The organism is Streptomyces sp. SLBN-8D4 (assembly GCF_049739545.1).
In the GTDB taxonomy this organism is placed as follows: domain Bacteria; phylum Actinomycetota; class Actinomycetes; order Streptomycetales; family Streptomycetaceae; genus Streptomyces; species Streptomyces canus_C.
In genome coordinates this window covers 9799687-9857357 of the sequence record NZ_JBMGQC010000001.1, presented here as the reverse complement: position 1 = coordinate 9857357, position 57671 = coordinate 9799687, and the positions used below count along the sequence as shown (strand labels likewise).

The window sequence follows — 57671 nt, the reverse complement described above, 5'->3', positions numbered from 1 at the left end:
GCCCTGCCGTACGACGGGCTGATCGTCGCCACCGGCGTCCGGCCGCGCCGACTGCCTGGCGAGGGCGCGCACGTCCTGCGCGACCTCGACGACGCCCTTGCCCTGCGCGAGCGGCTCACCCTGGGCCGGCGGCTGGTCGTGGTGGGCGCTGGATTCCTCGGCGCGGAGGCCGCCGCCGTCGCCTGGCAGCTCGGGGTCCATGTCACCCTCCTGGAACCCGCCCCCGTGCCGCTGGCGCACGCCATCGGCACCGAGGTGGGCCAGATGCTGACCCAGGCCCACCTGGAGCGGGGCGTGAACCTGCGCTGCGGAGTCACCGTGACCGAGGTGACGGAGAACGGCGTGCGGCTCGCGGACGCCTCCGAGATCCAGGCCGACGAGGTGCTGGTCGCCGTCGGCTCCCTGCCCAACACCGAGTGGCTCGCGGGCAGCGGTCTGACCGTCGGGGACGGCGTGGTGTGCGACGAGTACTGCGAGGCCGCCTCCAACGTGTACGCGGCCGGTGATGTCGCCCGCTGGTACAACCCGCTGTTCGGCACCTCGATGCGGATCGAGCACCGCACCACGGCGGCCGAGCAGGGCATGGCCGCCGCCCGCAACCTGCTCGCCACGCCGGAGGCGCGCAAGCCGTTCGCGCCCGTGCCCTACTTCTGGTCCGACCAGTACGACATGAAGATCCAGGCCTACGGCTATCTCCGCGGCCATGACGAAGTCGCCGTGGTGGACGGGGAGTTGATGGACCGTCGCTTCGTCGCCGCGTACCACACCGGCGACCGCGTCACCGGCGCCCTCACCGTCGGCATGCCACCCAAGGCGATCCGGCAGTGGCGTCGGGCGATCGCCACCGGCGCGGCGTGGGACGACACCGTGCGCACCACCGCCCCCGCAGCTCAGCCCTGACCTCCGGCCCATGAGAACGCGGCGGCTGCCGAACGCCGGTCATTCCCGGCCTCGCGAGCCGCCCCACGAGGAGCGCCTGCTGATCGACGGAGCTCAGCACGTCCGCGGGCAACGGCACGTACGAGGTGCTCAAGTTGTTGCTCGTCAAGCTCGCCACCGGCAACACGGCCGTCGCGTAGCCCGCACCCAAGACACCGTGGAACGCCACCCGCGTCGGTCGGCTCATCGCCGAGCGCACCGACATCCCGGCCGACGTGGTCAACGTCGTGCCGACTAACAACCTTGAGGCGGCCGAACGCCTCCTGACCGACCCGCGTGTCGACATGGTGTCGTTCACCGGCTCCACGGCAACAGGGCAACGCATCCTCGACTCGCCGCGAGCACGCGTTCAGACCGTCAGGGCGTCCAGCGCGTCGGTCAGGGCCTTGGTGACGTCCTCCGTGGAAGCCGGGCCGCCGACGTCGCGGGTCAGGATCCCGGCCGCGGTGGTCGCCACGCATGCGTGGACGGCGCCCACGTCCGCGCAAGAAAGAGGAGCCGCGAGCGGCCTGTCGCCGGTCGACCGGCGGGAGACTGGCAGCAAACACCACCCGATCTGCGACGGGAAGGGTACTCCGCTCCACCTCATCACGACTGCGGGGAACGTAAACGACATCACGCAGACCCCCGCCTCGTCCCGGCGGACTACCCGGGACGCCCGGGAACTGCGCACACGCCGGATCATGCCGGTCATCTCCCGCAAGGGCGCCCCGAACTTCAAGGGCCTGGGCAAACTCCGCTTCGATGTCGAGCAGGCCTTCGCCCTCACCCGTTCAGACGCCTCGCCATCCGATGGGAACGGCGCCTCGAACTCCACGACGCCTTCGTCTCCCTGGCATGCAGCCTCATCTGCGGGCGACGCCGAAAGAAGGCCCGCCCATGATCCTCTTACGAGCACCAGGAGCCCGAAGTCACGAGGCGGCTCAGGTCGGCTTCTTCCCCCGGTGGGGCAATCTCGTCGCCGGGTCGGCTCATCCCCTATGAGGGCTGTTTCGAGTCACTCCCTGCCGAGCCGGCGTGGAGCCTCGGCATTCTTGGCGGCTGCCGCCGCGACGGTTGCCAGGTCTTTGCCCGTGAAGCCGGCGCGGCTCAGCACCGCCAGAGATTTGTTCGTCGCCAGCGTGCACAACGCCAGTTCTGCCGCCTCCTGATCACCCGCCCCCGCTGCCAGCAAGGCTTGCTCCAGCCTCGTGCGCAAACCGTCGATCATGGCGCGGACCATCGCCCGGCCCTCCGCGTCGAGTGCCGGAAGCTGCGTTGCCGACACCGTGAGCAGGCAGCCGTCCGGGACTGTCGGGTCGGCGATGCGGTTCAGGGCGACCTGCAGATAGGCGGACACAACGGTGCTCGGGTCCGAGTGGGGGCCGGACAGCGCCTGCTCGTACAGCGGGTGGTAGGTCTGCGCGTACCGCTGAAGGCTTTTGCGGAAGAGGGCGCTCTTGTCGCCGAAGGTGCCGTAGAGCGAGCCGCGGCTCAGGCCCGTGCCCTCGGTGAGGCGATCGATCGAGGCCTCCGAATACCCCCAGCGCCAGAAGACGTGCATCGCGCGTCGTAGTGCCTCGTCCACGTCGAATTGCTTGCGTCCTGCCATGGTCCGTCAGCGTACACATCTTGCACCGATCGTTCCAACATGTGTACGGTCCACGGCATGACAAGTTGCACCGATCGTTCCAAGATGAGTACGGCCGACGGCACGGCAAGCTTGAGTGCGCTGCGGCTGCCCGACGGGTTCACCGACGTGTTCACCAGCCGGCTCATGGAGGTGAACGGGCTGCGGCTGCACACGGTCACCGGTGGGGACGGCCCGGCGCTGCTGCTGGTCGGCGGGTGGCCCCAGACCTGGTACGCCTGGCGGAAAGTGATGCCCGCACTCGCCCGCCGGCACACCGTCGTCGCCGTCGACTCGCGCGGGGCCGGGCTCTCCGACAAGCCCGACGACGGGTACGACTCCGGCACGCTGGCCGCCGATCTGCTCGCGTTGATGGCCGCGCTCGGGCACGACCGGTTCGACGTGGTCGGCCACGACATCGGTACGTGGACCGCATACGCCCTCGCCGCCGACCACCCCGAGCGGGTGGGCCGGCTCGCCATCCTCGAAGCGGTGGTCCCCGGTCTCACGCCGTCCCCGCCGTTCTTCGGCCCGGCCGCGGCCAACCTGAGACTCTGGCAGTTCGGCTTCAACCGGCTCACCGACCTCAACGAGGAACTGGTCCGGGGACGGGAGCGGCTTTTCTTCGGCTGGCAGTTCGCCACCAAGGCCGCCCTGCCGACCGCGATCCCCGCGTACGCCGTCGACGTCTACGTCGACGCGATCGCCGCCGATCCTCGCGCGCTGCGGGCGAGCTTCGCGTACTACCGGGCACTGGACGAGACGATCGCGCAGAACGAGCAGCGCAGCAAGACACGGCTGACTCTGCCGGTGCTCGCCCTCGGCGGCGCGCTGTGGAGCGGCGCGAATGCCGCCCAGACAATGCGGCTGGCGGCCGACGACGTCACGGAGGTCGTCCTCGACGACTGCGGCCATTACCCGGCCGAGGAGCAGCCGGCGCGGCTTGCCGAAATCCTGGAGGACTTCCTCGCCGCCAACCGGTAGCAGGCACACCACACGGCTCGACTTCGCGAACGACAGGCGGAGCTTCACAAGCTCCGTGACGTCGTGACTCGGCGTGTCCATGGCCTCCGTCGCCCGCGAGGCAGGCGTCGGCAAAGCCACGCTCAGCCGACGCTTCGCCACCCGGGAGGAACTCATCAACGCGGTCTTCGCAGACCGCATGGACGGCTACGCCGGCGCCGTCGCCGAGGTGCTCGCCGATCCCGATCCCTGGCACGGCTTCACCGGCTACATCCACGCCGTCTGCGCCATGCAGGCCGCCGACCGCGGCTTCGCCCACGTCCTGACCATGTCCTTCCCGGCCGCCAAGGCGCTGGAAGCCCGCCGCACCGAGTCGTACAACGGGTTCCTCGAACTCATCGCCCGCGCCCGGAAGAGCGGACACCTCCGGGAGGACTTCGTACCGGAGGACCTCGTCATCCTGCAGATGGCCAACGCCGGCGTCATCGCCGCCGCCGGCGACTCCGCCCCGGACGCCTGGCGCCGCCTCTTCGCGCACATGATCCGCTCCTACGCCGCCCCCGGCGCACCGATCCCCGCGGTGCCCGAAGCCCCGGAACCCACAGCCCTCTACCGCGCCATGGTCCGCCTCGCCCGAACGGGCCCGGGCTCCGCCCAGGCCTACAGCCCCTGAGCTCGCGGCCTTCGCAGCGCGCGGCGGGCGTCCCTCGACAACGGCCCCGGCTCAATCTCGCCCGAAAACTCCACCGACGCGTTCCGGTCCCGTCAACTCGCCGACGGCCGGGCCGGATCCTCGGTGGCCACCGGGGTGAGTGCAAGGCCGGCCTGGATGGCCCGTGGACCAGGACGACGTGGTATCCGCCTGAAGCATTCCCATGTGTCGGCCGCGTGCAGCGGCGCGTGCCGCGGCACACGGCCGGGTGGTGCGGACTCAGAACATGGTGTTGTGGTTGGCGCTCTTCTCGGGCACTTCCTGGACGTCCCAGTGCTCGACGATCTTGCCGCCGGCGATGCGCCAGAAGTCGGCGACGGCCATGCCACGGTCGCCGGGCCTCAGGTGCAGGTTGCTGTGGGTGACAACGAGGTCCCCTTCGGCGACCGCCCTCTTGATGTCCGGGCGCAGGTCTGGGAACTGTCCGCGCAACCAGTGGACGTAACCGACGAAGGCCTGCGGACTGTCCTGCGCCTCCGGGTTGTGCTGGGTGTGGGTCTCGCCGAGATGCGCCGCGGGGGCCTCTTCCGCTTGGTAGTCGTTGAACGCCTGCTCGTAGTGCTGGGTGGTGCGCCTAGACGGTCATGGCGTCGCGCACCAGCGCGGAGTCCACGAACTGCTCGAAGCGCACGATCAGTCCGCCCCGCACAACGAAGTGGTGGGCGACACGCACGTCGATCGGCTTGCCGGTGTCCTTGTTGGTCGCGGTGTAGCGGGCCAGGACGACGACGTTCCCGCCGTCGACGACGTAGGTGTCGTCGTGGGCGGTCCAGTCCTCCCAGTCCTGGCCGAGCTTCTCCATGACGTTGGAGGTCACGCCGTCGGGGGTGCGGTAGGTCCCGGCGAGTGGGAAGCCGGCCATCTCCGTCCACTCCACGTCGGGGGCGAGGGTGGAGCGCAGCGCGGTCAGGTCCCCGGCGGCCGAGGCCAGGTACTGGCGACGTACGACGTCGGCGGGAGCTGTGGAGGTGGTGAACCCGGTGGACTCGGTCATGGTCAGCCCCACTTCATCTCACCCTTGGCGACCTTCGCGCCGATCTGGGCGGCGATCAGCATGCCGTTGCCGGGGTAGCGCTTGACGAGTGCCTCGGTCAGTGCGGCGCCGTCGGCGGCCTTGCCCAGCTCCTCCTCGAAGGCGAGGAGGTAGTCGCGGGTGGCGGTGATGGCGGTCGCATCAGCCGCGGTGTCGGGCAGGCGGTGGCCGGGGACGACCAACTCCGGCTCAAGGGCGGCCATTTCGTCCAGGAGGTCGATCCAGGCGGCGCGGTCGTCGGGAGTGGGGGTGTCGGCGACCCAGACGTGCTCCTGCTGGAAGATCAGGACACCGCCGAGGAGGGCGCGGTGCTCTGCCTGCCACAAATAGTGGCGGTCGGAGAGGCCGGCCGGGCCGCCCTTGAGCTGGAAGGTGTGGCCTGCGACTGTGAGGTCGCTGGTGAGCGGGGTGAGGTCGACCAGGCGGGTGGGCAGGTTCGACCCGAGTGCCGCCCAGGCCTTGAGCTTGCCCTCGTAGGAGTGCGCGATGTGCTCGATGACGATCGGGGTGGCGACGAAGACGGCGTCGGGGAAGGCGTCGGCGATGACTTCGGCGCCGAAGTAGAAGTCGGGGTCGCCGTGGGAGACGAAGACAGTGGTCAGCGTCTTGCCGGAGTCGAGGATCTCGGCCACCAGGCGGTGGCCGTCGGCGCGGGTGAAGGCGGCGTCGACCAGCAGTGCCTCCGTCTCGCCGGTGACGAGGGTGGCGGTCTTGTTCTTGCTGCCGGCCGGGAAGTCCAGGTCCAGGACCTGGAAGGAAAGGGTGCTCATTCGGGGCTCCTGCTGGGTGGGGCGGGACGGGGGAAATCAGGCCGTACGAAGGGCTGCGAGCCGCTGGTCGATCTCGTCCGCGGTGGCGTGACCGCGGGCCATGGGCGTGAAGTGGTCCCCGTCGACGGCCAGCAGGGTGGGAAAACCGGTGACGCCGAGTTCAGCCGCGCGGTGGAAGTCCTCCGCCGCTGTGCCGGGCGCCTCGGGTCCTTCGAAGGCGGCGACCACGGCGTCCGCGTCCAGTCCGGCCGCGTCCGCGGTCTTCCGGTACGTGGCCGCCTCCGACAGGCTGAGGCCGTCGACGTAAAAGGCGTGCTGGAGAGCCGCGGCCAGTTCCGCCGCGCGCTCCGGAGCCACTTGTCGCAGGGCCGCGACGCCGCGGGCGGCGGCCTCGGAGTCCATCACGAACGTGCCGTCGGCGATCAACCGCTCGTAACCCTCGCCGAACTCGGCTCCCGTCAGCTCCGCGATCTGGGCGTTGGCCCCCTGGACGTAACCGAACTCGCGGATCGGCACCCGGCGCGGCCCGGTGAACAGGCCACCGGAGACCACCTCGACCGGCAGGTCCGGGTGACGGGAGACGACCTCGCGCAGAGTTCCGGAGAACCCGTGCGACCAGCCGCAGTAGGCGTCGAAGACATAGACGAGCTTCATCAAGGACCTCGGCAGGGTGGGGCGCCCGCACCTTCTGCGAGCGGTTCACCTCACCAACAATACCTGACTCGTCAGATATTTCTCGGCTGTCATGACCTGCACCACACCGCAATCACTGACGCCAGTACGTCAGCCCGGTCGCTGTTCCGCAGGTCAGGGCAGCCTGGGCAACATGTCACGGGCCGTGTGGCTGAGGATGCGGAGATCCTCCGCGAATCGCGCACGGTCCGCAGCCGGGAGAGGCTCCACGAAGTGCCGCTGGATGTTCTCCAGATGCACCCGTGAAGCACGTACTGCCGTCTCCTCACCCAGCGGGGTCAGGCACACCAGGCGCCCGCGCCGGTCATCGGGATCCTCCTTGCGCTCGACCAGACCCGCCACCTCCATGCGGTCCACCAGCCGAGTGGCGCCTCCCGTGGTCAGAATCTGCTCCTGAGCGACGGCCCGCATGGAGAGCCCCGGCTCGCCCGCCCGGCCGAGAATCAGCAGGACCTCGAAGACCAGATGGCTGATCCCGCACTCCTCCTCGAGCGCCCGGCCGAGTATGTATTCCAGTCGGTTGGCCGCGCCTTGCAGCCGTCCGAACGCCAGAATGAGCTCATGATCGGCGGCCTCCTTCGCCGTCCTGATCTCCGCTTCCTCATCCACGGCCGCGCCGCCCCCTTCACTCGTCCCGGTACCACCGTACCGATCATGCAGGGGACGGGCGGGGTCGATGCGGGCTGGACCAGTCGAGCGGCGTCAACCGCATCGTGCCGACCGATCACCGCTTGCACCGCATCCATCGGTCCGCACGCGGGGGCGCATCCTGGTCACCGGCCAGCCAGTGACGGCCGCCGGGTGTTTCCTGCTCCCGGGGTAAAGGGACATCGCGGAGTTCGTCGTCGATCGCTGCCGCGCCGCCGGTTTCCACGGCTGCGTCCTCACCTCCAACGCGGCCCCGCACCACCCCATGCGGCCGGCTTCATCGAGCCGTACGGTCACAGGTCGCTGCCACAGATGCGGGAGGCGGTGGCGCCGACCAGGGCATCAGTAGGCGGTTTGACAACAGAGTCCGGGACGCCCTCGACGCGGACATCACCGGCGACATCCATGACAGTCGCACGCATCACAATCCCGATGGCCGTACTTGATCGCGTGTCCGCCGACGTGGAATCGGAGCCGGGCCCTGGACTGCCATCGCTCGGAGCCTGCGTCCTCGGTCCCGAGCGCCGCCGTCGTTTGCGATCTTCGTCCGTCCTGCAAAACCGGAATCCTCACTCGGTACGAAGGTCTTGTTTGTGGGGGGGTACAGAGATGTCGGTGCAACCGCCCTGACGGTGGACGCCGATGGTGAGGTCGCGCGGGCCGTCCCTGATGCGGGGCACGGCGGACACGGGTCTTGACCACTGCCGCGATTCCACCGCGCGCCTGTGCTCCGCCTGCACCCACACCGGTTCGGTGGTCCTCGCACGACGACGGGGCGCCCCGAAGTGGCGCCCCGTCGCGGTGTCGTCCTCGCCGGTCAGTCGGCCGGTGTCAGGGCGACCTCGGCGCTGCCCGAGAGGGACGGCAGGCCGTCCGGGGGCGTGTCGGTGTAGGAGGCGTTGAAGACCGCCTTGAGGTTGTCCGAACCGGAGTGACCGCCGTCCACGAACGTCTTGAACGATCCGGAGCAGCCGTTGCTCGTCGACAGCGGGTGGCCGTGCGAGTCATGGCCGAGGATGAACGAGACGCTGACCTTCGCGCAGTCCACCGGCTGGTCGTCGGTGACGGTGACCTGCCAGGTGACCGTGTCACCCCAGTGGAACGCGGTGCCGCCGTGCGGGGCAGGGTCGGTGGTCAGGGCAACGACCGGTGCCTTGTTGCCGACGACGACGGGAACGGACGCGGAGGCCGAACGCCCGGTGCTGTCGGTGACCTTCAGCGTGGCGTCGTAGACCGCGTTCTCGGTGAACGTGTGCTTCGGGTTCGCCTCCCTGGAGTCGACCGTGCCGTCGGCGTCGAAGTCCCAGGCGTAGCGGAGGGCGTCGCCGTCGGCGTCCTTCGTGCCGGCGCTGGAGAACTGGACGGTCAGCGGGCTGGTGCCGTTGACCAGGTCCGCGGCGACCTTGGGCTCCGGGGTGCGGTTGCCCCGGGTGAAGTCGATGCGGGAGAGCTGGGCCTCGGGCAGCTCCGCGAAGTACCCGGTGCCGTACTCGAGGACGTACAAGGCGCCGTCCGGGCCGAACTCAGCGTCGATCGGGCCGTCCGTCGTGATCGTGGGGATCGCGTCCTCGATCTTGAGAACCTGGTTCTTCTTGCCGAGAGTGATGGCCTTCATCTGGTCACGCGTCCACTCGTAGAAGAGCGGCTTGCCGCCGAAGTACTGGGGCCAGCGGTTCTGGGCCTTGTTCCGCTTGTCGTACTGGTACACCGGGCCGCCCATGGGTCCGATGCCGCCCGTGCCGAGTTCCGGGAACTCCGCGGAGGCCCCGTAGCCGTACACGATCTCCGCGTCCTCAACCGGGGGCAGCACGCTGCGGCCGGTGTTGTGACGCGAGTCGTTGACCGGCTTCGCGCAGTCGAAGGCTCCGCTCGACTTCTGGGTGGCGAAGTCGTAGTCCTGGTACGGAATGGCCTGGGTCACGCAGAAGGGCCAGCCGTAGTTGGCGGGGCGGTCGATCACCATCCAGCGCCCCTGGCCGGCGGGGCCGCGGTCTGGGTTGGCCTGGTTGGCGTCGGGCGAGTAGTCGCCGACGTAGACCTCGCCGGTCTTGTCGTCGACGCCGAAGCGGAACGGGTTGCGCAGACCCATGGCGTAGATCTCGGGACGGGTCTTGTCGGTGCCCGGCGCGAAGAGGTTGCCACGCGGTATCTGGTATCCGCCGCCGGGCTTGACCTGGATGCGCAGGACCTTGCCGCGCAGGTCGTTGGTGTTGCCCGCGGTGCGCCGCGCGTCGTACGCCGGGTTGCGGTCGGGGCGGTCGTCGAGCGGGGCGTAGCCGTCGGAGGAGAACGGGTTGGAGTCGTCGCCGGTCGACAGGAAGAGGTTGCCCTTGCGGTCGAAGTCGATCTTGCCGCCGACGTGGCAGCAAATGCCGCGGTCGGCCGGTACCTCGATGACCTTCTGCTCGGTGGCGAAGTCGAGCTTGTTGCCCACGAGCTTGAACCGCGACAAGCGGGTGACGCCCTTGTACTTGGCGAAGTCCGCGTCCGTGCCGAACTGCGGTGCGTCCCCTTCGTTGACTCCCGGGGTGGCCGGGTCGTCCATGGGGGTGGCGAGGCGGGGCGAGTAGTAGAGGTAGACCCAGTGGTTCTTGGCGAAGCCGGGGTCGACGGCGATGCCCTGTACGCCTTCCTCGTCGTGCTGGTAGAGCCCTGCGGGGCTCTTCTTCATGTCGGCGGCAAGGAAGTTCACGCCGCTCTTGGGGTCATGGACGCGGACCTCTCCCGTGCGCGCCGTGTGCAGCACTCGGCGGTCGGGAAGGACGGCGAGGGCCATGGGCTCGCCCGGACGGTCGTTGAGGGTGACCTTCTGGAAGTCCGACGAAGCCGGCGGTGCGGGGTCCGGTTTGGCGGCCTGTGCTGGGGAGAGCGGCAGGAGCCCGACGGCTCCGGCCAACGCAGCCGCCCCCACGAGGGTGACGATCCGTCTGTTGCGCACTCAGAACTCCTTTGGTCTGGCCTGCGGGTGAAAAGAAGAGCCAGGCGGAATGCGTGAGTTGGACGCCAGGGCGCCCACTTTCAAGGCTCCCGCCCGTCGCCAACGCGCCGGGCGGGCACCATGGGTGACACGTCGTCAGTGGCGGGCGCGCAGGGCCGCGAGGTTGTCGTAGCCGATGCGGGCGAAGTCCAGGGACTGGCCGGGGACGCTCGTGCTGGGTGCGTTGTCCTGCTCGACCATCGGGTTGCGGTAGTTCTTGGCCCCCACCCGGGTGAAGAACCGCCGGTAGTCGATGTCGCCCGTGCCGAACGGCACCATGTCGTAGCCCATGCCGTTCTGGGTGTTGACGACGCCGTCCTTGGCGTGGAAGAGCGGGAAACGGGTGCTGTTGCGCTCCACGAGTGCGGCCGGGTCGAAGACGCGCTCGCGCTGTGAGCCGTCGTGGGCGGTGTACGTGTGGAACTTGTACTGGGCCACGTGCGCCCAGAAGACGTCCAGTTCCAGGTAGACGCTCTTGCGGTCGGTCACCTTCAGGAAGTACTCCAGCTTCCGGATGCCGGAGCTGCGGGTCGGCCGGCCCTGGGCATCGAGCGGGCCGCCGTCGAGCAGGAAGTCGTAGGCGCTGTCGTGGTTGTGGGTGTAGAGCTTGATGCCCTCGCGGCAGGCGAGGGCGCCCAGGGTGTTCCACTTCTGCGCGGCGACGTCCCAGTCCGCCCGGTAGGGGGTGTTGGTGGGGTCGGCGCCGGTGCCCATGTGCTCCATGCCGAGGATGTTGGCGATCTCCAGCCAGCGCTTGAACGTGTCCCGGTCGGCCGGCGTCAGCGGCCAGGACGGCGGGATGTAGCCGTGGCTGCCCTGCGCCCGCAGCCCGTACTCGTCGAGCCAGGAGCGCAGCAGCTTCGCGCCCTGGACCGTGCCGAGATCCGCGCCACCGGGCGCGTTGGCGTGCTGGCCGTAGCCGGCGAACTCCACCTGGCGGTAGCCGAAGCGCGACAGCTGCTTGAACACCTCACGGAAGCCGGACGGCAGGTCGGAGGTGAGCGGGTCGCGGCCGATCGCGTCCCGGACGGTGTAGAGGATGATGCCGCGCTTGTGCGGCGGGACCAGGGCGGAGCGGCCGTGGTCATGGCCGCCGGCCTGTGATCTGTTCTGCGCCAGTGCGGGCGCGGCGCCGAAGACCGGGGCCGCGATCGCCGCCCCGGTGACGGCCGTGCAGGTGCTGAGGAAGCGGCGGCGGCTGACGCCCAGTGCGCGGCGCAGGGTGTCGCCGGTGACGGCTTCGTCGTTGAACGCGGTCACAGTGGTTCTCTCTTTCGTCGTCGCAGTGCTGCGGGTGCCTTGCGGCTTTCGTCTCCGGCGAGGCCGACGAGCCGCGGGAGAAGGGACTTCACTTCGGTGGCCGCTGCACGGATGGATACTGCGCGGGGGGGGGGTGGAGAACAGGAGGAGCGGACAGTGGTCCGCCCGGGACGCGCGTCGGGGGGAGGGAGCGGATCACCGCCCCTTCCGCAGGCGGTCGGCGAACGACAGCAGCGCGGTGAACTGCTCCGAGAGACCCGACGGGCCCCCGTCGGGGTCCTTGAAGTAGAAGCCCAGCTCCGGGAGCGGGCCGGACAGGCCCGCCTCGTGGGCACGGGCCACCAGGCGGGCCAGGTCCAGGACGAGCGGTGCGGCCAGGGCCGAGTCGCAGCCCTGCCAGGTGGTCTGCAGGATCATGCGCGAGCCGAGGAAGCCCTCGAAGGCGATGTGGTCCCAGGCGGTCTTCCAGTCGCCGAGCACCGGTACGTCGTCGATGTGCACCTCGCCCTGCGGAGTGTGCCCGAGGGTGTCGGCCAGGACGCGTTCCTTGCCGGCGTTCTTCGCCGCGGCCGCGCCCGGGTCGGCCAGGGCCGCCCCGTCGCCGCCGCCCAGCAGATTGGTGCCGGACCAGGCTCGTACCTCGAGGGCGCGCTGGACGAACATCGGGGCGAGCGCGGCTCGCAACAGGGTCTGGCCGGTCTTGCCGTCCCGGCCCGCGTGGGGCAGTGCGCCGGCCGCGGCGGCTTCCGTGAGGTCCGGGGTGCGCAACCCGGTGGACGGCGTGAAGTTGACGTAGGAGCAGCCGGCCCGCACGGCGGCGGCCGCGTAGAGGGAGCTGGGCGGCAGTCGTACGGCGTCGGGTTCGGGCAGCGGCTCGGTGGAGGAGACGTTGACGACGACCACGCGTGCCAGAGCGTTGCGCACGCGGAACGAGGTGAGGTCGGCCGCGAAGTCCGCGATGAGTTCCTCGTCGCATCGCGTGTCGCCCGGGAGCGGGCCGCCGAGGCGTATCTCCTCGTCCGCGGCCTGGAGTTCGGCGCGCACGGCGGGGGCGAGCCCGTGCGGCAGAACACCCGCGTCGGTGAGGTGTTCGGCCCGCTTGGGCAGCGGACTGTGGGCGGTGTCATGACCGCCGAAGACGAGTGAGGGCAGGGGCGGCAGGCCTGTGCCGTCGAAGGGTGGGGTCTCGGTGACCATGCCGGTCGGCGGCCGCAGTCCGGCGGTGACCGCCGCGCATCCGGCGACGGCGGTGGTGGCCACCGACCCGCGGGCTCCGACGAACCAGACACCGGTGCGTGCGGTCCGCCCGCCGGTCCGGGGCTCCGATGCGTTCCCGTCGTGGTTCACGGGCTGCCTCCCTGCCATGTCGATGTTCCGATGTGGTTGGAGGACGGTGGGCAGGGGCGCGAGGGCCTCCCGCTCACCGTCGGCCTTGGGACGGCTTTGGCCGCGGCCTGGAGAGCTGCTCCGTGATGCGCGCGGTTGCGGCGTTCGAGGGGGCGGCAAGGGGCCGCCGGTGAGAAGTACGCGGTGCCTGAAGCTTCTTGGCCCCGCGCTGTGCAGGGTCGACCTCGGCCGGCCGCGGCCGAGGGCTGCGCTGTACGACCGTGACGCGTCGTCAGTTCCGAACCACTGTGTGGTTCCTGTACACGAAGGGACCGTAGCCTCGTTCGTCCTTGGCCGGAACCCCTCGCGCAGGGAAACGGCGAACTTCTTCCAGAGTCAGGACAAAGCCGTGTTCGGGCAGCCCGGTTCAGCCCGGTGGCTTTCCCGCTACCGGGCCATGACCCGATCGGCTCTCACCAGGCCGAAAGGCCACGACGACGGCGTCAGCGCCGCAACCGCTGTGCCGGTCTGCGCCTCCTGCTGCTGCGCAACGCCTAGTGGTCGCCGCCTCCGAAGGCAGCGTCGAAGGATGCCGACGGGGGCTCGAAGTCGTATGCCTTGAGTCGGTTCAGTGCCTCGGGTGCGCCCTGGAGCCGGTCCATGCCGGCGTCCTCCCACTCGACCGAGATCGGGCCCTGGTAGTCGATGGAGCGCAGCATGCGGAAGACGTCCTCCCAGGGGACGTCTCCGTGGCCGGCGGAGACGAAGTCCCAGCCGCGGCGGGGGTCGCCCCAGGGCAGGTGGGAGCCGAGGCGGCCGTTGCAGCCGTCGTAGCCGAAGTGGCGGGCGGGGCGGCAGACCTCTTCGAGGGGGAGGTCGGCCCACTGGCCAGTGAAGAGCGTGAACGTGCGCGGCATCTCTGGGAGCCTCCTCAGACGGCTATCGGGGTGTAGACGGAGTTCTTCTCGGCGCTCTCCTCCACGGCGGCGAGCACCCGCTGGACCTGGAGGCCGTCGGCGAAGGAGGGGTCGGGGCGGCGGCCCTCGGCGATCGCGTGGACGAGGTCGCGGGCCTGGTGGACGAAGGTGTGCTCGTAGCCGAGGCCGTGCCCCGGCGGCCACCAGGCGTCCAGGTAGGGGTGGTCGGGCTCGGTGACGACGATCCTGCGGAAGCCCGCTGTGGCGGCGGGCTCCCGATGGTCGTGGAAGGACAGCTCGTTGAGCCGCTCCAGGTCGAACGCGAGCGACCCGGACTCACCGTTGATCTCCAGACGCAGGGCGTTCTTGCGCCCGGACGCCATGCGGGTCGCCTCGAACGTGGCGAGCGCTCCCGAGGCGAGCCGGCCCGTGAAGACGGCCGCGTCGTCGACCGTCACGGGCCCACGCCGGGTGCCGGCGGTCGCGGTCAGACCGGAGGACGCGCCTTCGAGGCGTGGGCGCTCCTTGACGAACGTCTCCATCTGGGCGGAGACACCGACCAACAGCTCGCCCGCCAGGTACTGGGCGAGGTCGACGATGTGCGCGCCGAGGTCGCCGAGCGCCCCCGATCCCGCGTGCTCCCGCTGGAGCCGCCACGTCAGCGGGAAGTCGGGGTCGACCAGCCAGTCCTGGAGGTAGCTGACCCGTACGTGGCGCAGCGTGCCGAGCCTGCCGTCCGCGACGAGGCCGCGCGCGAAGGTAAGGGCCGGGACGCGCCGGTAGTTGAAACCCACCATGGCCAACTGCCCCCGCGAGCGGGCCGCTTCGGCGGCTGCGACCATGGCCTCCGCCTCGGCGACCGAATTGGCCAGCGGCTTCTCGCACAGCACGTGCTTGCCCGCCTCCAGCGCCGCGATCGCGATCTCCGCATGGCTGTCGCCCGGTGTGCAGATGTCGACGAGTTCCACGTCGTCGCGGACTACGAGGGCGCGCCAGTCCGTCTCGGCCGCGGCCCAGCCGTGCTTGTCGGCTGCTGCCCGCACACCGTGCGCGTCGCGTCCGGCGATCGCGGCCATGACCGGCCGCAGCGGCAGGTCGAACACGCGCCCTGCGGTGCGCCAGCCCTGTGAGTGCGCGGCGCCCATGAACGCGTAGCCGACCATGCCGACGCCGAGCGTCGGCGGTGCGGTCCGACTGTACCTGTGTTCCATACGGATTCCTCCTCGTCGGAGTGTCACTGACTCGTCGTGGTGTTCGCGGGGCCCGCGGCCCGGTCCGGTCCGGTCAGATGAAGCCGGTCGGCAGGTACTGGTCGACGTTGTCCTTGGTGACCACGGCCGAGTAGAGGGTCAGCGAGGACGGGATCTCGAACTCGGCGAGGCCCCCGACGCCCTTGCCCTGGCCGAGCGCCCGGGCGAGATCGATGGCGGAGGCGGCCATGGTCGGCGGATAGAGGACGGTCGCCTTCAGCACGCTGTTGCCCGCCTTGATGGCGTCCATCGCGGACTTGGCCCCGGCGCCGCCGACCATCAGGAAGTCGTCGCGGCCGGCCTGGTCGATGGCGCGCAGCGCGCCCACACCCTGGTCGTCGTCATGGTTCCACAGCGCGTCGAAACTCGACTGGGCCTGCAGCAGTTGTGCCGTCTTGGCCTGCCCGGACTCGACCGTGAAGTCGGCCGCCTGGCGGGCCACCTTCCGGATGTTGGGGTAGTTCTTCAGGGCGTCGTCGAAGCCCTTGGTGCGTTGCTGGGTCAGTTCGAGGTTGTCCAGGCCGGCGAGTTCGACGACCTTGGCGTTCTTCTTGCCCTTGAGCTGCTCGCCGATGTAGTGCCCGGCGTTGAGGCCCATGCCGTAGTTGTCTCCGCCGATCCAGCAGCGGTACGCCTGCGGGGAGGCGAACACCCGGTCCAGGTTGACCACGGGGATCCCCGCCCTCATGGCCTGCAGGCCCACCTGGGTGAGCGCCTTGCCGTCGGCCGGCAGGATCACCAGGACGTCGACCTTCTTGTTGATCAGCGTCTGGACCTGGCCGATCTGCTGGGCGGTGTCGTTGGAGCCCTCGGTGATCTCCAGCGTGACGTCCGAGTACTTCTTCGCACGCGACTTGGCGTTGGAGTTGATGGCGTTGAGCCAGCCGTGGTCGGCCTGGGGACCGGCGAAGCCGATGGTGACGGCCTTGCCCGGCTTGTCGTCCGCTACCGGGGCGGCGTTGTCCGCGGCCTGTTCCTGCTCCTTGGGCTCATTGCTGGTACAGGCCGTGAGCAGCGCGCCGGCGGAAACGGCGGCGGTCCCGAACAGCAGTGCTCTGCGGCTGGTGGCGGGGGTTCTTGCCATGGCGGATCGACCCTTCGACTGGGCGGTGTGCGTCGGATGGAGTCCGACGGGCGGTGCGCGTCCGATGGAGGAGGTGGGAGGCCGGACGGCGGTGTCAGGAGCCGCCGTCCGGCGTGCTGCACGGTGTCAGGTGTCGCCGTGCAGCGAACGGCGCTGGACCAGCACGGCGGCGACGATGATCGCGCCCTTCGCGATCTGCTGGACAGCGGTCTCGAGGTTGTTCAGAGCGAAGATGTTGGTGATCGTGGTGAAGACCAGGACGCCGAGCACGGAGCCGATGATGGTGCCGCGCCCCCCGCTGAGCAGGGTGCCGCCGATGATCGCCGCGGCGATGGCGTCCAGCTCGTAGAGGTTGCCGTTGGTGTTCTGCCCCGAGCCGGCGAGCACGATCAGCATGAACGCGGCGATACCGCAGCACAGCCCGGACAGCAGGTACAGGTAGAGGCGTTGGCGGCGGACGTCGATGCCGGCGAGCCGGGCGGCCTCGGCGTTGCCGCCGACGGCGACGGTGCGCCGGCCGAAGGTGGTGCGGTTGAGCACCAGCCAGCCGATGACGGTGACCGCGGCGAAGATCAGCACAAGGGGCGGAATGCCGAGGACGTAGGAGTCCCTGGCCCCCAGATCGAGCACCGATGCGACGCTCACGATCTGCGTGCTGCCGTCCGTGATCTGCAGCGCGAGGCCCCGGGCGGAGGCGAGCATGGCCAGCGTCGCGATGAACGGCACCATCCTGCCGTAGGCGATCAGCAGACCGTTCACCAGGCCACAGCCCACACCGACGATCACCGCGGTGAAAAGGATGCCCGCGAAGCCGAACTCCTGGGTGGCCACGGTCGTCGCCCACACCGAGGCGAGTGCCACGATCGCGCCGACCGACAGGTCGATGCCGCCGCTGGTGATGACGAACGTCATGCCGACGGTGACGACGCCGATCACGGACGCCTGGGTGAGGACGAGTTGGAGGTTACTCGTCGCGAGGAACTCGTCCGGTGCGGTGATCCCGCCGACCGCGACGAGGACGGCGAGGACGCCGAGCAGGGACAGGGTGCGTACGTCCCACCCCCACCGCGGACCCGAACTCTGCTTCTCCCCCGCTGACTTGGCGGCGGACGTCGGCGCATCCTTGTGTGCGGCGGTGGTCGGCTGCGTCATGGCGTCGGGTTCCCTTCCATCACAAGATCGAGTACGCGGTGCTCGTCGAGCTCCCGGGCGTCCGCCGTGTGCACGACGCTGCCTTCGCGGAGCACCAGCACCCGGTCGGCGAGCCCCAGGACCTCGGGCACCTCACTGGACACGAGGAGTACGGCCAGGCCCTCGTCCGCCAGCCGGCGAATCACTGCGTAGAGCTCCGCCCGGGCGCCGATGTCGACACCCCGGGTCGGCTCGTCCAGCAGCAGCACCTTGCAGCCTCGCAACAGCCAGCGTGCGAGTACGGCTTTCTGCTGGTTGCCGCCGGACAGGGTCCTGATCGCGGCGTCTGGGTTGTCCGGCCGCAGGGACAGTTCCCGCACCGCCCGGTGCGTCGCGGCCCGTTCGGTACGGCGGTCGAGCCAGCCCGCGCGGGCGAACCGGGACAGCGTGGAGATCGAGACGTTGCTGCTGACGGACTCCAGCATCAGCAGGCCCTGCGCCTTGCGTTCCTCGGGCGCGAGACCGATGCCGGCACTGACGGCGGCGCGGACACTTCCGGGGCGCAGGGGTGTGCCGTCGACGAGGACACGGCCTTCGTCGGGCTTGCGGGCGCCGTAGATCGTCTCCAGGATCTCGCTGCGCCCGGACCCGACGAGCCCGGCCAGGCCGACGATCTCACCGGGCCGCAGCTCCAGGTCGACGGGGGCGAACTCCCCTCCCCGGCACAGCCCTTCGACCTTCAGCACGGGCTCCCGCTCCGCGGCGAACCCGGCCTCGGGCCGCTCGGGGAAGACGTACTCCACGTTCCGCCCGGTCATCAGGGCCACGACCTCACGGGTCGGTGTGCTCTTGGCAGGCAGGCCGCCCGAGACCGACCGGCCCTCCTTCAGGACGGTGACCCGGTCGCCGATGCGCCGGATCTCCTCAAGCCGGTGGGAGATATAGATGACGGCGACGCCGTCGGCCGTCAGATCACCCACGATCCTGAACAGGTTGTCCACCTCTTCGGGGTCGAGCGCCGCCGACGGCTCGTCCATCACGATCAACCGGACCTCGTGGGACAGCGCGCGGGCCATCGAGACGATCTGCTGCTGCGCCGCGGACAGCTCACCGACGAGCCGCGTCGGATCGATCTCCGAGTGCCCCAGCCGTTTCAGCAGCTCCGCGGTCGCCGTACGGGCGGCGGAGCCGCGCACCACGAACCCGGCCGCGGTGGGTTCATGGCCGAGGAAGACGTTCTCCGCGACGGACAGCCCCTCGATCAGGTCGAGTTCCTGGTAGATGGTGGCGATGCCCAGACGCATGGCGGCGATCGGCGATCCCAGGGTCACGGGCTCACCGCGCCAGGTGATCTCACCGCTGTCGGGCTGGTGAGCACCGGCCAGCACCTTGATGAGGGTGGACTTCCCGGCCCCGTTCTGGCCGAGCAGGCAGTGCACTTCACCGGCCTGGACCTCGAGATCCACGCCGTCCAGGGCCCGGACTCCGGGAAACGACTTGGTGATACCGGACATGGTGAGCAGGGGTGGTTGTGGTGCCATGAGGAATCCCCTCGGCGGATACGGGCCGTGAGTGGGCAGGGCGGCTGGGCTGGATGTCTCGGTGATGTGGACGGCTGTTGCAGCCCTGACGTCGTGTGCGCAGGGCTGGCACAGAGGCTGAGAAGGGCAGGCTTGACCGCCCGGCAACCTTGCAGGGTGTGACGGCCGCCGACGCTTCATCGGGGCTTTCCTTCGTGGATACCCCGGCCTTTAGACCGGGGAGGAAACGAAGCTCCTGCGGAGCAGGGCAGGAGGAGTCGGTTCGCCGCCGGGGCGGGCCAGCGCCCACCGCCGACCGGTCGGCACGCCGCCCCTCACACAAGAGCCGATAGAGTGTGAGGCATGACACAGCAGGTCAAGCGGGCGTTCAAGTACCGCTTTTACCCCACGGACGAGCAGGCAGCGGAGCTGTCGCGCACGTTCGGCTGTGTCCGCCTCGTCTACAACAAGGCGCTGGAGGAGCGCACCCGGGCCTGGTACGGCGAGCAGCGCCGGATCTCCTACGTACAGTCCTCCGCCGCACTGACGGAGTGGAAGAAGACGGAGGAACTGGCCTTCCTGGCGGAGGTATCCTCCGTCCGCTCCAGCAGGCGCTCCGCCACCTGCAGACGGCGTTCGGGAACTTCTTCGCCAAGCGTGCCAAGTACCCGCGCTATAAGTCGCGGAAGAAATCCGGTTCGTCGGCCGAGTACACCCGCAGCGCCTTCCAGTGGCGCGAGGGGAAGCTGACTCTGGCCAAGATGGCCGACCCACTGGACATCCGCTGGTCGCGCCCCCTGCCCGAAGGTGTGGAGCCGACCACGGTGACCGTGTCCTGCGACAGTGCGGGCCGCTGGTTCGTGTCCCTGCTGTGCCAGGACGCCATCACCCCGGCCCCCGCCACGCATGCGGCAATCGGCCTGGACGCCGGGATCACCTCCCTGGTGACGCTGTCCACCGGGGAAAAGATCGCCAACCCCCGACACGAGCGGCGTGACCGCGCCCGCCTGGCCCGCGTACAGCGGGAGCTGTCGCGCAAGGCGAAGGGCTCGGCGAACCGGGAGAAAGCCCGCCGCAAGGTCGCCCGCGTGCATGCGCGGATCGCCGACCGGCGCCGGGACTTCCTCCACAAGCTGTCGACTCGTCTCATCCGTGAGAACCAAACGGTCGTGATCGAGGACCTCACCGTCCGCAACCTGCTGAAGAACGGCACGCTCGCGCGCGCCATCTCGGACGCGGCCTGGACGGAACTTCGCATGATGCTGGAGTACAAGTGCGCCTGGTACGGGCGCGAACTCGTCGTGATCGACCGCTTCTTCCCCAGCAGCAAGCTGTGCGGAAGCTGCGGCACGGTCCGCGGGAAGCTGCCGCTGAACGTCCGTGAGTGGACGTGCGCCTGCGGCACGGTGCATGACCGCGACGTGAACGCGGCCCGCAACATCCTGGCCGCCGCCGGGCTGGCGGCGTCTGCCTGTGGAGACGGTGTAAGACCTCAACGGGAGTCCTCCCGGACGGGGCGGTCGTCGGTGAAGCAGGAAACCCAGCGGGCGACCGCTGGAACCCCTCGCCTTTAGGCGGGGGAGGAAGTCAAGGGCGGTTACGGCGGTGGCTGCTGTTGGCGCTACTGGTGCGCCGGTGGCTCTGCTGATGTTGCCGGGACGTCACGGGGTTGCCGCGGCGCACCGGGTGTGCGGGATCGCCAAGGATGTGGCGCCGGCGCTTGGTGGTGGCGCTTGATCGGTTGGCACTTGATCGGTTGGCACTTGATCGGGTGGCACTTGATCGGGTGGCGCCACCGGGGTGCACCGGCGCGCCTGGTGTTCCGCTGCCGACGGGGTCGGGCAGCGGTCAGGCAGGTGAGAAGACGTGGTCGCTGATGAGCCGGGCCGCGCCGATGGCTCCGGCAGCCGGCCCCAACTCCCCCAGCACGATCGGCAGGTTGCCCGTGGCCAGCGGCAACGACTGCCGGTACACCTGGGTCCGGACACTGGCCAGCAGCGTGTGTCCGAGTCCGGTCACGCCGCCGCCGATCACCACCAGTCCCGGATTGAAGAAACTGACGAGCCCTGCGATGACCTGCCCCAGGCGTTTCCCGCCCGCGCGGATCAGCTCCAGAGCCACCGGGTCCCCGGCCGCCGCGGCAGCCGACACGTCCTCGGCCGTCAGACGCTCGGCTGTCTCCAGCCGGGCGGCGAGGTGTGCCGAGCGGCCCTCACGCGCGGCCTGCTCCGCGTCAGCGGCCAGCGCGGCACCGCTGAAGTGGGCTTCCAGGCAGCCCCGGTTGCCGCACACACACGCACGGCCTTCCGGTTCCACTTGGATATGACCGATGTCGCCGGCACTGCCGGTGGTCCCCCGGTAGACCTCACCACCGACGACGATGCCGCACCCGATGCCGGTACCGATCTTGACACAGAGGAAGTCGCCCACGGAGCGTGCGACACCCGCGTGCATCTCCCCCATCGCCATCAGGTTCACGTCGTTGTCGACCATGACCGGGCAGCCGAGTTCCTGGCTGAGCGCCTCCCGTACGGGGAAGCCGTCCCAGCCCGGCATGATCGGCGGAGCCACCGGAACGCCCTCGGGAAAGCGGACCGGCCCCGGGACACCGATGCCGGCGCCGTCGAAACCCTCCGCGAGCCCCGAAGCCCTCAACTTCGCCGCCATGGACAGGACTTGCTCGAACACCGCGACCGGGCCCTCGCGGACGTCCATCGGCTGGTTCAGATGCCCCAGGACCTCCAACTCCGCATTCGTCACGGCGACATCGATCGACGTGGCACCGATGTCGACACCGAGGAAACGCAGCGTCGGCGCGAGCCGGATGTTGTGCGACCGGCGGCCGCCCCGGGACGGGGCCAGCCCGTCCGCGACGACCAGTCCCGTCTCCAGCAGTCGGTCAACCTCGACTGCCAGCTTCGAACGGGACAGGTCGACCAGATCGCCCAGCTGGGCACGGGAGTTGGATCCGTTGTCACGCAGCAGACGAAGCAGCCGCGCCTGATGGGTGTTCTCGGGCCGAGCAGTCATCCGTCTCACGATCCCTCCCCTCATCCCCGACTGGGTCCCGGACGCCCGTCTCCGCCCACTGCGTCGTCAGGCTGTCGGAGAGGAACGTAACAACGATTTTCCAGACTGGGAAGTACTTACGCAGGAGTTGGACCCTTCTTTCTCCACATGCAGGACAAAGTTTGACGCCGCCCCGGACCCAACAGGGGGCCTACGAGAGGAGGGGGGCCGTTTCCGTTTGCCGACCGTAGACGAACGCCCCCGAGCGCACGGGGTGCCACCCTCAGCTGCACCGGGCATCGCCGAGTCGGCGGCATCCGTCGCCGCCGGGCTGCTCATCGGCACGCCGGTGGGCGCCGCCAGGCTCTCCAGCCGCCATCACCCGCACGATGACGGACCGTCTCGGCACCGGCCTTGCGACGGCGCCGATGACCGTGACCGTTACCGTTACCGTTTCGGATCCGGCCACCACCACCTGACCCTCCACGCCGACCCGTGACACAGGACATCTGGTCCACCGAGTCCACCAAGTCCGCCGAACGGGCGGTCACTCGGTGTGCACAGCCAGGAAGTCGGCGCCTCGGTCGGGTGCGCGGGAGGAGTGGGGCTTCGACGGGCTGGTCGCCTCCGACCGGGGCCACTCGGAGACCGCGTCGCCGCGCTGCCGGCCGACCGGAATGACCCGCGCAGTCCACGTCCGCACGCCCCCGTAAGGTGGCCGATGGCCGGACCGGAGGCAATCCGGGTGCCTCGCTTCGGCCCCGGCCGGCCGCGGGATCGGCCCGCCGGTGTCATCGGCGACACGAGCCACAGCTCCAAGGCCATCCGCGCCTGGCTGCGGCGGCGGGGCATCGCGCACACGATTCCCGAGCGGGCCGACCAGATCCGCAACCGCCTCCGGCGCGGCGGCCGAGGTGGCCGGCCCCCGGTCTTTGACCGGCAGGAGGCGTACGGCGTTGTCGCCGATCTCGTGGCCCGCCTGGTCGACGCTAGTCAGGGAGATGGGGCCGAAGGACGCGAAGGTCGTGTTGTCGTAGCCCGCCACCGAGATGTCGCAGGTGCGGACAGGCCGGCCTCAGTAAGGGCTTCCAGTACTCCCATGGCAGCGATGTCCGCCCCGGCGAGATGGCGGTTCGCCGCTGGCTGGGCCGACTGCGGCAGGCTGTCCAGGACGTTCGCGGCTTTGTGAACGCCGCCTCTTTGCAGGCAAGTTGTGGGGAAGACCTCGGCGGGAGCCTTCCAGTTGCCGAAAGCAGGTTCGTCCAGGACCCGACGGCTCACGGTAGCCGTCGGCCATCGCGATGAGTTCCTTGGCGCGGTCGACGCGCACGGTCAGGCAGGTGACCGCGGCCGGTGAGAGGCCGGCCGAGCTGCCCGGGAACTGCTCCTGCGCGGGCACGAAGCCCCCGCAGGACAGGCCGTGCAGGCAGAGCAGTGGCAGCACCTCGGACATCTTCGGCAACTTCCTGGCCCAGGGCGGCAGGATCGCCGAGGAGAACCGCTGCGCTCACCGGTGGCCGCATCGGTGCACCGAGCGGTGGCGGCCCGGGGGCGGTGGTGCCCCCGGGCGTGAGTGACATGCCAGGTCAGGTGAGCCAGGAGTTGGAGGCGCAGGCGGAGGCGGTGACCCACACATGGGACATGATGTTGTCGTCCACGGGGCCGACGGTGCTGCCATCGCGCCTCTGGAACACGTTGTCCGTCAGGTTGTCCGCGTACTTCTCGCCCGGTGCGAGGCAGGTGTACCCGCCCACATCGCTCTGTCCCGCAAGGTAGTAGAAGGCTACGACGTCCTTGCCGCCGATCGTTCCGCTGTTCATGACGGACGAGGCCGCGTTCGCGTCAGCACCGGTGAACGGGGCGACGTTGTCGGACCAATTGGCGTCGTTGCCCTGGGTCGCACCGAGCAGGGTGCCCTGGCAGTCCGGGTCGGCCCAGGCACGGACGTACCCGTCACGTCCCGGCCACTTCGCGTTGCAACCGGCTCCCTGGACCGAGGCCTGAGCGGAGGTGGCCGGTACCGCGAGGCCGAGCGCCGCCAGGCCGATGACCGCGGCGGCGGTAGCGAACTTTCGCATGATTCTCCCTTATGTCTGCCTCGTTCGAGGCGCGCTGATCCTCTGCCGGACCAGCGGAAATCTGTGGGGTCAGGTCCGGGGGCCGACGATGCCCGCGGCCCGGACGTATGCCTCGCGCTCGATACGGCGGCTGGTGTCCAGCGCCTGGCCGTACCGGCCGCGCAAGGCGTTCACGTAGTGCACCTCGCGCTCCTTGCCGATGGCTGCCAACGATGCCGTGCGGGCACAGGTGGCATCGGCGACGGCGAGTCGTCGCTCGGCTGCGAACGTCTTGTCGGACGTGCTGCGCAACGCCCGTTCCTTCGCTGCCTGACGCGCCGCGCCCGGATCCTTGTAGGGATGGCCCGCGCGTTGCATGCACGCCGACCAGACGTGCAGCGCCGCGGCGAACTTCTTGTCCCGCATCACCTGGGGGACGTAGAGCGGCTGCAGATTCGAGGCGATCTTGTTGGCTCGGAACCACACCACCGGATCCCCGTACAGCCGTTTCTCGGCCTCGGCCACACATCCGCCCATCTGTCTGCGGATGGTGGCACCGTTCGGGAGCTCCGCCGAGATCTCCGGTGCGTCGATCCCCCCGTCCAGAGCGTCGTCGTACGCCTTGCGCCGCTCTTCTGAAAGACCTTTGCGGTAGACGAGGTTGGGGTTGGCGAGCCGTGCGCGGTCCTCCTTCGCCGCGATCCGGCTGCCGTACCCGTGCTTACGGGCCCAGGCCACATCGTCCGCCACATAGCCGAGCGTCCGACTCTCCTCCAGGCTTGGCCGCTCCGCCTCCCAGTACCTGAAGCCCTGCCGGTTCAGACACTGCTTGATCAGCCGCTGCTCGGCATCCGCGATCCGCAACTCCTGCGTCTCGGTGAGCTCTTCACCGGCCGTGGCGGCCTCGACCCGTGCGGCCGGTGAGGTGCGGTGGGCCGCATCGGTGTCTGCCGTGCAGCCGGTCAGGACGAGGCAGGCCAGTGCGGCGACCCCACCCAACGTGGTGCCCGCACGCGCTGCGCTGCGGCCACTCCGTACCACCGTCCAGCGTGAGGCGTCGGCGCGCTTCATCGGCATCCTCCCCGGGCGAAGTCGAACTGGGTTGTTCCTACGAACCGTTGACACCCTGGACGGCACATCCGTATGACCTGGACCGGGGATTTGTTTCCTTGCGCCTTCAGTCATACGAGGACGGCGCGCGCACCGTCTTTCTCGTGCACCGCTCCACCCGCGCGGATCTTGTTCTCGTGCACCACGCCCAACCCCGAGTTTCCAAGAACCTGACTTGCGGGGAGCGGCATTGGCGTCACCCGAACCCTCGGCTGACGCCGAGCCCGCGGCCGACGGCTTCAGTCGGCCCCTCTGAAGGACCGTTCTTAAGCCGCTCCGACCTGTCGCCGGCCGTGGCCCGGATGCTGCGGAGGACGGCCTGCTGCGCTGCCCGGCAGCCGAGCCAGCCCGGAGACTGCCGCCCCTGAGGGCACACCGAGCAGAGCGCCGACGCCATTGCCCTCGTGGTCCCTCGCGACCAGCGGCAGGTACGGCTCACCCGCCGCCCGTTGAAGTTCCCCGGCTGCAGCGGCCCTCACAAGCCGTGCACCGAGGTCGACGCCATCGAGGGCATCCGGCAGCCCCGTCCCGCGCTGTCCACGGGCGAGCGCCTCGAGGGGACCGGTCGCCAGACCGTCCCCCAGTGCCGCGAACCCGTCCACATCACCGTGTCGATGCTCCGCAGCATCAGCCGATCCTTTCGACCTCACTGCGCGGCTCAGGTCTGCCCGGTCGGGCCGGAGGCCGGGTCGACGCGGTGTGAACAACCGCGGGCTACCGACGGAATGCGCTGGCCTGTGCAAACGCGGCCTCTGGCTTGAGCAGATTCCCGGTCAACCGTCCAGGCGGAACCTGCCCGTCAGACGACGGCCGCTTCGGCGCAACCTTCCGGTCTTCTGACGTGTCCACATAATGTGCTGACGATACGCAGATCCTGGCGAACAGCGGCGGCCGCCGCTGTCGCGACTGCCGCCCTGGCGGTTGCAACCCCGGCCGCGCACGCTGCCGGAACGACGCTCGTCCTGGACTCCCAGGAGAACTACTACCTCCCCACCGAGGGCGAGGGCCCGAACCTGGACCTCGGTATCACCGCCTCGGGCGGGGACGCCCATGACGTCTCGGTCGCGGTCGACGCGTCGTCCCTCGCCGGAAAGGCGACGATGGAGGTCACGGGGGACTGTGTGAACACCGGCACACTCAAGGTGAGATGTGACGTGGGCCCGCTGTCGGGCGGCGAGTCGATCGACCCGTTCTTCCTGAAGCCCACCGCGGCCGCCAAGGCGGGCGACACCGGTGCCATCACCTACACCGCCACCGCCTCCGACGCACCCACCGTGACCGGGAAGACGGACGTCCTGGTCGGCGGGCCGAAGCTCGTCAGCCGACCCTACCCGGCGCTGAAAGGCATCGCGCCAGGCGCCGTCTTCGAGCGCACCCCCGCCTTCGCCAACACCGGTGCAGCCCCCGCCGACAAGGGCGTCATGCTGCTGGTGCAGGACTCAGAAAACGTCTCCCTCGCCCGTGAACACTCCAACTGCCACTACTCGGGCCGACCCAATGTCGGCGCCTGGTGCCGGTTCGACACCCCGGTCGCGCCCGGCGCCGCCTACGAGGCCGACGCGCCGCTGCGCTACACCGCTGCCGTGGACACGATGTACGGCTACAACACCTACGTCGTGTGGCCGGTCGGCGGCACCGCGCCCGACTCCTTCGACCCGTCCGACTTCCCCGAGACGGGCACCGGCGCGCCGCTCGCCCTGAAGTCCGTGGCCTCCGGCTCCGGCTTCACCGGCTCCGGGTACGGTACCTTCGCCACCACCCAGCACGCCGACTACCAGGCGCTCGGCGACACGGTCGAGGGCAAGGTCGGCGAGACCGTGAGCATCACCGTGGGCGTGCGGAACAATGGGCCGGGCCGGATGGACTTCCGGTGGATGGACGCCGAGAACTCCGGCACCTTCGTGGTGACCCCGCCCGCTGGCACCACCATCACCGGCGCACCCGGCCCCGGCGAGCAGGGCGACCCCGGGCCGCTGTGGAACTGCACACCGCAGAAGGCCGGCGCGAAGAGCTACACCTGCGACATCGGCAGCACGGACTTCGGGCCGGACGACTCCGTGACCCAGGAGTTCACGGTGCGGATCGACCGAGTCGTCCCTGACGCGCGGGGCAGCGTAAAGGCGGTGGAGAACCCCGATTACCCCAACCGAGACGACGACGCGGCGAACGACACCGCGGTGATCGCGGTGAAGGCCGCCGGCTCGGCGACGTCCAGCCCGTCGCCCAGCACCTCCGCTTCCCCCTCGGCCACGGCTGGTGCGAGCCCGTCCGGCTCCGCGGCGGGAACCGGGAGCGGGACGACCGCCGGCGGCGGGCTCGCCGCCACGGGCGCGGACGGAATCCTGCTGCGGGCGGGTACCGCCGTCCTGCTGGTGGCGGGCGGCACGCTGGTGTTCCTGACAGCGCGGAGGTCACGGCCCCAGAGCAGCCGCTGACGCCGTCGGCGTGACAAGGCGTCAGCGGCCGATGAGAGTCGTCGGCCGCGACGCCTACCTCCCATGGCCCGGTCGGACGGACCATGCCCCTACTCCTGCGGCGTCACGCCGTGACCAGTCGCCGACGAAGTACCGGCGCGGGCGGCACACCCTGATCCGCACCCACCCCGGCGGCGGCACCCATGACTTCGTCGCCCGGCTCGCCCAGCGAATGCGGGCGGTGATGCAATCGGTCCACTGTCCGGTCAGTGAGAGTATGCCGTCCGGAATGCAAGGGAGAGCGATCGTCGTGGGTGTCTTCGTCCGGATCAGAGGCTGGCTGGAGTGCGACGACCAGCAACTCGCCCAGGTCAGAGAGAGCGTCGAAGCGGACGATGCCGACCGGACGTACAGCGGTGGCTGGGCCTTTCCGCCGAGGCGGTACAACACAGCAGCGGTGGAACGAGCAGACCTGGCCCGAGGGCGAGCCCACCCCCCGCGAGGCGCTGCGCTGGGTGCTGCTGGAGACGATCCCCCGGGACGACCGGCGCCGCCGCGAATGGCTCGTCGGCGTCGCCTACCTCATCCGCATGCTTGCCAACCCCACGCTGCGAGCGCTCTACGTCGACGGGCTGCCCCGCCTCTACGGGCTTCTCGCCGACCTCGTCCGCACGGCCCAGGAAGCCGGCGACATCGCGCCGGACCGCGACCCCGACATGGAAGCGGAACTGCTTTTCGGCCTCGCCGACTCGCAGGGCCCACCCGTCGTCCTGGGCCTGCGCACCCCCGAACAAGCCACAGCTGCCATCGACTACTACCTTGACCATCTGTTCCAGTAACCGCCGCCGGCGGGGCATCCGGGAAGACCATGACGATCCTGCGCACCACTCGGGAGCAGCAGCCGCAGAGCCATCACAGATGCGCAGGTCAGGATGAGAGGCACGAGGTCACTGTCGTGTCGGCCGGTTCCACAGAAGGCTGCCAGGCGGCTGGCAACGGCCAGGCCCAGGCCCAGGCCATGCTCATCCACAGCATCGCCCACTGGCTGGCTCTGAGAAGGCGGGTGGATCATGTGCCTGCGGGCCCGGCCCGTCGTCCGCGCACGCCCGACCGGCAAGCACCACGTCATCACCGGCGGGCAGGACCTCCCAGTCGCGCAGTCGCGGAGGCGGCAACCGTGACAACATCACCCAGGTACCGGCCCTCTGATCAGCGTCTCCGACGGCACCCCTCGGGCCGGTGACATACCCGCCAGGTCAGCGGCACTCTTGCTGGACCGCGAAGAAGATGTCGACGGTGGGTCACGTCGTGCCGCGGACAGCCAAGCTCGGGGTCAGGACGATGGGGGGTGGCAACTCGCCGGCGAGGAGTCGGTCGACTTGGTGGATGGCCAACTCGCCCAGTCGTCGCTTGTCGAGATGCAGGGTGGTCAGTGGCGGGTCCACCAGATCGACGACGCTCAGTCCGTCGTAGCCGACCAACGCGCAGTCGTCCGGTACGCGGACGCCGAGCCGGCGGGCGGCCCGGAGCGCGCCGATCGCCACCAGGTCGTTGAAGGCGACCACGGCGGTGAGGTCCGGTCGCCCGGCATGCAGCGCCTCGAACGCGGCGGCGCCCCCAGCCGGGGACTGCTCAGCCATGACAATCCAACCCTCGTCAACGGGCAGCGCATGTTCGCCGACGACTTCGAGGAAGGTACGACGCCGGACCATCGGTGCGCTGAAGCACTCGCAGTCGATCATGCCGATCCGCCGGTGACCCGAGGCGACGAGGTGCTGCATCCCTGCCCGGATCCCGGCCTCGGTGTCGATATGGACCAAGGCGTGGTTCGACGAGTCCAGCCCGCGGTCGACCAGAACCAGCGGCACGTTGCCCACGTACGGCTCGAGCTGCGCATCGGCATGGGTGATGTAGCCGACCAGAGCGTCGACCTGCTGGCCGAGTGAGCGGACCAGGGAAAGCTCACGGGACCGGTCGTTCTCGGTGCTGGCGACGAGCACCTGCCAGTCCCGCGCGTCCGCGGCCGCGATCACTCCTGCCACGAACTCCGGGAAGAAGGGATTGACCACGTCGGGGACGATGAGCCCGACGGATACGACGTCAGGGCGGACCAGCCCGCGGCCGAACCGGCTGGGCCGGTACCGCAACTGCCTTGCGACATCGAGCACGCGTTGCTGAGTCCCCGGGTCGATCTCCCCCTTGCCGTTGATCGCCCGGGAGACGGTCTGATGAGACACGCCTGCCGCCTGAGCGACGTCGCGGAGCGTGACACGCTTGACGGTTCTCACACCTCGCGCCTGCTGGTCTTCCGTTTCTCGCTGTCCGGCCACGCTGCCCACTCACTTCTGTTGCTGTGCCGCCCTGAGCCCAAGTGAATCAGGTTCCCACCGGCCTGCGGCACCGTGAGCCGCCCGGCGGCGGGCGTTGACGGCATCCGCTCCCCTGAGCAAGAATCACGTTAGCGGTCACGTTAGCGGTAACGGACCAAGTGAAGGAGATCGCAGTGGCTTCTCTGAGGGGCCCTCAACCGCACGAACCCCACCAAGCCTTCCGTGGCGTGTTCAGCAGCTGGCAGGCACAGGCCGGCGTCTTTTCGGCACTGCCGGACGCACCTGTCGAGCCGGACGATCCGCGGCCTTGGTGGCATCGATTGAGCGTTCGACTACAGAAGCCGGGCAGGGGTGAATTTGCGCCCAGTCGCTCCACTGCGTGTTTCCGGGGCGGCCCTGCTCCCAGTGCGGATGGACGGAGCTGACGCCCGGGAACGGCGCACCCACACCCGCCTCGCCCAGTTGAGCTGGGCGTTCTCCTTTCGGAGAGTCAGCGGCTCGTCCGTGGTCGGCCGGACATCCCGCTCGCCACGGTCGGCAGCGAGCTTCTCGATCCGCGTGGGCCCCTATGTCTTTGGTCAAACTGGTCGGGTGTGGGTACGGGGCGTCCTGAACCCTGTGGCCGCCCATGCTGACGGTCAGGTGGGCATGGGCGCCGCAGAGCTCGCGGCATTCGTGCGGGGCGCGGTCGACGGCCGCCCCTCCGGGCCTTCACTGACGGCTGCACGCCGGCCTTCCAGCTGAGGGTCGGCGTGGAGACGACAGTCGTCGCTCAGTGAGCTGGTCGGGGTGGGGAGAAGGAAGAAGGATGAGGGATGCCGGCGCTCTCCGACGCGCCGGCATCCCTCATCCGATCAGTTCGTCACACGGAAGGTGGCATCGCTGCGTGCTGTCGTGGTGGTGATCGGGTCGAGCTTCAGGTAGTAGGCGTAGTGGCGGATGTACCTGTCAGGGAAGTTGTACGACTGGAACGACGACCAGGTGGGTTCGGCGAGTCCGGCGACCTGGCGGAAGGTGGCATCGGCGGCGAACTGGGCGGTGCCGTCGTTGTAGACCAGCTGGAAGTCGTAGTTGGAGTGCCGCAGGAAGTATCCGGGGTAGTTCACCGACTCGAAGGAGACGGTGCCCGAGCCCGTCAGGCCGGTTCGCATCCGGAAGCGGGAGTCCTCGACAGGGCTGACGTCGGGGTCGATGCGCACGTCGAAGTTGGTGTGCCGCAGGTAGCGGTCCTGGAAGTTGAACGACTGCAGTCGGTTGGCCGCGGTGCTGGGCCAGCGGGCCAGCACGCGACTCTCCTCGGCGGCGGTCAGGTTCATGATCCAGCCGTGGCGCTTCTTCGTGCCGCCCATGTTGTAGCTTCCCGACGCCTGCCTCTGGTAGGCGGCGGGGTTGGACGGGTCGGTCGTCACGACCGGCATGTAACCGCCGCTGGTGGCGTACTGGTCGAGGTAGAGGGCCCACTTGTTGGTCCCGTTGAACTTCATCCACATCGGCCCCTCGACCTGGGAGCCGGTCAGACCGATGCCGGAGAGGTCGCCGAGCTTGGTCCAGGTTCCGAGGATGGAGTTGCTGCCTTCGAGGGTGATCTGTCCGTCGCCGGAGGCGCGTACGTAGCGGTAGTTCCCCACTCCGGAGGGCATCTCGATGATCTGGGTATCGATGATTTCCTGGGTGCCGGGGCGCTCGATGTAGGTCTGCGGGGTGGTGATGGTGCGGAAGTCGCTGGTCCGGGCGTAGAAGATGCGGTGCTTCGTCTTGCCGTCGAGAGGCACGTTCGTCGCCCAGTACAGGACGTAGCTGTTGGTCTGCGGGTCCCAGATCGCCTCGGGCGCCCAGGCGTTGCGGCCGTCGGGGATCGCGCCGGCGACGTTGAGCAGCCACGGCTTCGACCAGGTGACCAGGTCGGTGGACTCCCACACCACCAGGTTGCGGCTGCCGTTGTTGATGGAGGAGTCCCAGGTCTGCCCGCAGCTGATGCACAGGTCGGTCGCGATGATCCAGTACTTGCTGCCGTCGGGGGATCTCACGAATGCGGGGTCGCGCACTCCCTGCGTACCGACCGTGGAGCGCAGGACCATGCCGCCACCGTTGAGGTCGTTCCAGTGCAGGCCGTCCGTGCTGTGCGAGAGGTACATCTGCTGGTTGGTCGCCCCCTCGCCGGTGAAGTGCACCATCAGGTAGCCGGGGTCGGCGGCGGCTGCGCGCTGAGGTGCGGTCAGGGATTGGGAGGTGAAGAAGAGGCCGACGGCGACCAATATCGCCGCGATCCGGGTGAGAGCCCTCGACATACGTTTCCTGTCTTTCTGCGGGTGCCGGGACGAGTTGCGAGCGAGCGGAGCCTCAGGCGCGTGACCACTGGAAGCCGGCACCGCCGACGACGACCGTCGCCGGCTTCGGCGCTGGCGACGACGCCGGGGCGAACAGCCGACTGACGAGCTGTTCCACATCGGCTGGTGCCGAGGCGACGCTCATGACAAGCACATCCCTGTCTGCGTTTTGTTCGAAATACCGCACCTTGTTCGTGAATTCGGCGAAAAGTTAGGGCTGGGTAAGAGCCGGTGTCAAGAGTCGTACGTACAGGAGACGCGCCGATGCCTCGCGCATAACGGAAAACACAACGGAAACACGGAACGGTCGAAGGCCGTGGGGCGGCACCCGAGAAGCCGCCCAGGCAGATCCTCCGGGTTCGCTCCTGACACACTGTCGCCCGCGGACATCGGCAAGGCGACGGGACAGGTGGGGCGGGGTGCGCTCGCAAAACACACAGGAACGGCCGGACATCACCGTCGTCATGGCGGCGCGGGCCGGGGACCGGCAGGCTTCGGAACAACTGATACGGGACTGCCTGCCGTTGGTCTACAACATCGTCGGGCGGGCGCTGGACGGGCACAGCGATGTCGACGACGTGGTCCAGGAGACGATGATGCGGGTCCTGGACGGGTTGCCGGGACTGGAGCAACCGGACCGGTTCCGGTCCTGGCTCGTCGCCATCACCGTGCGGCAGATCCGTGACCGGTGGCGCAGAGGGCGCACTGGGCTCACCGTGGAATCCCTGGAGGAGAACGCCTCGGAACCGGTCCCACAGGCCGACTTCTCCGACCTGGCGATTCTCCGGCTCGCACTGTCGGGCCAGCGGCGTGAAGCGGTGGAGGCGACCCGCTGGCTGGAGGACGAGGAACGCGAGGTGCTCGCGCTGTGGTGGATGGAGAGCGCCGGTGAACTGACCCGCGGCGAGCTGTCGGTGGCCTGCGGCCTCACCCCCCAGCATGCCGCGGTCCGGGTCCAGCGGGTCAAGGAACGGCTGGAGACGGCACGCACCGTCGTACGAGCCGTGACGGCCTCGCCGCGCTGCCCGGACCTGGCCGCCGTACTCACCTCATGGGACGGACGGCCGTCCGCGCTGTGGCGCAAGCGACTGGCACGCCATGTCCGCGACTGTCCGCAGTGCCTGTTGAGCTCGTCCGATCTGATACCGGCGGAGGGGCTGCTGGCCGGCCTCGCGCTGGTGCCGGCGCCGGTCGGCCTGGCCGGCCTGGTACTTGCCAGGGTGCTGAGGGCCGACTCGGCCGGGGCCGGCGTCGGCGCGGGCACGCGCACGGCGAGCGGTGCAAGCCGTACGGCGCGGACGATCGGCAGGCTGGCCACCAAGCCCGCGGCGGCGGCAGCCGCAGGAGCCGTCACGCTCGCGGCTGCCGGAGTGGCCTGGTACACCGCCGCGGGGTCCCACGAGCCGGCCGCGCGACCCGCCGTCGCGGCCCCGCGGTCGCCCGCCGCCTCGTCCGCGGCGCCATCCCCGAGAGCATCCGCCTCACGGACACCGGCACCCACATCGACGCCGACAGCGGTCCCGGCGACGACGGCTGCGGTGCGGTTCTCGGGGCGGCATGGCCTGCGGTCGGTCGACAATCCCGGCGACTACGTGAGCCAGTCCGGCCGGCTCGGCGTCCTGGGCCCGGTCGGCACCACCAGCTCCGCGACCACCCGTCAAGCGGCCACCTTCACCTTCGTTCCCGGCCTGGCCGACCCCCGCTGCTACTCGCTCAGGGACGCCACGGGCAGGTATCTGCGCCACTACGCCTTCCGCATCCGGCTGGACACCGACGACCGATCCGCCATCTTCCGGAAGGACGCCACTTTCTGCCCGCGCCCCGGCTTCACGGTCGGCTCGGTCTCCCTCGAGTCGTACAACTACCCCGGCCGCTACCTCCGCCACCGGGACAACCTCCAGTTGTGGCTCGACCCGTCCGAGACCACGGCCGCCTACCGGGCCAGCCGCTCCTTCGTCCTTGTGACGCCCTGGACCTGACACGAACTTGGTGCCGGCGAGGCGAGACGGGCCCCACGGAAGCACCCCTGCCCCACCAAGGAGCGCGATGCCGACGTGTCAACCATGTCGCGGCACCGGCCCGGACGAGGGCAGCAACGGTTTAGGCCTGCGAATGTTTCTGCTCGCGCATCATGCGCGAAGTATTGACGCCGTTCACCTGTTCTCCCATCATCCACTTTGCTCGACACTTCGGCCCCTGTTCGGAATAGCGAACGCGAAAGAACCGCACCGGCATCGCCAGTCCGTAAACCCGCTCAAGGATGACGAGGTCCGCATGCACTTGGTGAAGTTCAGCCGCAGACGTCCGTCCGTGGTGCTCGCCGCCGCGGTTGCGGCCCTGGTCTCGTTGGCGGCGCTGCTCGTCGCAGGCCCGGCTCAGGCGGCCGGCGGCGGCGCCTTACGCGGTGTCGGTTCCGGCCGGTGTCTCGATGTGCCGAACGCTGGCCAGGCCGACGGCACGAACGTGCAGATCTGGGACTGCCACGGCGGGACCAACCAGCAGTGGACGCTGACGGACAGCAACCAGCTGACGGTGTACGGCAACAAGTGCCTCGACGTGCCCGGCCACGCCAACACGGCCGGTACCCGGCCGGTGATCTGGTCCTGCAACGGCGGTGCGAACCAGCAGTGGCGGGTGAACTCGGACGGCACGGTCGTCGCCGTGGAGTCCGGGCTGTGCCTGGACGTCTCGGGTGGCGCCACCGCCAACGGCACGGCGGTGCAGCTGTGGAACTGCGCCGGCGGGAGCAACCAGAAGTGGACCGGCCTGTCCGGAGGGGGCGGCACGTGTGCACTTCCGTCGACCTACCGGTGGACGTCGACGGGGGCGCTGGCACAGCCCTCGAACGGGTGGAACTCGGTGAAGGACTTCACCAACGTGGTGTACAACGGCAAGCACTTGGTCTACGCCTCGAACGTGTCCGGAGGAACGTCGTACGGCTCGATGGCGTTCAGTCCCTTCACGAACTGGTCGGACATGGCGTCGGCCGGCCAGACAGGTATGAGCCAGTCCGCGGTGGCGCCCACCCTTTTCTACTTCGCGCCCAAGAACACCTGGGTGCTGGCGTCCCAGTGGGGTGCCTCGCCCTTCATCTACCGCACGTCGAGCGACCCGACCAACCCCAACGGCTGGTCCGCCGCGCAGCCGCTGTTCACCGGCAGCATCCCGGGCGGCGGCCCGCTCGACCAGACCTTGATCGCTGACGACACGACCATGTACATGTTCTTCGCCGGCGACAACGGCAACATCTACCGGGCGAGCATGCCGATCGGGAACTTCCCGGGCAGCTTCGGCTCGTCGTACACGACGGTCATGAGCGACACGACGAACAACCTGTTCGAAGCTCCGGAGGTCTACAAGGTCCAGGGCCAGAACCAGTACCTCATGATCGTCGAGGCGATCGGCGCGAACGGACGCTACTTCCGCTCGTTCACCGCCTCCAGCCTGGACGGTCAGTGGACCCCGCAGGCCGCCACCGAGTCCAACCCCTTCGCGGGCAAGGCCAACAGCGGCGCCACCTGGACCAACGACATCAGCCACGGTGACCTGGTCCGCAACAACCCCGACCAGACCAAGACCATCGACCCCTGCAACCTGCAGTTCCTCTACCAGGGCCTGTCCCCCGCCTCCGTCACCCCGGGCATGCCCTACAACGAGCTGCCCTGGCGACCGGGCGTGCTCACCCTGCAGCGTTGACCAGCGCGATCCAACCTGATCGTGACGGGATCCGGTCCGCCGACGCCTAGCCGAGCGGTTCACGGCGTGGGCGGCTCCACCCGCTGACCGATGCTCACCACCCTGAGGAACCCCAGTCGCGCGTCGGCCGGGGTTCCTCTCCTTCCCGGTGTGCCGTGAATCCGCAGCCGCGAGCAGATCACGTTGCAGGACGGCGGGATCAGGTCGTCCGGCGGGTGTCGGTGTACGGGTAGGGGCCCCGGCCCCTGACTCGCAGGAGCGTGTGCGGCGTTCCGCGACGGCCGTGACCGCCAAGGCGACGACAGTCAGCAGGAGCAGCAGGGCCCAGGCCGGGGTGAAGCTGCCGGTGAGGTCGACCAGCAGGCCGAGCGCGGGCGGCACCGTGACTATGGCGATCTGGTTGACGGACATGGCCAGCCCCAGGGCGAAGCCGGTCCTGCCCGGTGGGGCCGCTTCGGTGACGTAGGCGACCCACGGGCCGTACCAGCCGAATCCGGAGAAGCCGAGCCAGACGAAGACGCCGGAAGCAACGGCCGGTGCCCGCCCGCCGGTGTCATCAGCACATCAAGCCCGGCGATCACGGCAACCATGCAGACCAGCACGATGGCATGGCGCCCCGAACTGCTCCGGTCGCTCCAGGCCGCCAGGCATATCCGCCCCGCAACACCCGTACCCTGGGATGCCACCAGGACGAGGGCCGCCCGCCCGGCGCCGATCGATGACACCTTGTGGAGGTGGAGCACTGTCAGGATGCCCACGCCACACTGCACCGAGATCAGGCTGGTCCCCGACAGCATGATCTTCACCGCGGACGGTTCACGGAGCATTCGAAGCCGGCCGCGAAGCTGTGCCGCGGGCGAGGCTGACGGTTGCTTGTCCTGCGGGACGGGCAGCGCGGGCGGCCGACGGTAGCAGCCTATGAAGAGGCCGGCCCCGAGCAGCGCGACGAAGAACCCGGCCGCGGCCTGGGTGAACGTGGCAATGCCCAGCACGATCCAGCGATAGCGCCACGGGGCGCGGGCCGGGGATTCGGCGCGTCGGGCGCGTCCGGCGGTTTGTTGTATCAGGCCGAGCACACTGTTGTAAGCGTCTTCTTGTGCGGCACAACCCTTACGGCGAGGATGCGGTGAACCTGGCTGCGGACCTGGCCAACCGCCGCCCCGCAAGCGCGGATGACCTCTCAGACCGCTGCCGCGCCCAGGCCGCGCTGAACGCCTGGGAGGGGATCGTCGAGGCCGCCGGCGAGCAGGATCGTGCCGATCTGCTGATCTGCATCACCGGGACGCAGAACAGCCGCTCGGTTCCTTACTGTTCACGCTGTTCGCGGTCGGTACCGCACTGCATCTGGTGGGCCGGGGCATGCAACGGCCGCGGCGCTGCGAGGTGATCGAGTGCGACAAGGCCTTCGCCGACACCTCACCCACCGGACGGCAGCGCTGCTGCTCCCAACCCTGCGCAACCGCGAAGCCGTCCAAAGGCACCGGGCACGCGCGTCCGACTACTCCTCCCCCGGCTCGAAGTCCTCCAGGAAGTAGCTGTCGTGTCGGACCCGAAACTGCTTGAGCTCTTCGCCACCGCGCTGCGCCATCTCCGCGACCCGTTCGAAGTACTCCTCGCGTGGGGCGCCCGGGGAGAAGAGCAAGAGCATGGACATGGGCTCCTCGGTCACGTTCTTGAAGGCGTGCAGGCCGCCGACCGGGACGTACAGGAAGTCTCCCGCGCGGCCCGTAACCCACTTCTCGCCGTTGTACAGCTCCACTTCGCCGGAGAGGACGTAAAAGGACTCCGACATCGCCTTGTGGAAGTGGGTCCTGGCTCCAGGGGACCGTGCACCCAGCTCCAGCTTGTACAGGCCGAATTCCCCACCGGTCGACTCGTTGGTGGCGAGGTAGTGGGTGGAGCCGCCGGGTGAGGAGATGTCCGGTGGGCTGTCGGCCGGGCGGAAGGCCGCGTTCACTTCGCCCTTGTTGCCGTGGTAGCGGGCTTCCGGGTACTCGAGGTATTCCGGGTACGACATGATGCGCTCCTCTTGGCAGGCTGCACCAGCATGGTTGCTCGCGCATCCGGACGGTGGCATCGGGCTTACGGACGACCTTCGGTTGGCCTGGGCTGGGGGCTGGGGGCCTTAGGGCGTGTGGTGAAAGGCGGATGGGATCAGTGTCCACGAAATTGTTGGGCGGTCATGGCTGTTGATCACGTCATGACTCAAGGACCAGCACCTGTCCCCCTGTCCGACGAAGCCCTCTCCGACCTTCTGGGCACGCAGCAGTTCGGCACGCTCGCCACCGTCAAGCGCAGTGGCCATCCCCACCTGACCACCATGCTGTACAGCTGGGCCCCTGAGGCCCGCATCGTGCGGTTCTCCACGACGGTCGACCGCATCAAGGTCCGGCACCTGCGACGCGATCCGCGTGCCTCCCTCCATGTGCAGGGAGGCGACGTGTGGTCGTTCGCCGTGGCCGAAGGCGAGGCCGAGGTCTCCGAGATCACGAGGGTTCCTGGCGATGCGGTTGGTCGGGAACTGCTCGGAATGATCCCGCAGGCTGCGAAACCGGAAAACGAAGACGCGTTTCTGCAGCAGTTGGTTGCCGAGCGCCGAGTGGTCATCCGGTTGAAGGCGGACCGGCTGTACGGAACGGCACTCGACATCAACGGCTAAGAGCTGCCCCGTAGTCGTCGCTTCGTGTCGGCTGGGCCAGGCTCAGGAGCTTTCCGAGGTGGAGGCATTGGCCGCTGCCGCTTGGACGGCGGGGATCAGGTCTGCGATCCGTTCGAGCTGGTCGCGCTGGGAGTGCAGGTCCAGGGCACCGAGGCGGGCGACGATGTGCCGAGCACCGGCGGCGACGTAGCGTCCTAGGTGCTCAAGCACCTGGTCCGCGGAGCCGGTGACCACTGCCTGGATCCTTTCCAGCTCCCCCAGTGGCATGCCGTATGTGGCCCGCGCGTAGTCGTCCAGTGCCCGACGGCCGCTCTCGATGTCGTTGTCGATCCGGACCGAGACGAATAGTGCGGGGGTGATGTCCTCGGTCTCACGTCCTGCTTCGGTCGCCGCTTTGTGGACGTTGCGGAGGCCGGACGCGTAGTCGGCGGGGTCGGGCGGGTAGGGCAGCCATCCGTCGTACAGTCGGCCAGTGCGGGCCAGTGCTGCGGGGGCCGCGCCGCCGAGCCAGATGGGCGGGCCGCCGGCTCGGGGCGGCTTGGTCGTGGGCGGGATGTCATCGAACCTGAGGATCTCGCCGTGGAAGGCGTCGGCGCCGTCCCACAGGGCCCGCCACAGTGCAACAGTCTCGTCCAGGCGCGCGAAGCGCCTTTGCCACGGCAGCTCGGACAGTGCGTAGAGGGGCCGCCCGAAGCGGCCGGGGAAGCCGGCGCCGACGGTCACGGTGAGCCGGCCACCGGACAGCAGGTCGATCGACGCAAGTGCCTGCGCGGCCTGGACCGGTCGACGGAGGAACGGCATCAGTGCAGCTGTGCCCAGTGTCACGGTCTCGGTCACCGGGGCGAGTGCGGCCAGCATCGTGAGCGCCTCGATGCGCGGGCTGATGAGAGAATCGTTGGCGAAGAGCGAGGAGAAGCCCGAGCGTTCGGCGTAGCGGCCGAAGGCAACCAGCTCGCGAGGGTCGTCGGCAGGGCCCCACTGGGCGGTTCCGGTCGGAAGCAGTACACCGATGTTCATGTCGGCAATGTTCACGACCGGTACGAGTGGCGACAATTCCCTCCGGGGAATGGCCTGGGACCCTCCGCCACCGTTACAACAGGCCCGTGGACTTCCCTCGAACGCTTCGTGAACATCGTACCCGCCGTCATGTCAGCCAGCTCGATCTGGCGCTGCGCGCGGGCACCACCCAGCGCCACCTCAGCTTCATTGAATCCGGCAGGTCTGTCCCGGGCCGGAACATGGTCGTGCGCTTGGCCGAGTCGCTGGAGCTGCCGCTGCGGGAGCGCAATGAGCTGCTGCTGGCCGCCGGATACGCGCCCGCCTACCCGGAGAGCTCACTGGACGATCCAGTGCTGGCCCCCGTGCGTACGGCGATCGACCACATCCTCCGCGGGCATCTGCCGTATCCGGCGCTGATTGTGGACCGAGGCGGTGACCTGATCGCCGCGAACAGCGCATTCGACCTGATCACCGAGGGCGCGGCTGACGAGCTGGTGGGTCCGGGCACGAATGTTTACCGCCTGGCGCTGCATCCCGACGGACTGGCTCCCCGCATCCGCAACCTCGCCGAGTGGGCGCGCCACATCCTCGTGCGCCTTGACCATCTGGAGGAGTTGCGCGCCGAGCTCACCGGGTACGTTCCCGAGCTGGAGCCGTCCGCCGGGCAACTCGGTTTCGCGGTGCCACTCCACCTGCGGTCCTCGTACGGTGAGCTCCGCCTGATGACGACTGTGACCACCTTCGCGACCGCCGTCGATGTGACGCTTGCCGAGCTGAAGCTGGAGGCGTTCCTGCCGGCCGACCCGGCGACTGCCGAGGCTCTCTCAGCAGCCGCCGGGGCACTGGCTTGTGCTGCCGCCGCTCAGGAGCCCGGGAACATGTAGTCCATCTTGATGCGGCCGTTGTCGTCGAGTACGAGGACGTCCGAACCACCACCCACCACGTCGCCGGTCGCGGTGGACACCGCCTCCCAGCCGATCCTGACCACACCATTGAGACGTATCGCACCGGGGCGCGCCCGGAACGCGAACCCCTGTTTCTCGACGAACCGCTCGTAGCTGCGCGCCACTCGGGTCTCGATGGCGTCGTATCCCTGTGCCTCCAGAGTCGGGTGGTCGAAGCCGAGTTCCGCGGCGGTCTCCCGTATCTCCGCGGGCGGGTGAAGGATGTGGGTGCCGTCCTCGGCCCAGAGTCGCTCGATGGCAGCGCGGCGTTCTGCGGCATCGGGCACATTCCATTGAGCCATGTAGCGGTCGGCCAGCTGCTGCGGGTCGATCTCGATCATCTTCGTCTCCTTGCCCGGGCAGGTCCCTTCGGACGGACCAGATCCTGCGGGGCACGGTGGAGACCGACAATTCCCTGTAGGGAATGGGACTTTCAAGTCAGAGACGACCGCGGTCATGCGTGGTCTCAGTGGAATGATCACTAGGTGAGTGGTGTGACTACGACGTCGGAACCGTCCTGGATAGCTCCGTTCACTGGGCTGAGCCCGTCGGCCTTCGGCAAGCCGGTGGCGCAGCTGCGGCGCGAGGGCGCCGACGCGTCCGGCCGGGGACGACCGTGGAGGCTGTCGCTGGAGGACCGAGTGCCGCTGGTGACGGCGTACTGGCGAACGAACCTGACACTGCGACAGCTGGCCTTGCTGTTCGGGGTGTCGAAAGCAGTCGAAGAATTACCGCTACTCCACCAACCATCAGGTGGTCATCGACGCCGACACCCGACTGGCGGTCGTGGTCGGCCGGCCGCTGCCGGGGAATCGCAACGACTGCCGAGCCTGGGCCGAGTCCGGCGCCAAGGCCGCAGTCGGGAACACCACTACGATCGCCGACGGCGGCTATCCGGGAAGCAGGCCCGCAACAAGAGTCACAAGCAGGTGAGAACCCGTGTCGAGCACGTCTTCGGCCGCATGAAGGCCTGGAAGATCCTGCGCGATTGTCTCTTACGCGGTGACGGCGTCCACCATGCAATATCCTGCATTGCCCGCATTCGACGGCACCGCTGCTTGCAAGCCTGCTCCGGGAATGTGCGCCGCACGCCGCGTCCGTGCCGGGAGGCGCGGTTCGCGCGCGAGCCGTAGGCCCGGTGGGCCCGGCCCGATTCGAGGGACGCGGATGGGCGCCGGAGCCTCGGCGAGGCCACCTGCACCTGCAGACGTGCGCCTCGGTCGTCCGACGCGGCCGCGGACCGGCGGGATCGCGTCGAGCAAGGGCAGGAGCTGGGTGACGTCGTTACGGTTGCCCCCGGTCAGCAGGACGGGGAGTGCGTGCGATCCCCATCGGTGATCAAGTGGTGTTTCGAGCCGACCCGCCCCGAGAGTGAACTGGACGGTCAGGGCGGCCGCCAGGGCGAGGCCGCCGAGCTCGGCCGCCGGTACCGGACCCAGCGTCCGCTCCAGAAGGTGCGATGCCCTCTCGCCGAGGCCGGTGATCAGCACCTTGATGATCCAGAAGCAGGCGGCGGTCACCCCCGGCCCGTCGTTCGCCATCTGGGCGTACGGGGGCCGGCGGCCGGTCGCCGAGGACGTGCTCTGCGGGCATGATCCACACGAAGGCACTTCGCGCCTGAGCGCAACCTGAACAGCGTGCGCCCGGCAGCGGTGTCACGTAGTACCGCGGTACGACCCGACGCGTGTGGATCAGCCCGCGGTATGACCGAATCGGGGCGTTTCGGGCCTTAGCGTTGCCGGTGAGGCGTCAGAGGCGACGAGACGGGCGCCGGTGTCCGACAGGAGGAGACGCGAATGATCGACGCACAACAGCTGACCAAGAGATACGGCGACAAGACGGCCGTCGACGGACTGGACTTCGTGGTCAAGCCGGGGACGGTGACCGGCTTCCTGGGCCCCAACGGCGCGGGAAAGTCCACGACGATGCGGATGATCGTCGGGCTCGACGCCCCGACGAGCGGCTCCGTGAAGGTCAACGGCCGCCACTACGCCCGGCATCAGGCACCGCTCCAGGAGGTCGGCGCCCTGCTGGAAGCGAAGTCGATCCACCCGGGCCGCTCGGCCTACCACCATCTCAAGGCGCTCGCGCTGACGCACGGGATCCCCCGCCGCCGGGTCGACGAGGTCATCGAGCTCGCCGGGCTCGGCACCGTAGCGAGGAAGCGGGCCGGTGCCTTCTCCCTCGGCATGGGCCAGCGGCTCGGCATCGCAGCGGCCCTGCTCGGCGATCCGCAGACGATGATGCTGGACGAGCCGGTCAACGGGCTCGACCCGGAGGGCGTCCTGTGGATCCGCAACCTGCTCAAGGGGCTCGCGGACGAGGGCCGGACCGTGTTCGTGTCGTCCCACCTGATGACCGAGATGGCCCTGGTGGCGGACCACCTCATCGTCGTGGGGCGCGGTCGGCTGCTGGCCGACACCACCGTGGCGGATCTCGTCCGCGAGGCAGGCGGCGACACGGTGAAGGTGGCCACGCAGGACCCGGCGCGGCTGCGGGAGGTACTTGCCGGTCCTGGTGTCGACATCACGGGTCGCACCGGCTCCGAGGAGCTTCAGGTGACCGGGCTGACTGCCCGCCAGATCGGCCTCAAGGCGGCCGAGCACGGGATCGCGCTTTTCGAACTGACCGCGCGGACGGTATCGCTGGAGGAGGCGTTCATGGAGCTGACCAGGGATGCCGTGGAGTACCACGGCACCACGACCGGCGTCGACGCCCTCGCGGCAAACGGGAGGGCTGCATGAGCGCCCTCACCGCGACAGTCGATGCGCCCCCGGCCGACCCGGCTCGCCCGGTCTACCGGGTGACCGGGCGGCGCGTGCTGGCCTCGGAGTGGGCCAAGCTCTGGTCGCTGCGTTCGACGTGGATCACCCTGGGCCTCGGCCTGCTCTTCCTCGTCGCCTTCGGGCTGATCGCCGCGAGCCGCTACACGTCCGAGATCGGTTCCGGTCACATGGACCGCGACTTCGCCGCCTCGACGGCCGTGAGCCTGTCCCTCTTCGGCGTCAACTTCGCCCAGCTCGCGCTGGGCGTGCTCGGCGTGCTGGTCACGGCCGGGGAGTACTCCACCGGCATGATCCGGTCGACGCTCGCGGCCGTACCACGTCGTCTGCCGGTCCTGTGGTCCAAGGCGACCTTGTTCGGGCTGGTCGCGCTGGTGGTCGGCGTCCTCGGCGCGTTCGTCGCCTTCGGGTTCGGCAGCGGCATCGTTTCCGGCACCCCCGCCGCCATGAGCCTGACGCACGCGGGAGTCATCCGAAGCCTGCTGGGCGCCGGGCTCTACCTCGGCCTGGTCGGTGTGATCGGCACCGCCCTGGGCGCACTGCTGCGATCGGTGGCCGGCGGTATCTCGGTGCTGGTCGCCGCCCTCATGCTGATCCCGGGGCTCGCCTCGCTGCTCCCCAGCTCCTGGCAGGACGACATCAGTCCGTACCTGCCGAGCAACGCGGGTGAGTCGATGTTCGCCCTGACCCACGACGCCACCGCCCTGTCGCCCACGGCCGGACTGCTGGTCTTCCTCGCATGGACGGCTCTCGCGCTGTCCGGGGCGGCGTACCGGCTCGTCCGCAGCGACGCCTGACCGCCTGCACCATGGTCAGGTGACGACCTTGATGACGACCACGTCCGCAGACGCCGCCGACGCCGACGCCGCCGCCGACGGGATGGGACCGCTGGTCGCCTGGCTCTCCCGGGGCGGCCAGCGGCTGCGGCAGGCAGACCGCGCACATCCATGGGCACTGGACACCGCGGTGGTACTGCTGGTCTTCCTCGTGTTCTGCCTGCCGGACCTGCTGCACGGCGGCGCCGGGGACGGCGACGGTCCACGCCGGTTCCGTATCGCTTTCACCCGGCTGTCCCCGGCGGCCATGCTGCTCCTGCAGGCCGGTCTGGTGCTGCCGCTGCTGTGGCGGCGCCGCACACCCATGATGGCTTTCGGCGCCATCGCGACCGTGTTCGTCCTCCAGTGGTCGCTGGGCGCCGCGCTGCGCGCGGACGTCGCCCTGTTCATCGCCCTGTACAGCCTCGCCCTGCACGGGCGGCTGCGGCAGCTGCCGTGGGCCTGCGGGATCATGGCAGCGGGGATGGTCCTGGTCGCCCTGCGCGCGTCACCAGCCGTGTCCGTCTGGGACGCGCTGTTTTTCCTGCTCAGCACCACGACCGCGGCCCTGGCTCTCGGCCTGATGGTGCGCACCCGGCGGGCCCAGCTCGCGGGGCTGCGGGAGCGGGCGGCCCGCCTGGAGATCGAACGCGACCAGCGCACCAGACTCGCGACCGCCACCGAGCGGACGCGGGTGGCCCGCGAGATGCACGACATCGTCGGCCACAACCTGGCCGTCATGATCACCCTCGCCGACGCCGGCGCGTATGCCACGGATGCGGCTCCCGAACGGGGCAAGGAGGCCCTGGAGCTCATCGGCGACACCGGGCGGACGGCCCTCGGCGAGCTGCGACGTGTGCTCGGCGTGCTGCGCGAGGCATCGGACGGCGCAACCGTCCCGCCCGAACTGAGCCCGCAACCCGCGCTCATAGACATCGAGGCGCTGTGCGAGGGCGTGCGCACCGCAGGTCTGGACATCGTCTACCGGACCGCCGGCGACATGGACACCCTGGACCACGGGATGCAGTTGACGGTCTACCGCATCGTCCAGGAAGCCCTCACGAACACCCTGAAGCACGCCGGTGCCGGCACCCGAGTCACACTGACGGTGGTCGCCGAGGACAACCGGCTGGTCATCCGCGTCCGAGACAACGGCCCTGCGCACCGCCCCGGACTGTCGTACGAGGAAGGACACGGGCTGGTGGGCATGCGAGAACGCGCGGCGCTCTACGGAGGGAACATCAGTACCGGACCCGCGGCCGGCGGCGGTTGGACGGTGGAGGCCACCCTCGACCTGACACCCCAGGGCGGTGCCCAGTGACCACTGTCCTCGTCGTGGACGACCAGCCGCTCCAGCGCTACGGCTTCCGGGTGCTGCTCGACTCCATCCCCGAGACGGAAGTGGTCGGCGAGGCCGCGCACGGCGCCGAGGCCGTCCGCAAGACCGCCGAACTGCGCCCCGACGTCGTCCTGATGGACGTACGGATGCCCGGTATGGACGGTATCGAGGCCACTCGCCGCATCACCGCGGCTGGGGGGCGCTCCCGCGTTCTCGTGCTGACCACCTTCGACCTCGACGAATACGTCCACGCCGCTCTGCGTGCCGGAGCCAGCGGTTTCCTCCTCAAGGACGCGCGCCCCGAGGAACTCCTCGCGGGGATCCGCGCGGTCGCCGTCGGCGACGCCGTCATCGCGCCGGCTCTCACCCGCCGCATCCTGGACGAGTACGCCCAGCACGTGCCGGCCGGCCGAAGCGGCGTGAGCGAGGACCCGCGACTGGGATCCCTCACCGACCGCGAGCGCGAGATCCTTGTCGCCATCGGCAAGGGCTGGACCAACGGCGAGATCGCCACCCGCTTCGTCGTGTCCGAGTCCACCGTGAAGACACACGTCGGCCGTGTCCTGGCCAAGATCGGCGCCCGCGACCGCATCCAAGCCGTGATCTTCGCCTACGACCTCGGACTTGCCCGCCCCGGTGCCGGGTGAGGGGGCGGCGGAGGTTGACCGACGTCGTGACGGGCCCAGGACGTGGAGCGGTCCTTTCAGGGCCCGAGCCTCGCCGGCGCTGAACCAGGTCACGAAGTGCTGGAGGACGGCGATCGGGTCCGGTCCGCGGTCCAGGGCCTCGTGCAGGGCCTGGGCAGTCAGCTCGCCCGGTTACGCATGGCTCTCGGCCGGCGTTCGGGGGCACTCCACCGCCCGGAGGGCGCCAGAACCGCAGCCTCCAGGTCGCATCCACTACGTCGGCGCTGCCACTGTCCGGGGCCAGGCAGGAGGAAGGCTGCGAGGTGGGACAGCCCGACAGCCCGGCCCGGCGGTGGTCCTGGCGCCCGTGGTGCTCGGGCCAGGCGGACGGGGCAGCCGGTGCCAGGCGGCCGTCAGGATGCGTTCAGGTGCCCCGTGGCACGGTCGGGCCTCATGACATTCGAGACCTGACGCACACGCCCTCGGCGGCCGACACCCAGGTCTCGGCGTCCGGTGTCCATCCACACCATCGACACCACCGGCCTGGAGTCCTAGTACTGGCTCGCCGTCCTGTTCACCTTCGCCCTCGGCACCGCCGCCGGCGACCTGGTCTCCGAGCGCCTGGACCTCGGCTGGCTCGGCGCGCTTCTGTTCGCCCTGGCCATCACTGCGGTCGCGCTCTCGCGCTTCACCCTCGGCCTGGACGCGGTGGGGAGCTTCTGGATCGCCTACGTCCTCACCCGACCGCTCGGCGCGTCCATCGGCGACTACCTCTCCCAGCCCGCCGGTGACGGCGGCCTGGGACTCGGCACGGCGGTCACCAGCGCGCTGTTCCTCACGGTCATCCTGGGGCCTGGTCCTGTATCCGGCGGTGCCCCGGAAAGACGTGACGCAGTCGCAGCGCACCGCCCGGCACGCGGCCTGAGCAGGGCCGCGGCCGGTGTTCAGGATGCGTTCAGACTGACGCTGCGAAGATCGGCTGCGGCGATCACTCTTCGGAGCCGCCCCATGACACAGGGCGCTCGTCCCCCTCACGGGGCGGGCGTTCTGCCGTACGACCGAATCGGAGCCCCCCACCGTGCAGCAACCGCAAACGGTCACTGATCTGGACGTCGCAAGCGCGACCAAGTCGGTGATGAAGAAATTACCCGAGGTCACGCTGGCGTTCTGGATCATGAAGATCGCCGCGACCACTCTCGGGGAGACGGCCGGCGACCTCTTCGCGCAGACCCTAAAGCTCGGCTACTTCCTGACCACGATCGCCCTGTTCCTGCTCTTCGTGGTGACCTTGGTCGTCCAGCTCAGGTCCAGCCGCTACAACCCGTTCTTCTACTGGACCGTGATCCTGTCGACCAGCATGGCCGGCACCACGACGTCCGACTTCATGAACCGTGACGCGAGCACCAAGTTCCTTTCCGGCGACGCCACTTCGCTCGGCTGGGGACCGCAGGGTCTCGGCCTCGGTTACCCGGCGGGGGCGGCGATCCTCATCTCGATCCTCCTGGTCGTGTTCGCTGTCTGGAAGGCCACCGGGATGACCTTCCAGATCCGCGACATCGTCTCCTTCCGCGGCGAGGCCCTGTTCTGGTCGGCGATCCTCGTCTCCAACACCCTCGGCACGTCCATGGGTGACTTCCTCTCTGACAGCTCCGGGCTTGGTTACGCCGGTGGCGCGCTGCTCGTGAGCGGGGCGCTCGCCGTTCTGGTGGCCCTGATGAAGGTGCCGGTGGTGCCGAACGTGCTGCTGTTCTGGATCGCCTTCGTCCTCACCCGCCCTCTGGGTGCCACCGCGGGCGACTTCCTGACCAAGCCGGTCGCCAAGGGCGGTCTGGACCTCGGCACGGCGGGTTCCTCGGCTGTGCTGCTGGCCGTCCTGCTCGGTCTGGTGGCCTTCGCGCAGGCCCAGGAACGCCGGACCACCACCCCCCGGCCGCCGGAGCGGGAGCCAGTGACCCAGCAGGCCGACTGAGGCCGGTCACCCGACAGGCAGGTCGACCCGGAAGCGTGCTCCGCAGGTGTGACCGGGATCGTGGGACGCCTCGCCGCCGACGGCGCGGGCCAAGCGCCGTCGGCGGCAGCCCGAGGCCCGCGCCGTCGTGTCCGTCGTCCCGGTCGGCGCGGCGGCCGGGCTGGAATTGGTCGTTGACGAACGCCGGCGGCACACCGGGGCCGCCGTCGGTGACGTCGACACGCACGCTGCCGGACGGACGCCGCGCGGACACGGTCACCGTGGAGACGGCGTGCCAGGGTGTCGCAGATGGCGCGCATGGACTGGGCCGCCTCGGCGATCACCCGATGGGTGGCGTGGGTCTCGGCGACTGTGCGGGGGCGCGCCTGCCACCAGTTGAGCTCGATGATGATCCGCGTGAGCGGGTGCGCAGTTCGTGGGACGGTTCACCGGTCAACTGCCGCTCGTGGCGTAGCACGGTGCGGATACGGTCCAACAGAGTGCCCAACGGCCAAGCACAGCGTGCGCCGTCCCGTCGGCACGATGGACCTCGCCTACGACGACTTCGCACTGCCGGGCGACCCGCACGTCTCCGTCACCATCTACATCGCAGATCCCGGTACGCCCAGCACTGACGCTCTCACCCTGCCGGCGACCTGGGCCGAAACCCATAGGGTTTGCCTGATGGCCCGCCATGGTGATGGCCCCGACACGCTCGTTGTCAGGCCGCGGCGACAGCGTCCTGAGCTGACCAGCGCACAGCGATGACGCGCGCAGTCACTCCGGTTCGGCCGTGATCACCGCGGTCTCTTCCGGTATCGCGACGCTTGCCGTGCCGTCGGCCGTGGCGAAGGGCTGCTGACCCGGCTGCCGTGCGCCGACGCGTGCGACGGTGAGCGTGGCGGTCACGACCAGGACGACCACGGCGGCTCCCGAGAGCAGGAAGGCGTTCTCGACTCCGGCCAGGGTGATGGCGGTCGAGGCCACGAACGGGGAGATCGACAGAGCTCCTGCCACGCCGGCCTCCCACAGGCCGAGCGCCTTCGCCAGATGATGGCTCGGTATGCGCTGCTGCACCAGTGCGATCAAGGGAATGTCCGTGAGGGCCGAGGCCAGCCCCGTGGCGGTCAGGAGAACCGCCGCCACAGCAGGCGAGGTGACCGTTCCCAGGGGAGCCCGGAAGATCCCGAGCAGGGCCCACGCCAGCACCGCGGCCACGGCGAGTCTGCGGATGCGCAGGCCGGCCAGGAGCAGGGCGCCCGCCACTTCGGCGACCCCGGCGACGCCGAGCAGCAGGCCGTACTGGCCGCCCTGTCCCACGACCGCGACGAGCCCGACGGTAAGGAATCCGTTCGTCAGGGCGAGGGCGAGCACGAAGGTCACTATGACCACCAGTACGTCGGGAGCGGCCCGCACTGCCCTGAGCCCGGCGCCGAGATCGGACCACAGCCCCGTCTGACCGCCGGTCGGAGCGGGGCGGGTCACGCGGATGGCGGCCACGGCGGCCGCCGAGCCCAGGAACGTGAGTCCGTTCACCATCAGCGCCGACTGCAGCGAGCCGAAGGCCAGCAGCGGCGCGAGCACGAGCGGGCCGACGAAGAAGGCGGCCCGGAAAGCGACTTGCAGCAGTCCGTTGGCCTGCTGGAGACGGTCGACCGGCACGATCTGCGTGACGATGGCGTTGCGGGCCGGAGCGAACGGGGCGCCGATCAGCGCCAGTAGCGCCGTGGTCGCCACGAGCAGGGGCAGGTTCAGCAGGTGGAGGGAGAGCAGGACCGAAGCCACGGCCACCACGGCTACCCGGGCCAGGTCGGTGGCGATCATCAGCTTCCGGCGGTCGCGCCGGTCGGCGTACGAGGCGACGACGAAGGTGGCCACGAACGCGGGCGCGAACGCGGAGACGCTCACCACGGCGACGGCCATGGTGTCCTTCGTCAGCGACCAGGCCAGCCAGGCGGTCGCGGCGGTGTACAAACCGTCGCCGAAGCGTGAGATGCCCTGACCGGCGAAGAGAAGCAGGAAGTTGCGGTCCTTCAGCAGTGACATGCGGCCACTGTCGGATCCCGGCGGGGGTCTGATCCACTTATTAGGCAGATGGCGAATCAGTCGTTCTCGGTCACCTCGCCGTCGCCGTGCAGGAAGCTCTCCAGGCTGGGGGTCAGGCCCGCCACCTGTCCGGGCGCAAGGCGGTACAGGACGTAATAGCCCTCGCGGCGGCGCTCCAGCAGGCCCGCGTCCGCCAGCACCCGCAGGTGCTTGGACAGGGCGGCCTCGCCGACACCGACGAGCGGGGCCAACTCCTGTGTGCTGCGAGGGCGTTCGGCGAGCAGTCGCAGGGCGCGCAGCCGGGTGTCGTCGGCGAGCGCGCGGAGTGTGCCGACGAGCCTGGCCGGCGGAATCCTCGGGCGGGCTTCCCGGACGATCGAGGAGACGGGGAAGACGAGCCCGAGGGGCCACGGACCGTCGCAGTTGACGCGTACGTGCGGCCACACATAGGCGCTGGGAGCAAGCACGAGTGTGTCGTCCGGGCCGATGGCCACCTCATGGTCGTGCGGTCGCTCCAGCCAGAAGCGTTCGGCGCGCGGATCGCTGCGCACCTCCGGCCACAGGCCGCGGAGCATCCCGTACAGGCCGCGCTGCTCGATCTGGTGTCCGGCCTCGCTGACGCCGGCGGCGAGTTCGGGTTCGAGCCGTGCCCATTCCTCCTGGAATGCCTCCTGCCAGTAGCGCTCCAGCATGCTGAGGAACCGTTCGAGCAGCGCGCTGGGGTCGTCGAGGAGCATCGCGGCCAGCGCTTCGTCACTTTCCCGTGCGGCTCGCTCCCGCAACAGGCGGCGTACCTCCGGTTCGTCCAGCACGTGCGGATCCCTGCCCTCGCCGCTGCCCGGCCAGGGCGTGAGGAGGGGGACGGCGAACTCCAGGCGGACGAGCTCCGGATCCGCCCCGCGCAAGTGGGCCAGTTCGTCCTCGAAGTCCGTCAGTCCGCCGGTCGGCTGCGGAAAGAGGAACTCGGGGAAGTACGAACGCACCGCGTAGGAGAACACCTCGATCTCCCGCTTCAGCGCCGGAGACAGCTTGCGCATCGCACGCACCCAGCCGTGCTGGACGGGGTGGTGCTTGGGCTCCACCAGCACATGGAGACTCAGTACCGCTTCCATCGTCGGCGAGTAGGCAAACCCCACCCGCTCCGCACCGCCCGCAGGGACCCGGAACACGATCGTCATGACCCGTCATCCTTGCCGCATCACGTCCACGACGGAAACCGCGCCGCGCCGCCGACCTGTCTGCATCGCTGACCTGCGCGCCGGGCAGGACGGCGGCGGAAGTGCAGGGTGCGCGAGTCGACCGAGCCGACCGTCGGCGCGATCACCGGCCCCCTTGGCCGCTCCCGGCAGTCTGCTGCTCGGCAGGTGACGTTCGACAACGACGGCCGACTTCAGTGGGCCACCAGCGAGTGCGGACCCTGCACGGGCTGTTTTGAACCCATGCCAGATCATGGACCATCCGGCACGCGGCCGTGATGTCCCTGCCGAGTGGTGGGTGCTCCCCCGCCGTGTGGCTGGAGCTGCCGCTCGCCGGGCCGTCGGGACCGATCGGGGCCTTAAGGTCGAGTCGGCATGGCCGTACGGCATGAACGAAGGTGAGGCTGAAAGCGTGATCCGGGTAGTGGTGGTGGACGACGAGGCGCTGGTCCGCTCGGGCTTCGAACTCATTCTGGGCGCGTCCGAGGACATCGAGGTCGTCGCGACCGCGAGCGGCGGCGAGGCCGTGGAGACCGTCCGCCGGGAGCAGCCCGCCGTGGTGCTGCTGGACATCCGGATGCCCGACGTCGACGGACTCACCGTCCTGCGCGAACTGCGCACGATGCCGGACGCTCCGGTGGTGGCGATGCTGACGACGTTCGACGCCGACGAGTACATCCTGACCGCGCTGCACTCCGGAGCGGCCGGCTTCCTGCTCAAGGACACCGAACCCGAGCAACTCGCCCACCTCGTACGGACCCTGGCCGCGGGCGGTGTGGTGCTCTCCCCCAAGGCGTCGCGGACCCTGCTGCACAGCCACCCCGGCAGCGGGGCGGCCGTCGACGAGGACGCGGCACGGGTCCAGCTGTTGACCGCCCGCGAGCGTGACGTCCTCGTCCTGGTGGCGGAAGGGCTGTCGAACACCGACATCGGGGCCCGCATCCACCTGAGTGCCGGCACGGTCAAGGACCACGTCAGTGCGATCCTCACCAAGCTGCGGGTGACCAGCCGGGTGCAGGCCGCGCTGCTGGCGCAGCGGGCCGGACTGCTCGACGATCGCCCCCGGTCGGGGGCAGGGCAGTGAGCCGCTTCCGCGCGCTGTGGGAGCGTGTGCCCGCGCCGGCCGTCGACCTCGTCCTGGTCGTCGCGGCGGCCGTGGACGTGTGGCTGAACCTGTTGGACGACACGCGCCTCGCCGTCGCGCTGGCCGCTCTCGGTTGCGCCGCGTTGGCCTTCCGGCGCCGGTTCCCGCTCGGCGTCTTCCTTCTCACCCTGCCCATCTCGCTGACGCAGCCCGTCGCCGTCGCTCCGCTCGCGGCCCTGTTCACGCTGGCCGAGCGTTCCCGCAACCGCCCTCTCCTCGCGGTGTGTGTCGCACTGACCGCCGTCGCGAACAGCACGCCGTGGCCCTTGGCCGGCCTCACCGAGGTCGGCCGGACCATGACGCTGCTCACCTTCGTCTACGGCATTGCCACCGCTTCGGCCCCGGTCCTCATCGGGCAGCTTCTCCAGGCGCACCGGGACCTGGCGCGGCGGCTGGTGGAGATCGAGGAGGCCAGGGAGCACGAGCGGGCACTGCACGCGCAGGCCGTGCTCGCGCGCGAGCGCGCCCAGTTGGCCCGTGAGATGCACGACGTGGTCTCCCACCAGGTCAGCCTGATCGCCGTACGGGCCGGAGCGTTGCAGGTCGCCGCCAAGGACGCGGATGCCAAGGAGGCTGCCCGCACGATCCGTTCGCTGAGCGTCACCACGCTCGACGAACTGCGCACCATGGTCACGCTGTTGCGCGCCTCCGGCGGCCACGCCACCGAGCTGACCCCTCAGCCCACCCTGGCCGACCTGCGCAAACTGGTGGAATCAAGCGGCATCCACGCCGAGTTGTCGGGTGAGCTGCCGCCCACCGTGGGCTCGCCCGCCCAACGGGCCCTCTACCGCACGGTCCAGGAAGCGCTGACCAACGTCCGCAAGCACGCCCCGGGCGCCACGGCCAGCGTCGAGCTGTGGCAGGACGGCGACCACGTCGGAGTGACCGTCACCAACACCCCACCCACGCGTCCCTCCCTTTCCCTCCCGGGTTCGCAGCAGGGCCTGGTCGGTCTGCGGGAACGGGCCGAGATCCTGCACGGCACCCTGGAGGCGGGCCCGACCGCGGAGTGCGGCTACCGGGTGCGGCTGTGGATTCCCCTCAGCACGGACTGAGCGACCCCTCGAGTAGGCAACGGAAGCCGGCGCCTTGGCCACCGCGCCGCCCGGCTTGCCCAGCCAAGCAGCAGGACGGTGTCGATCCCGAAGGCGACGTGCTCGATGCCTGCGGTGCGCCACCACCCAAGGCCCGCCCCCCACATGGTTGTCCGGCCGGGAGTGGGGCAGTGGCCGACCGGACAACATTGGGGTGGGCTGGGTCATCGCGCGGGCGCCAGGAGCTGGGTTGCCGCCAGTCGCGCGTACAGCCTGTCCTCTCCCACTAGTTGCTCGTGCGTGCCGACGGCCCGCACCCGTCCGGCGTCCATGACGACGATCCGGTCGGCGCCGGTCACCGTCGACAGGCGATGGGCCACCACGAGGACGGTGGTCTCGAGGGCCACCTCCACGATGACGTCCCTCAGTGCCAGTTCGTTGACGGCGTCGAGCTGCGAGGTCGCCTCGTCCAAGAGCAGCAGCCGGGGCCGGCGCAGCAGAGTGCGGGCGATGGCGATGCGCTGCCGCTCACCGCCCGACAGCTTCGAACCGCGGTGTCCGACCGGGGTGTCCAGGCCGTGCGGCAGGCGCTCGGCGAGGGTGTCGAGCCTCGTGCGGGCCACGACGTCGCGGATGTCGTCGTCCGTGGCGCCGGGCGCGGCGAAGACCAGGTTCTCCCGCAGTGTGCCGGCCAGCACCGGGGCGTCCTGCTCCACGTACCCGATGGCAGACCGGAGCTCGGAAAGGGACCAGTCCCGTACGTCCTTGCCGTCGACGAGGACCCGGCCCCCGTCGGCCTCGTAGAACCGCTCGACGAGCGCGAAGACCGTCGACTTGCCGGCGCCGGAGGGGCCGACGAAGGCCGTCATCCCGGCGCCCGGTACCTCGAAGCTCACCTGCCGTTGGACGTACGGCCGGCCCGGGCGGTAGCGGAAGGACACATCCTCGAAGCGGACCGACGCCGGACCCGGCACAGCCGCACCCTGCCTGGGCAGGGCGTCCTTCGGGCCGGCAGTCGGCTCCACCGGCTCCACCGGCTCCACCGCCAGGCGTTCGACCTGCGCGATCCGGGAGATCGCGGCGGCCCCCTCCTGGTACTGGGAAGCGGCGTCGACCAGCCTGGACACCGGCTCGATCAGGTAGAAGAGGTAGAGCAGGAAGGCGATGAGGGTGGACACGGGGATCTCCCCCGACGCCACTCGTGCGCCGCCGACACCGAGCACCGCGAGGAAGGCCAGTTGTACGGCGAGTTCGTCCGCCGAGCCCGCCACGGCCTCCCACTTCGCGCTCTGCACGCCGTGCCGCCAGGCCCGCCGCGCCGCCGCCTCCACGCGGGCGGTCTCCCGCTCCTCGGCGCCGGACGCCTTCACCGTACGGAACGCTCCCAGAGCCCGCTCCAGCACGACGGAGATCTCCCCGACCGCATCCTGCGCCCGCTCGGTGGCCCGCGCGATCCTCGGCATCACCAGCATGACCGCCCCGCCGACCAGCACGACCACACCGAGCGTCACACCCAGCAGCACGACATCCAGGAACGCCATCACCACGACCGCCGCCACGAAGGCGACCGCCCCGGTGGCGGCGGAGACGACCGCCTGGGTGCTGACCGACCGCAGCAACGTGGTGTCCGAGGTGACCCGGGACATCAGATCACCCGGCGGGATCCGCTCCCACTCCGCGATCCGCAGCCGCAGCAACCGCCCCACGAGGGTGCGCCGCGCGGCCAGGACCACCGACTCGGCCGTCCGTTCCAGCACATAGGCGCCGAACGCCTCGACCGCCGTGCCCAGCACCACCAGCACAGTGAGCGCGACCAGGATCCCGGCGATGGTGTCACCCGAGGCCAGCCGGTCCACCAGCGCCTTCGTGGCCAGTGGCTGCAGCAGTCCCCCCGCGGCCCCGACCAGGGCGCACAGCAGGCCGAGCGCGACGGCCCGCCGGTGCGGGCGGACGTACACGTACAGCGCCTTGAGCGTCTCTCGGGCGGACAGGGAAGTCTCATCCGTCGTCGGGGCGGATGCGGTGTTCACGAAGTTCCTTTCGTCTGTCCCACTGCGCTGCGCACGCCATGGCGCCACGCCCTGCGCGCCGCCGCCTCGACGCGAGCGGTCTCCCGCGCTCGGCGGCCTGCCGATCTTCGGGATCACCGGGGCGACACCCACGCCGACGACCGCGACCACGCCGAGCGTGACGCCCAGCAGGACGGCACTGAGGGACGCCAGTACCGGCGCACACAACAGGCCGAGCACGACGGCCCACCGGTGCGGACGGACGTACCCGTACAGCGCCTTGAGCGTCGGCCCTCGTGGCGGGTGTGTGCACACGTCATCGCGGAGTTCAGGGCGTACGACGGGCAAGCAGAGGCCGTCGAGCGGCGTCGGGCTCCCTCTCGCCTCGTCCAAGAAGGCCATGGTGCCGGTGACCGCGGAGACCTCGCACCGAGGGAGGGCTCCGACGGCCGGCTCACTGGACCAGTGAGGCCGCCCACGTGGCGAAGAGGTGCACCCCTGCCGCGTAGAACTCAGGACGTACGACGAACAGGACACCGGCGCCCGCCACCAGCGTCAGGCCGAGGGGTTCCAGCAATCTGCCTCTGCCAGGTGTGATGTCACGGCCCGGTACCTCGATGTCGGCCGATGCTCCGAGGGCGGTCTCGGGCTCCTTGTCACGAACACGCTGTGTCATGTCTCCAGCCTGGTCGCCGGGCCGCTCTCCGCACATCCGACGACTGTCCGGCCCACCCCCGCCGAGTGGCTGGAGGAGATCAGCCTGAGGTGGCAGCCGTCGGGGCCGTGAGGCTGACGCGCCGTAAGCACGGCAGCACCACGAGTCGTGCAGCTCAGCCCGGCACCATCAACTCCGCATGCCGAAGACCGCTGAGTCCGGCTCGTCGGTCTCCGGGGAGCCGGGCCCGCCGGCACCCGACGGGGGCTGGTCGGTCAGGGAGCGGGCGATGACCATCGAGCCGCCGCCGTGGAGCAGAACGCTGCCGAGCACCGTCAGGGTCATGGCGTACAGGGCCGTGTCGGCGTACAGCCCGTCCGGCAGAGCGTTGAACGCGAGCAGGCCGAACACGATGGAGGTGGTGCCGCGTGGTCCGAGCGCGCCGACCATGAGCCGCTCTCGCCAGGTGAACGTCGAGCCGAGGAAGGCGAGCATGATCGGAAGGATGCGCACGACGGTGAGCGCGGCGACGCAGAGCACGACGGCGGCCCAGTCGATGCCCTCGCCCAGGGCGAGCACGACGGCGTTACCGAAGAAGAACCACATGCACATCGTCATCATCGAGTTGGTGTCCTCGATGAGCTGGAAGTCCGAGGCGGGGGGAGCCGAAGCGCCCCGTCGTCGGACCGGCGCCTGCCTGACGTAGCGGAAGGCGATCCCGCACACGAATGAGGCCACGAAGCCATTGCCGTCCATCGCCGTGGTCACTGTGTAGATGAGCAGCGGTGTGACCAGCACGAGGATCCGCCGGGACTGCTCCGTCATCCACCCCGCGCGGTCGGCCATGTTGATCAGCCACGCCACCAGCGCCCCCAGCGCGAAGCCGACCACGAGGGCCTTCAGCGCGAACGGCACGGCCGTGCCGAGGGCCTGCACGGGCGTGCGGGTGACGGAGTTGGTGCCGACGAGGATCAGCGCGAACAGGAAGAGGGGCGACACGATGCCGTCGTTGTAACCGCTCTCCACGTTGAGCACGCTGCGCACCCTCGCCGGGATACGCCGGTCGCGGACCAGCGTCTCGGCCGGGGCGAAGTCGGTCGGGACGACGATGCACGCGATGAGCAGCAGCAGCGCGACCGGCAGGCCGGGGAGCAGCAACATTCCCAGCAGCACCATCGTGATCAGGCTCAGCGGCAGGGCCACCAGCAGTGCCCGCGCGGCGGAGCCGGGGTCGTTGCCGAACAGCCGCCCGCCCGGCAGCTCGGTGGCGTCGACGAACAGCAGGACGGCCAGGATGACCTCGGCCACATGCTGAGCGACCTCGGAGTTCAACGTGGCGGCGATATGGCTGTGCGTGAACACCCCCGTGCCGACACCCGCGAGGACCAGCACCAGAGGAGCCCGCACATGCCGCGGCTCCAGCCGGCCGGCGACCAGCGACCAACCGGCCACCACCGTGGTGATCACAATCAGGACAGAGACCATTTGAATCCGTTTCAGAGCTCGGAACGGACCAGGGGCCGCCCCACGGGGACCTGCACAGGGGCAGAGACGGAGTGAGCACGGGCAGACGGCACAACGGACGAGGCCCGGCAAAACAGTACCGGCCCCCGCGGTCGACGACCTGACGGGCCGGGCCGCCCCGTGTGGCCGGAACGTCCGCCGACGCTCCGGGCGTGCTGCGCAACGTCTTCTCCTC

General features: G+C 69.6%; 44 protein-coding genes and 10 pseudogenes (1 of these 54 running past the window's edge). 23 read left to right on the top strand and 31 right to left on the bottom strand.

Going from position 1 to position 57671, the window contains the following annotated elements:
- Together RKD20_RS44810 and RKD20_RS44805 are read left to right on the top strand one after the other, a co-directional pair.
- Positions 1-900: the 3' portion of an NAD(P)/FAD-dependent oxidoreductase gene (locus RKD20_RS44810; RefSeq protein WP_424882776.1), read on the top strand. 288 nt of this gene lie to the left of the window's left edge; only the last 900 of its 1188 coding nucleotides appear in the window; its start codon lies beyond the left edge, outside the window; the stop codon is at positions 898-900.
- A 224-nt stretch (positions 901-1124) separates the two neighbouring features.
- A pseudogene (locus tag RKD20_RS44805) lies at positions 1125-1238 on the top strand (aldehyde dehydrogenase family protein); the annotation flags it as partial.
- Positions 1239-1936: 698 nt separating this feature from the next.
- Here RKD20_RS44805 and RKD20_RS44800 read toward each other — a convergent pair.
- Entirely contained in the window at positions 1937-2530 is a 594-nt protein-coding gene (locus tag RKD20_RS44800; RefSeq protein ID WP_424882775.1) for a TetR/AcrR family transcriptional regulator, read from the bottom strand.
- A gap of 84 nt (positions 2531-2614) precedes the next feature.
- Between RKD20_RS44800 and RKD20_RS44795 the strand changes: the two genes are divergently transcribed.
- Both RKD20_RS44795 and RKD20_RS44790 read left to right on the top strand, forming a co-directional pair.
- The gene (locus RKD20_RS44795) at positions 2615-3532 is read left to right on the top strand and encodes an alpha/beta fold hydrolase (protein ID WP_424882774.1); all 918 of its coding nucleotides are present in this window, start codon (positions 2615-2617) and stop codon (positions 3530-3532) included.
- Positions 3533-3611: 79 nt separating this feature from the next.
- Positions 3612-4184, top strand: coding sequence for a TetR/AcrR family transcriptional regulator (locus RKD20_RS44790; protein ID WP_424882773.1), 573 nt, complete (start codon positions 3612-3614; stop codon positions 4182-4184).
- Between the two features lie 258 nt (positions 4185-4442).
- Here the strand turns inward: RKD20_RS44790 and RKD20_RS44785 are convergent.
- From RKD20_RS44785 to RKD20_RS44725, 13 genes and pseudogenes are all read right to left on the bottom strand, one after another.
- Positions 4443-4778: pseudogene (locus RKD20_RS44785) on the bottom strand (nuclear transport factor 2 family protein); the annotation flags it as partial.
- Between the two features lie 19 nt (positions 4779-4797).
- A complete protein-coding gene (locus RKD20_RS44780) occupies positions 4798-5217 on the bottom strand; it encodes a nuclear transport factor 2 family protein (RefSeq protein ID WP_424882772.1) in 420 nt (139 codons plus the stop codon).
- Positions 5218-5219: 2 nt separating this feature from the next.
- Positions 5220-6026, bottom strand: a complete 807-nt coding sequence (locus RKD20_RS44775; protein ID WP_424882771.1) for an MBL fold metallo-hydrolase — start codon at positions 6024-6026, stop codon at positions 5220-5222.
- Positions 6027-6062: 36 nt separating this feature from the next.
- Positions 6063-6680: a DsbA family protein gene (locus RKD20_RS44770; protein WP_424882770.1), complete on the bottom strand. Its 618-nt coding sequence runs from the start codon at positions 6678-6680 to the stop codon at positions 6063-6065.
- A 153-nt stretch (positions 6681-6833) separates the two neighbouring features.
- Entirely contained in the window at positions 6834-7328 is a 495-nt protein-coding gene (locus RKD20_RS44765) for a MarR family winged helix-turn-helix transcriptional regulator (RefSeq protein WP_424882769.1), read from the bottom strand.
- A gap of 856 nt (positions 7329-8184) precedes the next feature.
- Positions 8185-10305, bottom strand: coding sequence for a PQQ-dependent sugar dehydrogenase (locus tag RKD20_RS44760; protein WP_424882768.1), 2121 nt, complete (start codon positions 10303-10305; stop codon positions 8185-8187).
- 135 nt (positions 10306-10440) lie between these two features.
- Positions 10441-11604, bottom strand: coding sequence for a sugar phosphate isomerase/epimerase family protein (locus tag RKD20_RS44755; RefSeq protein ID WP_424882767.1), 1164 nt, complete (start codon positions 11602-11604; stop codon positions 10441-10443).
- 195 nt (positions 11605-11799) lie between these two features.
- Positions 11800-12951, bottom strand: coding sequence for an inositol-3-phosphate synthase (locus RKD20_RS44750; RefSeq protein ID WP_424882766.1), 1152 nt, complete (start codon positions 12949-12951; stop codon positions 11800-11802).
- A gap of 533 nt (positions 12952-13484) precedes the next feature.
- Positions 13485-13760, bottom strand: a pseudogene (locus RKD20_RS44745) (sugar phosphate isomerase/epimerase family protein); the annotation flags it as partial.
- A 101-nt stretch (positions 13761-13861) separates the two neighbouring features.
- Positions 13862-15058: a Gfo/Idh/MocA family protein gene (locus RKD20_RS44740; protein ID WP_424882765.1), complete on the bottom strand. Its 1197-nt coding sequence runs from the start codon at positions 15056-15058 to the stop codon at positions 13862-13864.
- Positions 15059-15131: 73 nt separating this feature from the next.
- A complete protein-coding gene (locus RKD20_RS44735; RefSeq protein ID WP_424882764.1) occupies positions 15132-16181 on the bottom strand; it encodes a substrate-binding domain-containing protein in 1050 nt (349 codons plus the stop codon).
- Between the two features lie 126 nt (positions 16182-16307).
- On the bottom strand, positions 16308-17333 hold the full coding sequence (locus tag RKD20_RS44730; RefSeq protein WP_424882763.1) for an ABC transporter permease: 1026 nt from the start codon (positions 17331-17333) through the stop codon (positions 16308-16310).
- The gene (locus tag RKD20_RS44725) at positions 17330-18853 is read right to left on the bottom strand and encodes a sugar ABC transporter ATP-binding protein (RefSeq protein ID WP_424882762.1); all 1524 of its coding nucleotides are present in this window, start codon (positions 18851-18853) and stop codon (positions 17330-17332) included. The genes RKD20_RS44730 and RKD20_RS44725 overlap by 4 nt, the downstream gene beginning before the upstream one ends.
- A gap of 342 nt (positions 18854-19195) precedes the next feature.
- Here RKD20_RS44725 and RKD20_RS44720 point away from each other — a divergent pair.
- Positions 19196-20406 (top strand): annotated as a pseudogene (locus RKD20_RS44720) (RNA-guided endonuclease InsQ/TnpB family protein).
- A 274-nt stretch (positions 20407-20680) separates the two neighbouring features.
- On the opposite strand, the gene RKD20_RS44715 reads toward RKD20_RS44720, so the two are convergent.
- On the bottom strand, positions 20681-21862 hold the full coding sequence (locus tag RKD20_RS44715; RefSeq protein WP_424882761.1) for an ROK family transcriptional regulator: 1182 nt from the start codon (positions 21860-21862) through the stop codon (positions 20681-20683).
- A 712-nt stretch (positions 21863-22574) separates the two neighbouring features.
- Between RKD20_RS44715 and RKD20_RS44710 the strand changes: the two are divergent.
- Positions 22575-22784: pseudogene (locus tag RKD20_RS44710) on the top strand (IS5 family transposase); the annotation flags it as partial.
- A 191-nt stretch (positions 22785-22975) separates the two neighbouring features.
- Here RKD20_RS44710 and RKD20_RS44705 read toward each other — a convergent pair.
- The 3 genes and pseudogenes from RKD20_RS44705 to RKD20_RS44695 all read right to left on the bottom strand — a co-directional run.
- A pseudogene (locus RKD20_RS44705) lies at positions 22976-23392 on the bottom strand (IS256 family transposase); the annotation flags it as partial.
- Positions 23393-23427: 35 nt separating this feature from the next.
- Positions 23428-23919, bottom strand: coding sequence for a hypothetical protein (locus RKD20_RS44700; RefSeq protein ID WP_424882760.1), 492 nt, complete (start codon positions 23917-23919; stop codon positions 23428-23430).
- A 69-nt stretch (positions 23920-23988) separates the two neighbouring features.
- Complete coding sequence (locus tag RKD20_RS44695) at positions 23989-24969, bottom strand: hypothetical protein (RefSeq protein WP_424882759.1); 981 nt, start codon at positions 24967-24969, stop codon at positions 23989-23991.
- Between the two features lie 893 nt (positions 24970-25862).
- On the opposite strand from RKD20_RS44695, the gene RKD20_RS44690 reads away from it, so the two are divergent.
- On the top strand, positions 25863-27443 hold the full coding sequence (locus RKD20_RS44690) for a hypothetical protein (protein ID WP_424882758.1): 1581 nt from the start codon (positions 25863-25865) through the stop codon (positions 27441-27443).
- Between the two features lie 395 nt (positions 27444-27838).
- Positions 27839-28261: a TetR family transcriptional regulator C-terminal domain-containing protein gene (locus tag RKD20_RS44685; protein WP_424882757.1), complete on the top strand. Its 423-nt coding sequence runs from the start codon at positions 27839-27841 to the stop codon at positions 28259-28261.
- 462 nt (positions 28262-28723) lie between these two features.
- Here the strand turns inward: RKD20_RS44685 and RKD20_RS44680 are convergent, their stop codons facing one another.
- The 3 genes from RKD20_RS44680 to RKD20_RS44670 all read right to left on the bottom strand — a co-directional run bounded on the left by RKD20_RS44680 (position 28724) and on the right by RKD20_RS44670 (position 32224).
- Entirely contained in the window at positions 28724-29752 is a 1029-nt protein-coding gene (locus RKD20_RS44680) for a LacI family DNA-binding transcriptional regulator (RefSeq protein WP_424882756.1), read from the bottom strand.
- A gap of 854 nt (positions 29753-30606) precedes the next feature.
- Entirely contained in the window at positions 30607-32040 is a 1434-nt protein-coding gene (locus RKD20_RS44675) for a glycoside hydrolase family 43 protein (protein WP_424882755.1), read from the bottom strand.
- 52 nt (positions 32041-32092) lie between these two features.
- Positions 32093-32224 carry a hypothetical protein gene (locus tag RKD20_RS44670; RefSeq protein ID WP_424882754.1) on the bottom strand — a complete coding sequence of 44 codons (132 nt, stop codon included), beginning with the start codon at positions 32222-32224 and terminating at the stop codon, positions 32093-32095.
- 274 nt (positions 32225-32498) lie between these two features.
- Here RKD20_RS44670 and RKD20_RS44665 point away from each other — a divergent pair, with 274 nt between their 5' ends.
- The 3 genes from RKD20_RS44665 to RKD20_RS44655 all read left to right on the top strand — a co-directional run bounded on the left by RKD20_RS44665 (position 32499) and on the right by RKD20_RS44655 (position 37162).
- Positions 32499-34058: a sigma-70 family RNA polymerase sigma factor gene (locus RKD20_RS44665; RefSeq protein ID WP_424882753.1), complete on the top strand. Its 1560-nt coding sequence runs from the start codon at positions 32499-32501 to the stop codon at positions 34056-34058.
- A 295-nt stretch (positions 34059-34353) separates the two neighbouring features.
- Positions 34354-35775 (top strand): non-reducing end alpha-L-arabinofuranosidase family hydrolase, encoded by a 1422-nt coding sequence (locus RKD20_RS44660; protein WP_424882752.1) that lies wholly within the window; start codon positions 34354-34356, stop codon positions 35773-35775.
- Positions 35776-36871: 1096 nt separating this feature from the next.
- Positions 36872-37162 carry a hypothetical protein gene (locus RKD20_RS44655; RefSeq protein ID WP_424882751.1) on the top strand — a complete coding sequence of 97 codons (291 nt, stop codon included), beginning with the start codon at positions 36872-36874 and terminating at the stop codon, positions 37160-37162.
- Positions 37163-37273: 111 nt separating this feature from the next.
- Here the strand turns inward: RKD20_RS44655 and RKD20_RS44650 are convergent, their stop codons facing one another.
- On the bottom strand, positions 37274-37792 hold the full coding sequence (locus RKD20_RS44650; RefSeq protein WP_424882750.1) for a cupin domain-containing protein: 519 nt from the start codon (positions 37790-37792) through the stop codon (positions 37274-37276).
- Between the two features lie 183 nt (positions 37793-37975).
- Between RKD20_RS44650 and RKD20_RS44645 the strand changes: the two genes are divergently transcribed.
- Entirely contained in the window at positions 37976-38434 is a 459-nt protein-coding gene (locus tag RKD20_RS44645; protein ID WP_424883476.1) for a PPOX class F420-dependent oxidoreductase, read from the top strand.
- Positions 38435-38476: 42 nt separating this feature from the next.
- Here the strand turns inward: RKD20_RS44645 and RKD20_RS44640 are convergent, their stop codons facing one another.
- On the bottom strand, positions 38477-39451 hold the full coding sequence (locus RKD20_RS44640; protein ID WP_424882749.1) for an LLM class flavin-dependent oxidoreductase: 975 nt from the start codon (positions 39449-39451) through the stop codon (positions 38477-38479).
- Positions 39452-39537: 86 nt separating this feature from the next.
- Here RKD20_RS44640 and RKD20_RS44635 point away from each other — a divergent pair, with 86 nt between their 5' ends.
- Positions 39538-40317: a helix-turn-helix domain-containing protein gene (locus RKD20_RS44635; RefSeq protein WP_424882748.1), complete on the top strand. Its 780-nt coding sequence runs from the start codon at positions 39538-39540 to the stop codon at positions 40315-40317.
- Here the strand turns inward: RKD20_RS44635 and RKD20_RS44630 are convergent.
- Complete coding sequence (locus tag RKD20_RS44630; RefSeq protein WP_424882747.1) at positions 40296-40718, bottom strand: hypothetical protein; 423 nt, start codon at positions 40716-40718, stop codon at positions 40296-40298. The genes RKD20_RS44635 and RKD20_RS44630 overlap by 22 nt on opposite strands.
- 144 nt (positions 40719-40862) lie before the next feature.
- Here RKD20_RS44630 and RKD20_RS44625 point away from each other — a divergent pair.
- Positions 40863-41420 (top strand): annotated as a pseudogene (locus RKD20_RS44625) (transposase); the annotation flags it as partial.
- A gap of 168 nt (positions 41421-41588) precedes the next feature.
- On the opposite strand, the pseudogene RKD20_RS44620 reads toward RKD20_RS44625, so the two are convergent.
- Positions 41589-41743 (bottom strand): annotated as a pseudogene (locus tag RKD20_RS44620) (transposase); the annotation flags it as partial.
- Between the two features lie 430 nt (positions 41744-42173).
- On the opposite strand from RKD20_RS44620, the gene RKD20_RS44615 reads away from it, so the two are divergent.
- The 6 genes and pseudogenes from RKD20_RS44615 (at position 42174) to RKD20_RS44590 (ending at position 47909) form a co-directional block, all read left to right on the top strand.
- Positions 42174-43121 (top strand): ATP-binding cassette domain-containing protein, encoded by a 948-nt coding sequence (locus RKD20_RS44615; RefSeq protein WP_424882746.1) that lies wholly within the window; start codon positions 42174-42176, stop codon positions 43119-43121.
- Positions 43118-43957: an ABC transporter permease gene (locus RKD20_RS44610; RefSeq protein WP_424882745.1), complete on the top strand. Its 840-nt coding sequence runs from the start codon at positions 43118-43120 to the stop codon at positions 43955-43957. The genes RKD20_RS44615 and RKD20_RS44610 overlap by 4 nt, the downstream gene beginning before the upstream one ends.
- A 31-nt stretch (positions 43958-43988) precedes the next feature.
- Entirely contained in the window at positions 43989-45296 is a 1308-nt protein-coding gene (locus RKD20_RS44605; protein WP_424883475.1) for a sensor histidine kinase, read from the top strand.
- On the top strand, positions 45293-45961 hold the full coding sequence (locus RKD20_RS44600) for a response regulator (RefSeq protein WP_424882744.1): 669 nt from the start codon (positions 45293-45295) through the stop codon (positions 45959-45961). Before RKD20_RS44605 ends, RKD20_RS44600 begins: the two co-directional genes overlap by 4 nt.
- Before the next feature lie 477 nt (positions 45962-46438).
- A pseudogene (locus RKD20_RS44595) lies at positions 46439-46865 on the top strand (hypothetical protein); the annotation flags it as partial.
- 153 nt (positions 46866-47018) lie between these two features.
- The gene (locus RKD20_RS44590) at positions 47019-47909 is read left to right on the top strand and encodes a hypothetical protein (protein ID WP_424882743.1); all 891 of its coding nucleotides are present in this window, start codon (positions 47019-47021) and stop codon (positions 47907-47909) included.
- Positions 47910-47915: 6 nt separating this feature from the next.
- On the opposite strand, the pseudogene RKD20_RS44585 reads toward RKD20_RS44590, so the two are convergent.
- Positions 47916-48396, bottom strand: a pseudogene (locus tag RKD20_RS44585) (ATP-binding protein); the annotation flags it as partial.
- A gap of 35 nt (positions 48397-48431) precedes the next feature.
- On the opposite strand from RKD20_RS44585, the gene RKD20_RS44580 reads away from it, so the two are divergent.
- Complete coding sequence (locus tag RKD20_RS44580; RefSeq protein ID WP_424882742.1) at positions 48432-48656, top strand: hypothetical protein; 225 nt, start codon at positions 48432-48434, stop codon at positions 48654-48656.
- Between the two features lie 9 nt (positions 48657-48665).
- Here the strand turns inward: RKD20_RS44580 and RKD20_RS44575 are convergent, their stop codons facing one another.
- Together RKD20_RS44575 and RKD20_RS44570 are read right to left on the bottom strand one after the other, a co-directional pair.
- The gene (locus RKD20_RS44575; RefSeq protein ID WP_424882741.1) at positions 48666-49934 is read right to left on the bottom strand and encodes an MFS transporter; all 1269 of its coding nucleotides are present in this window, start codon (positions 49932-49934) and stop codon (positions 48666-48668) included.
- A 56-nt stretch (positions 49935-49990) separates the two neighbouring features.
- Positions 49991-51112 (bottom strand): DUF5937 family protein, encoded by a 1122-nt coding sequence (locus RKD20_RS44570; RefSeq protein ID WP_424882740.1) that lies wholly within the window; start codon positions 51110-51112, stop codon positions 49991-49993.
- A 406-nt stretch (positions 51113-51518) separates the two neighbouring features.
- Here RKD20_RS44570 and RKD20_RS44565 point away from each other — a divergent pair, with 406 nt between their 5' ends.
- Positions 51519-52214: a response regulator gene (locus RKD20_RS44565; RefSeq protein ID WP_424882739.1), complete on the top strand. Its 696-nt coding sequence runs from the start codon at positions 51519-51521 to the stop codon at positions 52212-52214.
- The gene (locus tag RKD20_RS44560; protein WP_424882738.1) at positions 52211-53329 is read left to right on the top strand and encodes a sensor histidine kinase; all 1119 of its coding nucleotides are present in this window, start codon (positions 52211-52213) and stop codon (positions 53327-53329) included. Before RKD20_RS44565 ends, RKD20_RS44560 begins: the two co-directional genes overlap by 4 nt.
- A 203-nt stretch (positions 53330-53532) precedes the next feature.
- On the opposite strand, the gene RKD20_RS44555 is transcribed toward RKD20_RS44560, so the two are convergent.
- The 3 genes from RKD20_RS44555 to RKD20_RS44545 all read right to left on the bottom strand — a co-directional run bounded on the left by RKD20_RS44555 (position 53533) and on the right by RKD20_RS44545 (position 57457).
- On the bottom strand, positions 53533-55338 hold the full coding sequence (locus RKD20_RS44555) for an ABC transporter ATP-binding protein (protein ID WP_424883474.1): 1806 nt from the start codon (positions 55336-55338) through the stop codon (positions 53533-53535).
- A gap of 433 nt (positions 55339-55771) precedes the next feature.
- The gene (locus RKD20_RS44550; protein WP_424882737.1) at positions 55772-55993 is read right to left on the bottom strand and encodes a hypothetical protein; all 222 of its coding nucleotides are present in this window, start codon (positions 55991-55993) and stop codon (positions 55772-55774) included.
- 168 nt (positions 55994-56161) lie between these two features.
- Entirely contained in the window at positions 56162-57457 is a 1296-nt protein-coding gene (locus RKD20_RS44545; protein ID WP_424882736.1) for a cation:proton antiporter, read from the bottom strand.
- Positions 57458-57671: the final 214 nt, after the last annotated feature.

Excerpts from the sequence above, each read along its gene's own strand:
- RKD20_RS44800 (WP_424882775.1), bottom strand. The coding sequence starts at position 2,530 with ATGGCAGGACGCAAGCAATTCGACGTGGACGAGGCACTACGACGCGCG.
- RKD20_RS44790 (WP_424882773.1), top strand. The coding sequence starts at position 3,612 with ATGGCCTCCGTCGCCCGCGAGGCAGGCGTCGGCAAAGCCACGCTCAGC.
- RKD20_RS44795 (WP_424882774.1), top strand. The coding sequence starts at position 2,615 with ATGAGTACGGCCGACGGCACGGCAAGCTTGAGTGCGCTGCGGCTGCCC.
- RKD20_RS44645 (WP_424883476.1), top strand. The coding sequence starts at position 37,976 with ATGACTCAAGGACCAGCACCTGTCCCCCTGTCCGACGAAGCCCTCTCC.
- RKD20_RS44650 (WP_424882750.1), bottom strand. The coding sequence starts at position 37,792 with ATGTCGTACCCGGAATACCTCGAGTACCCGGAAGCCCGCTACCACGGC.
- RKD20_RS44610 (WP_424882745.1), top strand. The coding sequence starts at position 43,118 with ATGAGCGCCCTCACCGCGACAGTCGATGCGCCCCCGGCCGACCCGGCT.
- RKD20_RS44545 (WP_424882736.1), bottom strand. The coding sequence starts at position 57,457 with ATGGTCTCTGTCCTGATTGTGATCACCACGGTGGTGGCCGGTTGGTCG.
- RKD20_RS44550 (WP_424882737.1), bottom strand. The coding sequence starts at position 55,993 with ATGACACAGCGTGTTCGTGACAAGGAGCCCGAGACCGCCCTCGGAGCA.
- RKD20_RS44675 (WP_424882755.1), bottom strand. The coding sequence starts at position 32,040 with ATGTCGAGGGCTCTCACCCGGATCGCGGCGATATTGGTCGCCGTCGGC.
- RKD20_RS44565 (WP_424882739.1), top strand. The coding sequence starts at position 51,519 with ATGAACGAAGGTGAGGCTGAAAGCGTGATCCGGGTAGTGGTGGTGGAC.
- RKD20_RS44660 (WP_424882752.1), top strand. The coding sequence starts at position 34,354 with ATGCACTTGGTGAAGTTCAGCCGCAGACGTCCGTCCGTGGTGCTCGCC.
- RKD20_RS44780 (WP_424882772.1), bottom strand. The coding sequence starts at position 5,217 with ATGACCGAGTCCACCGGGTTCACCACCTCCACAGCTCCCGCCGACGTC.
- RKD20_RS44575 (WP_424882741.1), bottom strand. The coding sequence starts at position 49,934 with ATGTCACTGCTGAAGGACCGCAACTTCCTGCTTCTCTTCGCCGGTCAG.
- RKD20_RS44725 (WP_424882762.1), bottom strand. The coding sequence starts at position 18,853 with ATGGCACCACAACCACCCCTGCTCACCATGTCCGGTATCACCAAGTCG.
- RKD20_RS44695 (WP_424882759.1), bottom strand. The coding sequence starts at position 24,969 with ATGAAGCGCGCCGACGCCTCACGCTGGACGGTGGTACGGAGTGGCCGC.
- RKD20_RS44735 (WP_424882764.1), bottom strand. The coding sequence starts at position 16,181 with ATGGCAAGAACCCCCGCCACCAGCCGCAGAGCACTGCTGTTCGGGACC.
- RKD20_RS44700 (WP_424882760.1), bottom strand. The coding sequence starts at position 23,919 with ATGCGAAAGTTCGCTACCGCCGCCGCGGTCATCGGCCTGGCGGCGCTC.
- RKD20_RS44740 (WP_424882765.1), bottom strand. The coding sequence starts at position 15,058 with ATGGAACACAGGTACAGTCGGACCGCACCGCCGACGCTCGGCGTCGGC.
- RKD20_RS44670 (WP_424882754.1), bottom strand. The coding sequence starts at position 32,224 with ATGAGCGTCGCCTCGGCACCAGCCGATGTGGAACAGCTCGTCAGTCGG.
- RKD20_RS44570 (WP_424882740.1), bottom strand. The coding sequence starts at position 51,112 with ATGACGATCGTGTTCCGGGTCCCTGCGGGCGGTGCGGAGCGGGTGGGG.
- RKD20_RS44640 (WP_424882749.1), bottom strand. The coding sequence starts at position 39,451 with ATGAACATCGGTGTACTGCTTCCGACCGGAACCGCCCAGTGGGGCCCT.
- RKD20_RS44615 (WP_424882746.1), top strand. The coding sequence starts at position 42,174 with ATGATCGACGCACAACAGCTGACCAAGAGATACGGCGACAAGACGGCC.
- RKD20_RS44775 (WP_424882771.1), bottom strand. The coding sequence starts at position 6,026 with ATGAGCACCCTTTCCTTCCAGGTCCTGGACCTGGACTTCCCGGCCGGC.
- RKD20_RS44770 (WP_424882770.1), bottom strand. The coding sequence starts at position 6,680 with ATGAAGCTCGTCTATGTCTTCGACGCCTACTGCGGCTGGTCGCACGGG.
- RKD20_RS44715 (WP_424882761.1), bottom strand. The coding sequence starts at position 21,862 with ATGACTGCTCGGCCCGAGAACACCCATCAGGCGCGGCTGCTTCGTCTG.
- RKD20_RS44730 (WP_424882763.1), bottom strand. The coding sequence starts at position 17,333 with ATGACGCAGCCGACCACCGCCGCACACAAGGATGCGCCGACGTCCGCC.
- RKD20_RS44580 (WP_424882742.1), top strand. The coding sequence starts at position 48,432 with ATGGACCTCGCCTACGACGACTTCGCACTGCCGGGCGACCCGCACGTC.
- RKD20_RS44630 (WP_424882747.1), bottom strand. The coding sequence starts at position 40,718 with ATGATCGAGATCGACCCGCAGCAGCTGGCCGACCGCTACATGGCTCAA.
- RKD20_RS44605 (WP_424883475.1), top strand. The coding sequence starts at position 43,989 with ATGACGACCACGTCCGCAGACGCCGCCGACGCCGACGCCGCCGCCGAC.